The sequence below is a fragment of the Luminiphilus syltensis NOR5-1B genome (assembly GCF_000158175.1).
Lineage (GTDB): Bacteria > Pseudomonadota > Gammaproteobacteria > Pseudomonadales > Halieaceae > Luminiphilus > Luminiphilus syltensis.
Genome location: NZ_DS999411.1, coordinates 2,061,589 through 2,119,259, shown reverse-complemented (window position 1 = coordinate 2,119,259; position 57,671 = coordinate 2,061,589). Strand labels below are relative to the sequence as shown.

The following is a 57,671-nucleotide window of genomic DNA, read 5'->3' as shown; positions in this document are numbered from 1 at the left end:
TGGAGGCCTCGAGTGGGCGCAGTGACCATGCGCTGGTTTACGGTGCCGACATCGGTGTCGACCAAACACTGGGGGACAACGCCAAAGCCTCCCTGTCCTACAGCTTTGGCCAGACTGCCTATGACACCTACAGCAGACTCAGCCGACAAACCCATATTTTAGGTGCCAACCTAAGCGCCAATATTGGTGCGATATCAACGGGGCTTAACTACTTTTATATCAACGCCCTACTCGACGGCAATGACTTTCTCACCTACAAGCGCCTCTCCCCCTCGATATCAGGGTTTGCCAGCAAGCGCTGGTTCTTTCGTGGCGCTTACGTGCGCAGCGAAAAATCGATCGAAACGCGATCCGGTCGTGACGCTATCACCGACGGTGCCGAGCTGGATGCCTACTTTTTTTGGAAAGGCTTACGGCGCTACATCAATGCGGGCTACAACTACAAATCGGAGAACAGCCAGGCCGACCGCTTTGATTATCGAAGCCATGGTTTGAAACTCAGGTTCGTGCAGCGATTCACAGCATTTGAGCGTCTTTCAACCGTGGAGCTCTCGGCACGCTTTGAGCAGCGCGATTACAGTGCCGACACGCCCAGCATTGGTGAGGAGAGAGACGATGATCGCCTGCGGCTGAAAGCTGAACTAGAGATCCCCGTTACCTCTTATCTCAATTGGCAGGTCTACGGAGCCTACGGAGACTACAGCTCTAATTTACCCGCTGCAGATTACGACCAAACCGTGGTTGGAACGCGTGTGGAAATCCGCTTCTAAAAGATTCAGGGGCGCAGCAAGCCATAACCGTAAATAGTATCTCGCCCGGGTGGGCCCAGATCGGTTACCGACGCGTAGAGACGGTCGAGCACGTCGGTTTCCGGTTCGCGATGCTTAATAGCCGCCGCTGCGGTTGCGGCGAAGGGGACGGCGAAAGAGGTCCCGGATGACGTCGCATAACCACCACCGGCAAGGGCATGACGAAGATTCACACCAGGTGCAGCCAAATCGAGGTAATCGCCTCGGTTGGCCAATCGAAATACCCGCCCTTCCCGGTCAACGGCCGTCACTGCCACAACGCTATCGTAGGCCGCGGGGTATAGCGGGCGAGACATAGGCCCACCATTACCGGCAGCGGCCAGAACAATGACATCCCGTTCGGCTACCCGCTTCAATGCGACCTCAAGCAAACGGTTGGCGGGCCCGGCCAGGCTCAGATTCACAACGTCTACGCCCGTGGCCAACAACCAATCGATTGCCCTGACAAGGCTCACAGTACTGGCTATTTCCCCGTCGTTCTCGGACGATTCGAATACTGCCGCGGAATACAGTGTTGCTCCCGGGGCGATGCCCTGAAAATCCTCGAAATCTGCCGAGAAAATAGACGCTATGGCGGTGCCGTGAAAAGCGGGCATATCGGTGTCATTACCCACGAAGGCGCGAGCGGTAATAGATGCCTTGGCGAGCGCGGGGTGTGTCATATCAACCGCACTGTCCACCACACCAATACGCAGATTCAGTGATCCAATATCGTCGGGGAAGGTCATCGCATCTCGCGGCAAAACCCCCGATGCGGCGTCGCCGGCATCGGGAACGCCAGCGGTATAAATGTGATTCAGATCCACTTCAGCGCGATCACCGACCACATCAAGAATACCGTCACGAGCAACCGAAATATCGAAACTCGCAGGCGCAGCAACCTCCGCGAGCCGCAGTCCCAGCCCCGGCAGTTCCGTGAAGGTATCAAACAGATAGCCCTCATCGGCCAGTTCATCGAAGACTTCAGGTTCAGCCATCACCAGCCACTGATCGCTGTGGATCCGATGCTTATCGATCCCAATTCCCGTCTCGATATCGTCAATCAATTCCTCGACTTCGGAGGCCAGAAGATCCTCTGTTGAAACCAGGGCAACCCGCTCAGCGGTGTCATAAACGTCGTCGATCACTTCTTCTTCCGCGTCGGCGCTGATGGACTCAGCGACCTGCTCCTCCAGTGACGCCTCCGCCGCATCGCCGGCGGATTCCTCGACAGCCACCTCGGTCGCAGCAGTCACGTCACCGGCTACCGCATCTTCAGCGGCATCGGCGACCTGCTCTTCAATTTGTTGCTCCGCCGACTCGGCGGCCTGCTCCTCGACGGTCGCCACCACTTCCTCTTCGGTGTCCTCCTCAACCGACTGCTCTACCGAAGTCTCCAGCGAGTCTTCCACTTCCTCGGCAATTACCTCCTCGGTGGTGACAACAATCTCCTCCTCGGCGCCCTCGGTAATATCATCCAGCACGGCATCTTCGGCCTGGTCCACCACACCGTCGACGACTTCATCTGAGACCGAATCCTCTACTTGATCCTCGACCTGCTCTTCGACTTGCTCATCGAAGTCGACGTAACCGCCGACGGTGAGCTGGTCTTCGACCCGGTCTTCCACACTATCCACCACCCCATCGCTCACTTCGTCTTCGGTGGCGTCAGCAACCCCTTGCTCGGTCTGCTCTTCGAGCTGATCAGCGACCTGCTCCTCGACCTGTTCGTCTACGTCATCGCCGAAATCAGCATAGCCACCCACGGTGAGCTCCTGCGAATAGCTGGCCTGGCTGAAAAGCCACACCGCGCAGGCGAACAAGGGAATGACTTTCCAACGGGGGGCTGCAGGGGTACTGTTAACGGGTAAAGTCATCATTTGAGCCTTGATCCTTGCAGAGGGTCTCTGCATCTAATGGATAACGTTCAGCAACACATAAAAATTCCAGATCGTGGGAATAATTCGACCACTCCGGACGTTAATAGTTTAACAGGCAGGCAATGGCAGCGCTCGACAAAGCTCAACGTCAACTATTGATGGGCGAATTACCCGGACTCAAACGGTTTTGCCTATCGCTTACCGCTGAGCCAGCGGACGCAGACGACCTGCTGCAGGTGACCGTGGAACGGCTCTTGCAGCGAGGAATGCCCGATGATGCCCACGTGGCCAAATGGGCATACCGGGTGTGCAAGAACCTCTGGATAGATGAGCTCCGGTGGCGCGAGGTAAGACAGCGTCACAGCGCCGCGGAAGAGGACGGCGGCGGCACACCACAGGATGCGGCGACAGGAGAGGGTTCGCTGCAGCTTGATCGGGTAAGCCAGGCAATGGCGGCGTTACCCGAAGACCAGCGGGCGGCACTGGTGCTTGTTGCGGTCGAGGGCTATTCATACGCCGAGGTCGCAGAGATATTGGAGATCCCCATCGGAACAGTGATGAGTAGGATCGCGCGAGGCCGAAAGAGCCTTGCAGAGAAAGTGGAGTGGAGTCCAGGTTCTTAGGGTCTGGGCTGTTTCAGGCGCCTTCAGGGGCGTAACAGGGGTACTTGGGATGTCCCCTTGGTTTGCAGGCAGGAGTAACGGCAATGGCCGATGGTAAAATTCACAACCTCGAAGATGAGGCCTTACGGCGCGAAATCCGTGTTTCCCGTTATATTGACGGCGAAATGCTACGTGATGAGCGTCACGAGTTTGAGCGGGAGATCGCGGCTTCGAGCACGCTGAAGCAAATGATCTTCGAGCGACGCGACAACGACGAAAAGCTACGCGATTTTTACCGAAGCACGGCCTCAGCTGCCGTCCCTGCCGACGTTCAGGAGGCCTTTGGAACGGTGCAATCCGATGATGAGTTGCCGGATGTACCGTCCAATGTCGTGCCTCTATGGCGCCGCGCGACGCAGCCGATGGCGGTAGCCGCGTCAATTCTCGCTGTTATGGTCTTCACTATTGCCGTGCAGGAGGAGAATATCGACAACCCGATGGTGATGGACAGTGCGCTCGCCAATGCGTTGAACAGCAACGCATCACGAGCAGAGGGCTGGGATGCACTCGATGGCGATCGACAGATGCGCGCCGTGCTGACGTTCCCCGCCGCTGATGGCGAGTGGTGTCGTGAATTCATGGTCGCATCGAGCGAGAATCACTGGCGAGGCGTGGCCTGCCGCCACGATGGCAGCTGGGTTACCCAGGTGATGGGCCGAGAGGTCTTTCTCGAGCAATCGACCTACTACCGACCGGCTTCGGGGCAAACCGATGATCAAGTGGCGCGCTTTATCGATGAAACCGCGGCAGGTGTTGCGCTGGGGTGGCAGGAAGAAGAAGCGTTACTGCAGTCAAAATGGGAAGATGCCCCTTAATCAAGCCGCCTGAACCAACGTGCAGCGAAAGCCCCGCACCCAGTGCGGGGCTTTTTTTTGGGTGCCAACATACGGGCCACAGCGGTACGCAAAATGCTAGAATGCGTCGCGGTTGCGATAGTAAGTAGGTGAAATGAGAAGAAGGTAAGGCAGGACCCGCCGCCCCATGTCGACGACGGGCCCTGGTAGCCAGAACGAAGGCGCTAGCGGCTCCGCTCTTGAAGCGTATGTGACGTTGACGGCTGGCAGCCCTGCCCTATTCCCGACTATTTTCTAAACGCGGTTTTTGACGGCGATTGCTGTGGAGTTTCGAATGACAGCCTATATTTTGCCCACCATCGGTGGCTTGTTTATTGGCCTTGCGGCGATGTCGCTCCTGGCATCACTCGGGCGGGTCGCCGGCGTCAGCGGGATCGTCTGGGGCGCAATAACGGGTCCGGATCGTCAGTGGCGGGTTTATTTTGTAGGTGGTCTGATTGTGGGCGCCTGGTTGTTGCACACGCTTTCAGGAATGGCGATACCGGCACCGCCTGAAGCGCCACTGTGGTTGATTGTCGTCGCGGGCCTGTTTGTGGGGATTGGCACACGAATTGGCAGCGGCTGCACCAGCGGCCATGGTGTTTGTGGAATAGGTCGCCGCTCGGCCCGATCGCTCATCGCTACCCTCACGTTCATAAGCGCAGGCATCATCACTGTGTTTATCCTGCGTCACGTGCTGGGGTTGGGCCTGTGAGTAAACTTGCTGCGCTGGTATCCGGGATTCTTTTTGGCATCGGTCTCGCCCTCTCCGGAATGACGAATACGGCAAAAGTACAGGGCTTTCTTGACCTATTCGGCGATTGGCAGCCCGACCTCGCCTTCGTCATGGGCGGTGCCTTGCTGATATCACTGGGGGCCACCCCGTTTATTCTTCAGCGATCCAAGCCCATTTTTGCGGAGGCCTTCTCACTCCCCGCATCGGCCGTCATTGATCGACGACTCATCGGTGGCGGGGTGCTCTTCGGTATCGGGTGGGGACTGGTCGGGTACTGCCCCGGACCTGCGATTGCCGCGCTAGCTTACGGCACCGAATCAACCGTGGTTTTCATCGCCGCGATGCTGGCCGGGATGGGGCTGGCAAAACTACTCAAGCTTGCCTGAGCCCGGTTTCGCGCTAACGCATATTTTGGCGTGCTCTCGAGTGCTCCATCAGCGCCCATAAAATATTGCTGGAACTGACCTGCCCGACCAGTGCTCCGTCCTTGATGACGGCATTGCGGCGCTGATGCGTGTCGAGCATACGTTGTGCCACCTCGACAATGCTATCCTCGGGGCCACAGGAGTGAATCTCGTGGGTCATGGCCTGTGCGACCTGAATGTTTTCAGGATTGCCGTCGTTATAAACCGAATTAAGAATCGAACGAATACAGTCGAGCTCGGTTATTTTGCCGCAGGGTTTGCCCGAATCATCGAGCACTGTTAACCCGGTAAGTTTGAATTCGGTCAACACTTGAATCGCCTGCACCAACGGCGCGTGCTCGCTTATCGTCAGCGGATTGGGGTACATGCAGTCGCGGATGCTGGTCGGCGTCATAACATCTCTCTGGGAGTCACAGTGGTTGTCAGGGTGTCTGTTGAACGCTGCTATGAGCGGTACATAATGGCAAAAGCCTTTAAATCCGAATAGCCATTTTTAGGCCAATACGGGGCACCCTCACGATATGTCGATAGCATAGGCCTTGAGCCATTCCAGTGGTATCAGCTCCAACGTCTTAATGTTCGTTCGGCGAAGAAAGACCTTGGGAGCCAGGCCCATCTGATGCGCCTCGGCCCACCGCGCGGCGCACAGGCACCAGGCATCTCCCGACTGGAGGCCCGGGAACTCAAACTCCGGGCGCGGCGTGCTCAAATCATTACCCGCCTGCGCCGAAAACCCCAAAAAGTCGTCATCCACCTGGGCGCACACCGTGTGCAATCCGGCATCACCGGGGCCGGTATTACAAAACCCATCGCGATAAAAGCCCGTTAAAGGATCCTGGCAACAGCATTCAAGAGGCTCGCCGAGTACGTTGAGTTGATTTTGCGTGCTCATACTTAGGGTGCCTTCTACCGGGAACTGATGTGGAGCATGCTACCGCACTTTTTCAGAACGCGTGGGAACCTATGATCTGGCGGCGTTTACCAGCCAACGGAATAGTCGAAGCTGCGCGGGCAGGTAAAAAAGGTACTCTGGGTGCCACTGGACACCAATAATCCGCTGCGGCAGTGTGCCCTCAAAAGCCTGACAGAATTCGTCAAGATCGCGACCGACGACTCGCAGATTTGACCCACTCATGTTGACCGCTTGATGGTGCAGGCTATTAACCCGGAGCCGGGTTTTTCTAACCACTCGATGCAAAAAAGACGACTGCTCGACAGCCACCTGCTTGGTCGGCAACAAACTGGGGCGATTATAGGTACGCCGTCTTAACGCTCGAATATCCGTATAGAGCGTTCCACCGAGAACCACATTAATCAGCTGAGCCCCTCGACAAATACCGAGCAGCGGCCAACCGTGATCAAGCGCCGTTCGAATCCACTGCATCTCCAACTTATCTCTGTCAGAATCGATTTTCACCTTTGGATTGATCGGCTCTCCATACAACTCGGGGCCAATATCATTACCACCGCTAACCAATAGCGCATCAGGCATTATCGACAAGTCCGGCCGGCGCGTGGTTAACCGGATGGGTTTTGCACCAGCAAGCGTTAGCGCGGTCGCAATACACCACCAGCTGGGCGCCCATCGGCGTGAGTCACCCGTTACGGCTACGACGGGTCTGCTAGCCATTCATCCAACCACTGTATCCAGGCCTTTCGATCAACGCCAATGACGGGTCGATCCATCGCGAGAAACTGCTCACCCACCTGTTTCAAAGCTTCTGTATCGCTGGCCAATCGCTCCACCGCGCACCACCGGCTCCAACTCTCCGCGAGCGACCAGCCCTCCACATCGATAGCGCAATTGGGCATTCGATAGTGAAACGTCGGTCGTGGTTTTACCCTGGGATCGTCCACCGCCGCCTGCACCCTTTTTTCATCGATCTCGGCAAACAGGGGTAGACAATCCAGCGCCCGATTGCGGGTCGCATTGTGCGCAAGATAGTCATCGATTAGCTGCTGTGTATCGGTTGGCGTGCTGGAAAATAGCAAACGCAAGTACGCCTCAGGCCACAGATCGATGTAGGGCGACAATTTACGCATGCGGTCGACATCGTGAGCCTCGACCAGCCACCACTGTAATGCGGCAAAAGCACGCAGGTAGGCAAGTAGCGTGTCACCATCCAGCGACGGGACTTCAGGATTGATATGCACACCGTAAGCGGCGATCAGCGACTCAGCGGTACCCTGAGCCCCGGCATCGCGCAAAGCAGTCACCAGGGCGTCGAGTCTATGCAGCTGCGAGATAGGAATCGGCGGACAAACAACCTCGATCGGAACCAACAGTGGGGCTGCTTCGCTGAGTTTCTCTACCAGCATCGGAGACGGAGAGCTGTCATCGTCAGCGACCACTGCCGCGGCCTTGTCTTTCAAAAACTGCCAGTCAATTTCAACGATAAAGGGGCCAAGGTCGGGGACTTCTACGGTCTGGGTAGCCGCGGTGCTTTTAACCACCTCACCACCGAGCGACTCGATAAGGCAATCCTTGGCGTGTTCGAGACCGATTCCCGAGAATTCGAGCTCAAACCCCACGTTTCTTTCATTCCCATCACCGGTATGGGTGTCGGGGGGCGATGTAAAAGGTTGTTCAGTTGATTGCATCGGCCTATTGTCACACGCATCCGCCCACCCACAAAACCCGAGCCCATCACAAATACTGGGGTGTCGATTTAAATACCCGGATAAACGCTCATCTTTATGGAAAGCGAGTCATTCGCAGTGAATCCGAATAGTTCTATTGACACATGACCGTACCCGGGCGATTCGAATGCACCGACTTCATCGTTTAAGCAACATTCGATGTACCCCCTATCCGATGACTTCCCTGTCAAGACGCCGCTTCCCTGCGAGGTTTATGGATTAGACGCAATGCGGGGTACAAGGGGTTTTCAGGGGGTTTATTTTATTTTCGCCCGCGAGCCGGGATTAGCCGGCTCGCCGATAGCCCGGGCTTTCAATAAGATCCGAAGTGTCGCGAATTCGACGCAAGGTGCGACTAATCTGGGTTTGCAGCCTTACCATTTCCAGCTTTGGCCAGGTCGCTCGTTCACCGATGCCAATCAGATCATCGATTTCCCCCACCGACAGGCTATCGAGTAAGCGCATTGGGTTTCTGAATCGAAACGGGGGCAACACATTGATATCGCCGACGTAATCCTGATTAACCACGGCAAGCGTTGTATTCAGTAGTTGATGAATCGCCGGTGATCTCGAAAGCGGCTTCTGCAGCAGTGTCGCACCCGCATTCAGCCATTCGCGCGCGGTTCGTGTTGCCGCAACACGCAGCACGGGCAGAGCTTTGGACTGTCGCTTCGCATCCCCAATAAAAGGGATGACATGTGGGTTGGTTTGGCTGACCACAAAATGATTGACGCCATACAGCCTTGCCAGTCGTTTCGCCGGCAGATCATCACTCACCGCGCCGTCTACCCACTTCCGCGAAGGTAGGTAGGGCTTTTTATCCCCGTACTTATCTCTGGCCAGCAACATTACCGACGGGTAAATACCGGGTACCGCGGTAGAAGCCATGAGAGCCTCACGAATAAGCACATTCGGCGAGGAGGTCGCATTGAGGAGGCGCGATGTCTGGTGGGTCTCTGCGGGTGCAATCGAGATATTTATCAGTCTTCCGCTGCGTTCAAAGGACTCCTGAAAAGTCAGGTCTGGAATGAAGTGGTCAATCCTTGCTCGGACTTCTTCGGGTTTAAGCACCCGTGGCGGCCTGAACCCCAGAGCACCCAGAAACCCTTTTGTATGCTCTACGGCGGAGGCCAGGTAGTCCGGATCAAAAACACCCTCCAGTTCCTCGTCCGAATGAGTGGCCAGCAAACTGCCGACAATCGCACCGCCACTCGAGCCCGATAACACCTGGGGTAACAGGCGATGCTGCCACAGGCATTTGACAACTCCCGCATGGAAATAGAGCAGCGCCCCGGACCCACTCATCATCAGCGCGCTGTGACCGAAACACTGGTCAGCGCGACGGAAGAAATCAGATTTCTCCTCCACATCAATCTGGGAATCGTCGAGGCCCGCAAGTAGCTCAAGGGCATCGGATACCTCACCGATGTAGGCTTCTATCAGGTGCTTGGTTCCCGAAAGTGCACGGGTGTAGAGCGCCGCATTGCCCATCCCCCCCATGTTGCCGTGAATGCCCTCATTGAGGGTGAACAGGAGTCCGCTGTAATCATCTCGGGTTCGCAGGTCACGTAATCGCTCCAGACGCGACCGAATCGACAGGTAATCGTACTGATTCGACTGGTCAACCTCGCGCCAGCGCATAGCGCCACTGCGCCGGTCAATCTGCTCTGCTATCTCGCGCCACTGATCATAGTCCCTCGCCCCTGCCAGAGCTCGCTCAAGCTTTCGCTTTGTCATCAACATCGCGCTTCCCCCAGCATTTCGTTCATTATCTCAACTTTTTGACACCCTGGATATTGTTCCGCGTCACCGCCAGAGAGCCCGAAAGGCAGGTAAATGATGGGCATTGACGCCATAAGCTACCCGCGTGCTCGGAAGTGACGGCTAATGACCGCTTTTGATGTTTGAACCTCACTGGGTCAGGGGGATACTTCGTCCATCGGAGCCAGGGATTGGTTCTGATCAGCCAAACAACCATTGAACAAGGAGTAGTTCACTATGAAGCTGAAGAATATTGTATTGGGATCATCACTCATCGCTATCACTGCAGTCTGTGCGTTACCAGCAAGCGCGGACGTATCGTACGATGGCGACAAAAAAGCCGCTGCGGTATGTCGCTCAATTATCGAGGACGATGCGAGAGCGATGCAGGACAATCTCCGCAAGATCGTGAGAACCCGAGGAAGCATGATGACTATTGGCAAGCCCGCCAATCAAATCACCTGTAATGGCCTCGACCTCGAGGCTTTCGCCGAGCAAGTGGGTTCGCGACAAGCACTGGCCCAACTTACCGGCAAGCAAAACGCGGAAGTTGCTGCCATCGAGCGCTGAGTAGAGCGAAGCCAGGTGGAACCGGAAGCGGGCTCCAGGAGCCCGCTTTTTTTATGCTCGTTGCAACCATGAACACCCCCTGCCAGCAACGCCGCATCAACGTATGGCTTTTTTAGGGTTCATCCCCTGACGATACCGATGGGCTTATTTCACTGTTTTCCAACAAGGTATTGATGACCGGATTTTGGAAACGCCGTTTGAGCGTGATGGCGTAAAAGCGCTCGGTCAATGCATCAAAGCGCCTTGCCTGCACGAGCAGGCCCGAATCAAGTTCATCCCTCACGACGATCGGTGGCACTACCGCAATACCAATCCCCGAGCGAACCAGTAATCGGATCATTGCCATGTCGTCGACTTCCGCAACAATACTGGGGCGAATCCCCCGACGATTCAGCCAGGCGTCAAAATTGTTCCGTATGCTGCTATCCGTCGACGGCAAAATCAGGGGCTCTTTCGACAGGAGCTGATCGATATCCGCGTCCTCCGAAACACGATCGGGTACGCCCACAATGCTGACCGGCTGCTCGGACAACAAATGGGTCAACCAGGGTACGTGATGGCTAATCGTTGGCGGCGTATTCACCAAAACCACGTCGAGCTGCAGTGACTCGAGCTCCCCAAGGAGCGCAGTCAATCCATCGGAACGAACCACAATCTCAATGTCTTTTCGGTCGAGCACGGGCCTCAGAAATTTGACCTGGAAGTTCCGCGACAGCGTGGCCATTGCACCAATGCGTACCGACCTCCCCAGTAGCGGGTCCAGTCCTCGCAAAGTGCCGACCAGATCATTGCCTGCGGTAAAGATGGTTTCGGCGTAGTCGAGCGCCACCCGTCCGGCCTCGTTGAGAACCAGCTGACGACCTTTTCGATCAAACAAGGGGGTGCCCAGCTGCTCCTCCAGTTTCTGGATTTGTACCGACAGTGCCGGAGCAGACACATGTAATACCTCGGAGGCGCGCGCGAGGCTCCCCTCCTTGGCTACCGCCCAAAAATACCGGAGATGCTTGAAATTAAGCCGCCCCGCCATTGTGTTTTCCATCGATCACCCCACCCTATAGTTAATAAATTTAAAACATAACAATAAAAACATTCAATTTTTTATTATTCAAGCGCCACGTTAAAGTCCTCGGGTCCTACAACGAGACAGCCCCGATGCCATTACTCGCCATCCTGCCGCCAGCATTGATACCCATGATGTGGCTCATTGGTGGAATCGTGACGCGTCAGGGACCTGACTACCGCCAGCCCGCGATGCGGCAACGAAGCCTGTGCTGCGCCTTCTCGGCGCTACTCCTCTCCCTCTTAGCAGTGGGAATATTGATCGCAACAGAGGCCACCACACCGACCTTACCTGGCGAAGCGGGCCAGTTTCTCTCGCTACGGCTCGATGCGATCAGTACTACCATGACGGTTTTGATCAGCTTTGTGGGCCTCGTGGTGGTGCGTTTTAGCCACAACTATCTTGCGGGTGACCCGCGGCAAGCTGAATTCATCCGCTACCTCTGTCAAACCCTGGCGGCGGTATCGCTACTGGTGTTGGCAGGCAACCTGATACTGCTTCTCATAGCATGGGTAGGTATGAGCCTCTCGCTGCATCGCTTACTGCTGTTCTATCCCGAGCGGCCCCTGGCCCGGCTCGCGGCAAAAAAGAAGTTCTGGCTGGCACGTCTCGGAGATGCCGCACTGGGTATGGCCTGCTTACAGCTCTATCAGCGAACAGGCACCATCGATATCGCCGAGATTGCAACGATCGCGAGCGAAAATAACGGGTTATCACTGGTGGCACCCGCCCTGCTGCTGGTGACTGCAGCCCTTTTAAAATCTGCCCAGTTTCCGACCCATGGCTGGATCACTGAAGTGATGGAGGCCCCGACGCCCGTATCTGCTCTGCTGCATGCTGGCATCGTAAACGCGGGTGGCTTTCTCATCCTGCGATTTTCAGGTGTTGTAGTGTCCAGCGAGCTCGCTCTCTATGTACTACTGCTCGTGGGTGGTGTAACGGCGCTGTTCGGCTCGCTGGTGATGATGACCCAGAGAAGCATTAAATCCGCGCTCGCCTACTCGACCATCGCGCAAATGGGATTCATGTTGCTGCAATGCGGTTTGGGCGCCTTCTCTTCGGCGATGCTGCATATCGTCGCGCATTCACTGTACAAGGCCCATGCCTTTCTCGCATCGGGTAGCATCGTTGATGCCGCACGGGGCAATGGTTTCCAGACCCGGGCTGCCGAAGTGAGGCCCGTCGCTGTGGCGATTAGTCTGATCATCGCGGGTGGTCTGTTTATAGGGGGGAGTCACCTCAGCGGACTGACTTTAGACACCAAGCCAACCATCGTAGGCCTCGGCGCCATCCTGGTTTTCGCCACAATGCACTTGCTCATCCAGTCGAACCGTCAGACCCGCTCCCTCGTGCTGTTTGCGAAAGCAGGCCTGACTGCCAGCGTGGTATCGGGGCTCTATTTTATGCTGCAGATCGGTGCTGCACAGATCTTTGAAGGCGCTGTACCCAGCGAGGGTCAGCTCCTGCCACTGCAGTTCCTGTTGATGCTGCTGATGCTTGTCACCTTCGGCGCGGTGATTGCGCTGCAATGGTTCCTGCCCAGCGCCCAGGCCAGCGATCGGTGGCGGGCCTTCTGGGTTCATCTCGCCAACGGCTTTTACGTCAATCAAATCATTAATCACTTGGTACTACCCCAGGCCGGGGATTCCGATAGCCGCTACCGAGCCTGAACCAGGAGCCTGATATGTCCACAAAAAACAAGTCCAACGTCACCGTTTTTCCGGGCCCTCGCGCGCCCTCCCCCAGCCGAATCCAGGAGCTGATCAATGGCGCGTTACAGCGAGTAGCGCCATTGTGGCCACTCGATCAATTTGTCGCTGTAAATCCCTATCAGGGGTTCAGCGATGAATCCTTTGGTCGCGCCATCCAGCGCGTCGCGCTGACATCGGGCGGAAAAATGGTGATGGAACGACGCTTTTTCCTGGAAGCCTACCGTGCGGGAAAGTTCAACAACGATGACATCCATGCAGCGATCGGTCGATTGAATGCATCGGTAACGCTTAAGAACGTGCTTGACGCACTCCACACCAGTGCGCAGTCAGACGCCACGGATAAAACCGGTAGCGCCATGCGTACCTATGCCGATGTGGCGGAGGAGCAAAGTGGGAAAGACTGGCAGGCGCTGATTACCCAGCAGGTATCACACTGGGCCAGCGGCTACTTTGATGCAGGTCAGGCCGCCTGGCCATCACCATTCAGCAACCTGTCGCCGTTTGACGCCTGGCGCGCCGAAACCAAAATCGACTGCACACCGCTGCTCATGAATATCAGTGAGCACGATGACTTTATTGACTCGCTGCCCCCGTCACCGATGGCGGCCTGTGAATACGCGATCAGCCGACTCGGCGTACACGAAAGCCTGCTCGATCTCTACCTGCACCGGTTACTGATGACGATCGGCGGTTGGGTCGCCTATGCTCGTTATCGCGGTTGGCATGACGAGCTCGCGGGTGGGTCCCCGGCTCTGGTGTTGGAAATGCTGGCGATTCGCCTGAGCTGGGAGCTCATGCTGGCTAACGAGTACGATGATGCCGGGGGTCAGCTGCGGTGGCGTCGACACCTGGCCAATGGTGTGCGCCAGCTTAGTTCGGCCGCCACAAGCGACGACCAGCCCATCATCGATGAGATCCTGCTCGGTGCCTACGAATATGCCTGGCAGGATGCTACGGTTGAAAAAATACAGCAGCCTGCCGAGCAGATCGAGACGAATCGACCTAAAGTCCAGGCGGTTTTTTGCATCGATGTTCGATCGGAAGTCCTGCGCCGGGCTATTGAGGGTATCAACCCACATATCGAGACGACGGGTTTTGCCGGCTTTTTTGGTCTACCTATCGAGTATGTGCCCATTGGCGCCGAATCGGGCGTCGCTCACTGCCCGGTATTACTTAAACCCGATGTGACGCTACACGAGTCGATGAATGACACGTCCAGTGAGCTGACCACCCGGTTGGCGAACCGCGTCCGGCTAAAGCGACAGTTAACCCACGGCTGGCGCGCCTTCAAGAATTCCGCCGTATCATGTTTTGTTTTTGTCGAGAGCTATGGTTTGGCCTACGGCGTCAAGCTGCTGGCCCATACGCTGGGCATTGGACGCCCGGAACCCCTTCCCCGGCATCGCGGCTTGTCGGCGCGAACCGCCAGGGAGCTCGCACCGCAGTTACTTTCAATCGCTGACAACGAATCTGGCCTGGCGCTGGAGCGCCAGATCGAATTTGCCGAGTCCATGCTTCGAGGGATGTCGCTGACCAAGAATCATGCGCGTATCGTCCTCCTGACGGGTCACGGATCAGCGACGACCAATAACGCCCATGGTTCCGGACTTGATTGTGGCGCCTGCGGTGGACAGTCGGGCGAGACCAATGCCCGAATTGGGGCCATGATTCTAAACAGCCCATCGGTACGATCGGCTTTGAATCTTAGAGGAATCTGCATTCCGGACGACACGTTATTCATCGCTGCCGTTCACAACACGACAACCGACGAAGTCACGCTGTTTGATACCAAAGCCGCCCCTGAGACCCATACTCAGGAGATTGTCGATCTGCAGGAGACGCTCGACAAGGCCTCCGAAGCCTCACGACAAGAGCGTTCAGTGCTTCTGGGAGTTGCCCCCAAGAAGTCCAGCTCGCGCAAACAAATGGCCCGAAAAAGCGCCGACTGGAGCGATGTACGCCCCGAATGGGGGCTGGCTGGCTGCGCGGGTTTTATTGCGGCGCCCCGGGCAATGACTCGTAGTAAGAACCTCGAAGGCCGGGCATTCCTTCATTCCTATGATTACCGCGACGACCCCGATTTCAGCGTGCTGGAACTGATTATGACCGCGCCGATGGTGGTCGCCAGCTGGATCAATTTGCAATATTACGGCTCGACCGTCGATAACCGTGTTTTTGGTAGTGGTGACAAAACACTGCACAACGTCGTTGGCCACAGCATTGGCGTACTCGAGGGTAACGGCGGTGACCTGCGGGTGGGACTCTCCAAACAATCGGTGCATGATGGTCAGCGCTATATCCATGAACCGATGCGCCTATCGGTATTTATCGCAGCCCCCATTGTGGCGATCAATACCATTATCGAACGCCACGAGAACATTAAAAATCTCGTGGACAATGGTTGGCTGAATCTTTTTGCGCTTTACGAAGATGGCGATATTGTTGCACGCTACCGTGGCAACCTGGAATGGGAGTCACATTCCGAACACGATATGAAACAGCAAAATAAGGGCTGAAAACTTGAAACAATTCCAGGATATCCTTGTCTTTGCAGAGGTCTACGATACTTACTGCATTGATCAGGTCGCTCAGTTGGCCGAGGCGCACGGTGCCGCGGTTACGGTTTGCGATGTCATCGAGCCACCGCCCAGATTGGTGGATGACGAGGGTGTTGCCGATCGCCTGTTCAAACGCCGCTGGGCGTTGTCATTTGAGCGGCTTAGGCGTGTGCAGCAGTATTTTTCTGAGCGACTCACGATCGATCACTCGGTGTTGACGGGCATCCCCTTTGTCACGATTACAGAGCAGGTGCTGGAGCAGGGCTTTGATCTTGTGGTTCACATCAGCGCACCCGTACAGAAAATCAGTGGCGTCGGCCTGAACGCCACCGGCATGCACCTGATGCGAAAATGTCCTTGCACCGTATGGGCACTGCACCCACAGACCCCGTCTTTACAAAACAACGTGGTGCTCGCGCTAGATAATGACCACAGCATTGACAGCCAGTTAGCCGATAATTTCGCGGTGTCCCTGGCGGAGTCCGCGCTCACACTGTGTGCGGCACAGGATGCGGACCTCCATATCGTCCACGCCTGGCAACCCTTTGGCCATGATTTGCTATCCGACAGTAGTCTGGAGCTGGGGCTGGATGAAATCGATAGCTACCGCAAACAGCAATACGCGATGGCAAAGCGCTGGTTTGAAGCGATGGTGACTCGTATCAAACAGCATGCGTATTCTCCCAGTCGTATCAAGTCCCACCTCATCGAAGGCCCGGCCTTTCAGGTCGTTGGCGATGTGATCAGCGAATTTCATGCCAACATGCTCGTTCTCGGTAATGTGGGCACCAGCGCCAAGCCGGGAATATTGATTGGCGCCACCGCGGAGTCGATCATGTCCGGGGTGGGCACGCCGATTCTGGCGCTGAAGCCACCGGGTTATCAGTCACCGCTGAATCGATGATGTTCCGAGCATCGATCTGACAGCGGCCTGCCAGGATCGGACGATGCTACGCACCCAGAACTTGCGACCGATGCGGTATCGTTGCTATCGAATCAGTTGCAGAACACTCCCCATACAAGGCCGTAATGGAACTACACATCATCACCACAGGTGGAACGATCGATAAGACCTACTTTGACGCCAAGAGCGATTACCAAGTAGGCGCTCCCGTAATCGGCGAAATGCTGGATGCTCTGGGGGTTCACTTTCCCTACACCGTCGAGTCAGCGATGCGCAAAGACAGCCTCGATATGGACGATTCGGACCGCGAAAAGATTCGGGCCTGTGTGAACCGCTGTGACGAGGCTCATGTCTTGATCACCCATGGCACCGACGGCATGGTGACCACTGGCAAAGCTCTGCAGAACATTGACAATAAAATCATTGTTCTCACTGGTGCCCTGCAGCCCGCTGCATTTCGAAATTCTGATGCGGTCTTCAATATTGGCTGCGCGATTGGCGCCCTACAGCGTGCAAGCCCCGGCGTATACATCGCCGTGAATGGCCGAGTATTCGATATTGATAACGTACAAAAGAATGTAGCGAAGAATCGATTCGAAGCCTTGATTTCCCGGACCGCATAACGGTTAAACAGGGATGGCGTACCTTATGGGCTTGAGTAGTTTTTACGCGGGATACCCCAGGGGCATTTTCGGAGTTAGCTCAGCTTTCTGAGGAGTATTTCTTCGTTCCTGAATGTCCGGATTTCCCCCAACTGATATGTTCCACCGATTAACCGGTCTTTAGGACCATTTATGGCGACCCTCCAACACATTGATATCGGCATTATTTTGGTCGCAGTGATTAGCGTGATCGCATTGCTCTGGTGCGATCGGAATCACCCACCGATGGAATGGCTTTTCAAGCCTCTGGCGTCGGTCTGTTTTGTACTGCTGGCAATGTCAGGAGGCGCACAAGACTCAACCTATGGCGCACTGATTCTCGGCGGGCTTTGCCTGAGCGTTATCGGGGATCTGATGCTGATTCCGAAAAACGAGAAGGCTTTTACCTTCGGCCTGTCCGCGTTCTTATTGGCACATTTATTTTACGCCGCTGCTTTCCTGCAACTTCCGGTTAATACCTACGGCCTGTTGATGAGTGTGGCACCCGCCGGGATATTGGGAATAGCTACCGTTCGCTGGTTGTATCGGGATCTACCGGCAAAACGGGTCACACCGGTATTCACCTATATCGTTGTAATCTGCCTTGTGCTGGTCGCTGCAGGCGGCACTTGGAAAACCGGCCTCAGCGGGTGGATACTCGTCGGCGCATGGGGTTTTGCGGCTTCAGACTTGTCGGTGGCGGGACAGCAGTTTAAGCAAGCTGGATTGCGCTACCGTGCCTGGGGGTTGCCCCTTTATTTTGCCTCACAAATGATGCTCGCCTGGAGCGCCAGGCTAATCTGAAGTGAGAACCCAACACACCTCGCCTGACAGGCGTTGGGGGCTAAGCGCCTCATTTGTACCGGTGAGATCGACCGCATACGGCTTGATAAGACGCCCAAAAACGCACGCTGAAAATGCCGCAGTACGCTCGACTATCCAATGGGCTGCCACTCCTCCAATTCCGTAAACGGGTATTCACCAGGTCCACGCGGATCGAGGCAAACGCTGCAAATCTGTTCGTCATCACGGCAGTCGGAGTTTCCCTCTAGCCTGGTCTAGCGAGACGGTTCGTTGCCGAGGGGATAAAACTCAATCAACGCCGAGCTCGTACTCCTGATACAAAACCGGTATTTCTACCTGAGTGTTGTTCAGTTGTTTCGCGAAGGCCTGCATACTGCTATCTTCACCATGGACAAGAAAAGTTGTCTTGGGGTTCCCCGTCTGTTTATGCCAGGCCAGTAGTTCGGCCTGATCGGCGTGGGCTGAAAACCCGCCAATCGTGTGTACGCTCGCATTCACGTTGATTTCTTCACCATAAATACGCACTTTCTTGGCGCCATCGATAATTCGGCGGGCCAGTGTTCCATTCGCCGCATAGCCCACAAAAACCACACTGTTTTGTTTTCCCCAAAGGTTATGTTTCAGATGGTGGCGTACACGGCCGCCGGTACACATGCCGGAGCCAGCCATGATCACGGCGCCTCCATTAATCTGATTGATGGCCATCGACTCGGCTGTCTCGCGGGTAAAGTGCAGGCCTGGCATCGCAAAACAATCCGAACCATCGGCGGATAGTTTTAGCGTCTCATTGTCGAAGCACTCGGGATGTCGCTCAAATATTTCCGTGGCGGAAATTGCCATGGGCGAATCTAGAAATACATTGGTGTAGTATTTTATTTGTCCATTCTCTACTCCTTCACGCAGGTAATAGATAATCTCCTGAGCGCGCTCCAGTGCGAAGGTAGGAATAATCACATTACCTCCGCGCGCGAGGGTTTCGTTAATGACCTCATAAAGCTCATCAATCGACGGCTGCAATTGCTTATGCAGGCGATCACCGTAAGTTGTTTCCATCACTACGGCATCCACTTCAGGAGGGGGAGTTGGGTCTCGCAGTATTGCGCGCCCGCTATAACCGAGGTCACCGGAAAACAGCAGACTTTGGTGCCGTCCATGTTCTTCGAGCGACAGGAGGATACTCGCTGAACCAAGAATATGCCCGGCGTCGATAAAGGTGGCTTTTATTCCAGGAGCTAACTGCAGGGCTTGATCATAACTAGCGTGTCGTCCCATTAACTCAAAACAATTGAGAGCATCCAGTGTTGTATAAAGCGGCTCAATGTCTCCCTTGCGGCCACCGCGACGCCGTTGCGCCTTCCGCGTCTGGTAACGCGCCTCTTCCTCCTGTAGACCGGCCGAATCCAACATCACCAGTCGCGCCAGCTCCAGCGACGCCGCCGTTGCGATTATCTCACCTTTGAAGCCGCGCTTTGCCAGAAGCGGTATGCGACCACAGTGATCAAGATGCGCATGAGTTAGCAATAAATAATCGATGGACGGTGCTTTAAAATCAAACGGCTCGGAATTCTCCTCCCTAAGCTCACGCCCGCCCTGGTACATTCCGCAGTCAATCAGGACGCGTTTACCGGCGCATTCGACGAGATAGCAAGAGCCAGTTACACCTTGCACGGCTCCATGGAATGAAATTTTCATGCTACCTCCCCTCATGGATTCTTCTGTTCGCCGAAAAATTCAGCGAGTTTGAATCTTAGTCTCTTCATATCATTAGTCGCACACATACATTCAATGCGTCAATGGGCCCGTTCCGAACGGAATATTCGCGCCCCTTGGCCGCGCGTTACCAACGACAAATCGATAAATTAAATCAGCTGCTCAAAAACCGGTTCGTGATCGGATTGGGCTTCTCAGGACACCTGATAGCGTGACCTCTAAAACCAATGGGAATTGTTCAGGCCAGGCCGCCGATACACAGAATAATTCAAAGCCTCGACCGGAAAGCCGGTCAGCGAGCGATGACAACCTCAATCAGGTGGCCGCGTGCACATGGTGTTCATCGGGACACTGATGCACTTCAAAAAATGCCTTTTCGCCGCCAAGTCGGGGGGACAATGCCTGTCGCAGGGGAGCATCGGATCACAACGAATCACCACACCGGAGCCTGCACTTCATGGAGGTACCCCATTGATTCGGGCGACTGCAACTCTGGAATCACTATGCGAGTCGCAGCAAAGGTTTCTTTTTACCTAACCATAGGCGCTTTTCCCGAATATTTCCCGGTTACGTATTTGCGACTTTTGCGCAAGACTGGAATCTGTCGCAAGATTAGCGATCTGACGGCAGACGGACCAGCGATCCGGGTAGGCACACAATGCCCCCGCACCCATGGCTCGATCTGGGAGGATAGAAAATGAGCACCCTAACGCTTCGAAAAGTCGCTATCGATACCTACAGGGAGAACGTTGCCTACCTGCATCGTGATTGCAAACTCTATCGCAGTGAAGGTTTTCAGGCGTTGAATAAGATCGAAATTCACAGTCTAGATGGTGCAGTGTCGATAATTGCCGTACTCAATGTCGTCGATGATGATTGCATAACCAAACCCGACGAATTGGGTTTGTGCGAACAGGCTTTTCGCCAGATGGGTGGAGAAGCAGGCGTTGCCGTGAACATCGCACACGCCAGATTGCCAGCCTCACTCAAGGCCGTACACCGCAAGATTTCCGGCGATAACCTGGGTCTTGAGGACTACCAGGGTATCGCCCGGGATATAGCCAGTAACCGCTACTCGAAAATAGAGATGGCCGCTTTTCTCGTCGCATGTTCTCAAACCGGGCTTGAGCGCGATGAAGTACTGTACCTGACCAAGGCCATGATCGAGACGGGTAAGCGCCTCAACTGGGGCGAACCTCTGGTCGTTGATAAACACTGTATTGGCGGAATTCCGGGAAACCGGACTACGATGCTCATTGTGCCCATCGTGGCCGCACACGGCATGCTGATTCCTAAAACCTCCAGTCGCGCCATCACCTCCCCAGCCGGGACCGCAGATACCATGGAAGTACTGGCCAGGGTGGAACTCTCCCCCCATGAACTCCATGAAATTGTGCGCGCTCAACGTGCATGCCTGGCCTGGGGCGGTACTGCAGAGCTGGCGCCTGTAGACGATATCCTGATCGCGGTAGAGCGTCCGTTGTCGATGGACTCCCCGGGGCAGATGGTTGCCTCGATTTTGTCGAAAAAGCTCGCGGCCGGCGCTACTCACCTAATCATCGACATTCCCATTGGGGCAACGGCTAAAATAAGTAATCGAAGCAGAGCTTTGGCGCTGCGCAGGTTATTTGAGTATGTCGGCGACCATTTGGGACTGAGCATTGAGGTCGTGCTTACAGACGGCCGACAACCTGTAGGACGGGGCATCGGGCCCGCACTGGAATCACGCGACGTCATGCAGGTGCTCAATAACGATCCCGCAGCACCCCTTGACCTGCGAGAAAAATCCCTGCAGCTCGCCGGTAGAATTATTGAATTTGATCCCGATGTGCGCGGCGGGCAGGGTTATGTGATTGCCCGGGACATTCTCGAATCGGGAAGGGCACTGGCGAAGATGCAGGCCATTGTCGATGCACAGGGTCGAAACCCAAATCCCCCGCAAATCGGGCATTTTTGCCATGACGTCACCGCCACTGACAGCGGGCAAGTCACTTCCATCGATAACCTGCAACTGGCACACATCGCCCGCCTTGCGGGGGCCCCAATGGATAAAGGCGCGGGAGTTGATTTGCACAAGAAACTAGGGGATCCGGTAGAGGTCGGCGAGACTCTCTTTTCAATCTATGCGGAATTTCCGGCTGATTTCGAATTTGCCCGAGAATCAGCCGAACAGAATTCAGGCTTTACTACTGGTAATGCCGTTGTCGATGAGAGCCCATGAAGCCACTCAGCCACTGCATGCGACATATCGAGGTTTGCCAAGCCGATGAGTGTTAACAGCCTTGAAGGGCTATTGCTCGGGTTTCCTGAATACAGCGCGCAAGCTAAAGGTCTGGCCAGAGCGGCAGGTCTGAATTTTGCTGAAATCGAGGTCCACCACTTCCCCGATGGCGAGAGCCGGATCCGGCTCCCGGAGCATCTTCCCGAAACGGTGTTCATATGTCGCAGTTTGAATCAGCCGAACGAAAAACTAATAGAACTCATTCTTGCGGTTTCATCGGCCAGAGAACTTGGCGCAAGGAAAATTACACTTGTGGCGCCTTACCTGGCCTACATGCGCCAGGATAAAGCCTTCCACCCTGGTGAGGCCGTCAGCCAGAAAATAGTGGGAAACCTGCTAGCAACCTTTTTCGATGCACTGATTACCGTCGACCCCCACCTACACCGGGTACATCGCATTGAAGACGCGGTTCCCATCCCGCTAGCGTTAACGCTAAGCGCTACAACTGCCATGTCCAGTTATCTGGAGGGAAAGTTAGAAAAGCCTATTCTCATTGGGCCCGATGAGGAATCTGAGCAATGGGTCGCGGCCATCGCCCAACAAAACGACCTGGAGTTTTATGTAGCCCGAAAGTTACGTTTTGGTGACAGAGATGTCAGCGTGTCCTTACCCAACGCAGATTACCGGGAAAGGCATGTAGTCTTCGTAGATGACGTAATCAGCACGGGTCGAACTATCGAAAGCGCAATCAAAGAAATCCAACCTTACCAGCCGGCCAGCATTACAGTCATGGTGACGCATGCGCTGTTTGCCGGCGACGCACTGAAAAGACTGAAGATCGCGGGCGCAAATGAAATCTGGAGTACTGACAGTATTCCTCATCCGACCAATCGGATAGAACTGGCTGGATGTCTCGCACAAAAACTAATGGCGTTGTAGTCTTCCCCTGCCCTACCCAGTCTATTGGTCGTCCTACATATAAGGTCAGGTACAAAAAATAGAGTGTGACGAGCCAATGAGCAGGCAGGGATCTGCAATAAATCCCGTTTGGGGTAAATAAAAAGCCCTGCTGAAGCAAGGCTTTTAAAAATTCAGGAAATTTGGTCGGGACGGCAGGATTTGAACCTGCGACCACCACACCCCCAGTGTGGTGCGCTACCAGGCTGCGCTACGCCCCGAGACGGCGGCGATTATACGCACAAAAATTCGCCAAAGGTAGTCTCAATCCCCGGAAACCAGCAACGCCCTGGCCTGCGTCAGATTGTCGATACAGTCGCGAACCACGGATTGGACCTCGGTCGGCGTGGGGCCCTCACCTTCGGTGGACATCCGCTGGCGGGCACCGCCAATGGTATAGCCCTGCTCATAGAGCAGACCGCGGATGGTCCGAATCATTTCCACGTCTTCCCGCTGATAATAGCGACGGTTACCGCGGCGTTTTACCGGCTTGAGCTGCGGGAATTCCTGCTCCCAGTAACGCAGGACATGGGGCTTTACCGCACACAGATCGCTGACCTCACCAATGGTGAAATAGCGCTTTCCGGGTATGGGGGGAAGTTCACTGTTGTGGGTAGGTTCAAGCACGGCGGTTTGCCTCATCAGCCGCGAACTGCTCTACCCGCGCCTTTAATTTTTGACCGGGTCGAAACGTCACCACGCGACGGGCGGAGATGGGAATTTCTTCACCGGTTTTAGGGTTTCTTCCAGGCCGCTGGCTTTTGTCGCGCAGATCAAAATTACCAAAGCCCGACAGCTTCATTTGCTCGTTGTTCTCGAGGCAGATTCGGATTTCCTCGAAAAACTGCTCGACCAGTTCCTTGGCCTCTCGCTTGTTGAGACCCAACTCTTCGAACAACTTTTCAGCCATCTCTGATTTGGTCAAGGCAGCCATGCAAACAGTCAGCTCCTGAGTTTTACGTTCAGCTTTTCTCCCAATGAATCAATAACTTGAGTCATTGCCTCGGAGATTTCGGAATCACTAAGGGTGCGCTCTGGATGTCGGAAAGTCAAACCGATGGCCAGACTTTTTTGATCCTCGCCGACCCCCGCACCCGAGTAAACATCGAACACCACCACATCATCAAGGTAGGCGCCCGCTGATTCGGCGGCCACGCGCATCAGCGCACTGGCGGGCACGGTGTGCTCCATCAACAGGGCAAGATCGCGCCGCACAGAAGGATAACGAGAGACTTCCTGAGCCTCGGGCAAGCTTGTCGCCATCAACAGGCGCTGGTCCAGTTCGGCCACAAATGTCGCCGCGGGCAAGTCGAGAAGATCGGCAATCGATGGATGCACGGCACCCAGTACACCCGCCGCCTGACCGTCCACATGTACCTCTGCGGTCTGACCGGGATGGAGCCCCGGACGCTCGATCTGGACAAATGACAACGGCGAATGCTCCCGGTGACCAAACAGCATTTCGATGGCCGCTTTCATATCATAGAAGTCGACGGGCTCAGTCGTCGATGTCCAGGACTCGCTATCCCGCAAACCGGTCATCGCCAACGCTACCATCGGTTGCTGATCCAGCGATTCGCCCGGAAGAAAACGGAGTCCCGCCTCAAAAAAGCGCTGTCGACTTGCCTGACGATTGCGATTGTGGGACAGCACCTTAAGCAGGCCGGGAATCAGGCTGGTTCGCATCACCGTCATTTCTGATGATATGGGGTTGCGAAGGCCGACCGGCGTCACCTCGGGGTCAAAGGCGGACTGTAAATCGGAGGGCACAAAGCTGTAGGTGATCGCCTCGGTAAAACCGCGCGCCGCCAGTTCGTGTTTGAGTCGGGTCAGCGGCTTGCGCGCTTCGGGCTGTGGGGCAAAGTTCAACGCGGCATGAATTCGACTCACAGGCAATCGGTTATAGCCGTACACCCGTGCCAGTTCTTCAATCAGATCGACTTCCTGCTCGATATCGAAACGCCAGCTTGGCGCCGCACAGTGCCAACCCTCGGTATCGCTGGTCACGCTGAAACCCAGACCGGTCAGGATAGACTCGACCTCAGCGGCATCCATTTCAAAACCCAGGACACGGGCGATTCTCGCCGGTCGCAGGAGTACCGGCGTTGCCGTTGGCAGGTATTCAGCGGCGGTCTTTTCACTGACGGGCCCCGCCTCACCACCGACTATTTCGAGCAACAGTTCCGTGGCACGCTCGATAGCCACACGCTGTAATTCGGGATCGACACCGCGTTCGTAGCGGTGTGAGGCATCGGTATGCAAGCCGTAGCTGCGCGCTCGGCCGGCAATCGGCTCCGGCGCAAAAAACGCACTCTCCAAAAATAGATCCGTGGTTGACTCGCTGACCCCGCTGTTTTCGCCACCCATAATGCCTGCCATGGCCAGGGGTCGCTCCTCGTCGGCAATCAGCAGCGTGCCCGGCGAGAGCGCCACATCGGAACCATCGAGCAGAGTTATCCGTTCTTCGCTGCGCGCCTCACGAACGACAATTCCACCACTGAGCGACTGCAGGTCAAACGCATGCAGCGGCTGACCCAACTCGAGCATGACGTAGTTGGTGACATCAACTACCGGATCGATACTCCTCAGGCCGCACCGGCGCAGCCGTTCGACCATATAACGTGGCGAGGGTCTGCTGAGATCAATGCTACGTATTACGCGACCCAGATAACGCGGGCACTGTTCAGGCGCCTCGATACGGATAGGAAAGTCATCGTCAATCGTCGCCGCGATCGATCCGCCCAGGGGATTTTTGACGGCGAGCCCATTGAGCACCGCCACCTCGCGCGCGACTCCCGCCAGGCCAAGGCAATCCGCGCGATTGGGGGTGAGGCCGATCTCGATAGCGTTGTCATCGAGGCTCAGGTAATCCCGTAAATCAGCACCGACCGGCGCATCGGAAGCGAGTTCCATAAGCCCCGCATTCTCCTCGGACAGCTCCAGTTCCGCCTCAGCGCAGAGCATGCCCCGGGACTCGACACCTCTGAGTTTGGCTTTTTTGATTTTGAAATCACCGGGCAACACCGCGCCAACCTGTGCCAGCGGGGCCTTTAAACCCACGCGGGCATTGGGTGCACCGCACACGATTTGCACGCGGCCATCGCCAGTATCCACCTCGCAGAGGCGCAGCTTATCGGCATTGGGATGTTGCTCCGCCGCGACAATCTCGGCAACGATGACACCGGAAAACGACCCCGCCACCGGAGCCACTGAATCGACCTCGAGGCCAGCCATGGTCAGTTGGTGCGACAGCGTCTCGGTGTCTATCGATGGATCGACCCAATCCTGTCGCAACCACTGTTCAGAAATAATCATCGTTCCGCTCCTTAAGCGAACTGACGCAGGAAGCGCAGGTCATTCTCAAAATTCAAACGCAAATCGCCAATGCCATAGCGCAGCATGGCGAGACGCTCCACCCCCATACCGAAGGCAAAACCGGTGAAACGTTCGGTATCAATGCCGGAGAACTGGAACACTTTAGGATTGACCATGCCGCACCCCATCACTTCCAACCAGCCGGTGCCGCTACAGATTCGACAACCCTGCCCACTGCACTTAACGCACTGAATATCGACCTCGGCCGAAGGCTCCGTGAACGGGAAGTAACTGGGACGAAAGCGGACTTCCAGATCGTCGCGCTCAAAGAACACATGCAGGAAGTCTTCAATCAGACCCTTCAAATCGCCGAAACTGGATTCCTCATCGATTAACAAGCCCTCGACCTGGTGAAACATCGGGGAATGGGTCAGATCCGAATCGCAGCGATAAACGCGCCCCGGACAAATGATGCGCAAGGGCGGTTCGCGCTGCTCCATCACCCGCACCTGAACCGGGGAAGTGTGCGTGCGCAGCACATGGGTGTCGTCCACGTAGAAGGTGTCGTGCATCGCCCGTGCGGGGTGGTGCGCAGGAATATTGAGCGCCTCAAAGTTATGGTAGTCATCTTCGATTTCGGGGCCTTCCACCACATCGAAACCAATGCCCCCAAAAAATCCTTCCATACGCTCGATGGTCCGGCTGATGGGGTGCAACCCCCCCGTCTCGCTACGGCGGCCCGGCAGCGTGACATCGATACGCTCGGCATCCAATCGTGCCTTCAGGGCGCCGGCGGCCAGCGCTTGCTTGCGTTCCTCGATTTGGCTCTGCAGCTGCTGTTTGACCGTATTGATCTCAGCGCCCGCCTTCGGACGCTCTTCAGCGGACAGTTTGCCAAGTCCCTTCAGTAACGCCGTCAGCGCGCCCTTTTTACCGAGATACTCGACCCGCAACTGCTCGAGGGTAGCGACGTTCTCTGCCTCATTGATCGCAGCAACTGCTGCGCGATTAAGTGTTTCGAGAGATTCCATGGCTGACTTCCGTATGACTGCCAACAAAAAAGGGAAGGGGCACTGCCCCTTCCCTTTGCTTTACTCACGGACCCGTCTAGCGGGTGCCGGTTAGGCGGCGAGGGCGGCGCGGGCGCGTTCTACTACGGCCGCAAAAGCCGGCTTATCGTGAACGGCAAGATCCGCCAGTACGCGACGGTCGAGCGCGATTTCCGCTTTCTTCAGCCCGTTGATCAAGCGGCTGTAGGTCAAACCGTTAGCGCGCGATTGAGCATTGATCCGGGTGATCCAAAGCGCACGAAACTGGCGCTTGCGCTGGCGACGATCGCGGTAGGCGTATTGCCCAGCCTTGGTAACCGCCTGCTTGGCCACACGAAAAATACGCGACCGCGCACCGTAATAACCTTTGGCTTGCTTAAGTATCTTCTTGTGACGCCTGTGAGCAGTCACTCCACGTTTTACACGAGACATTGCTTTCTCCTAATCCTAAGTGACAACGATTACTTGGTGCGCAGCATGCGATCGATCAGCACTTTGTCTGATTGATCAACCATGGACGTACCGCGCAGCTGACGCTTACGCTTTGTCGTCATTTTGGTCAGGATGTGGCTCTTGTAAGCGCTCTTGCGCTTGTAACCACCGGCTGTTTTTTTGAACCGCTTGGCGGCTCCGCTGTGAATTTTTGCTTTTGGCATGATGTTACTCCGCATTCGGGCCCTTAATGGGCGTTGCATTAGCGAGAGCTAGGGCATTCACGGGCCACTAACCTCGTTTCTTGGGTGCGATCACCATGGTCAGTTGTCGACCTTCCATCTTCGGAAACTGCTCGACACTTCCCAGTTCACTGAGATCGTTCTCTACTCGTTTGAGTAGTTCCATACCGATCTCCTGGTGGGCCATTTCACGTCCGCGGTAGCGGAGCGTAACCTTGGCCTTATCGCCGTTCTCGAGGAAACGTACCAGGTTGCGTAGTTTTACCTGGTAGTCACCTTCATCCGTCCCTGGACGAAATTTCATTTCTTTGACCTGGATGCGCTTGGCTTTCTTGCGCTGCGCCGCCTTCTGCTTTTTAGCTTCAAAGACGTGCTTTCCGTAATCCATGATCTTGCACACGGGCGGTGTGCTGTCGGCCATCATGACCAGGTCCATACCCGCGGCTTCGGCCTGAGCCTGCGCTTCTGCATTGGACACAATACCGACTTGCTCGCCCTCTGCGCCGACCAGGCGCACAGGGTCTGCTGTTATCTGGTCGTTAGTTAGAGCCTTTTTGCTCTTGCTGTCTTTCTTAATGCTTATCTTCTCCCATCAATCGTCCGCGACGCCCAACGTCATCCGTGAGCGTAGTCACCAGCGAGTCAAGATCCATGGAACCGAGGTCCCTGCCGTGGCGGGCGCGAACTGAAACCGTTGCAGACTCTACCTCCTGATCACCGACGACGATGATGTAGGGAGTCTTCTTCATTTCAAGCTCGCGGATTTTAAAGCCGATCTTCTCGTTTCTCAAGTCGCAGACAGCCCGGAAGCCGTTGTTTTTCAAGGTTTCTTGCACAGAAAGCGCATAATCGGCGTGCTTATCCGTAATATTCACGATTACCGCCTGCTGTGGCGACAGCCAGGTGGGAAACTCACCCTCGAAGTGTTCGATCAAAATCCCGATAAAACGCTCGAATGATCCGAGCACCGCACGGTGCAACATGACCGGCACCTTGCGGCTACCATCCTCGGCCACATACTGAGCGTCGAGGCGTCCCGGCATGGAGAAATCGACCTGTATGGTGCCCAACTGCCAGACCCGCCCGATGCAATCTTTCAGGGAAAACTCGATTTTGGGGCCATAAAACGCGCCCTCTCCCGGCAACTCCTCCCAGGGCAGCGATTTGGCATCCAATGCCTTGGCGAGGGCGGCTTCGGCACGATCCCAGTCGGCATCGCTTCCGACCCGTTGTTCGGGTCGCGTCGACAGGCGATAAATCACCTCGCTGAAACCAAAATCTGCATAAACGTCGTGCAACATGTCGATAAAATCGCCGACTTCGCCCTGAATCTGATCCTCGGTACAGAAAATATGGGCGTCGTCCTGTACAAAGCCACGCACCCGCATAATGCCGTGCAGGGAGCCCGAGGGCTCATTTCGATGACAACTGCCAAACTCAGCCAAACGCAGAGGTAAATCCCGGTAGGATTTCAAACCCTGATTGAACACCTGAATATGGCAGGGGCAGTTCATTGGCTTGACCGCGAAATCCCGCTCATCGCTTTTTAGCATGAACATGCCATCAGCAAATTTATCCGCGTGGCCGGATCGTTGCCACAAGCTGTAATCGACGAGCTGGGGCGTCTTGATTTCCTCATACCCATAGGCCAACTGTTGCTCGCGCATATACCGCTCGATGGTCTGATAGATCACCCACCCCGCAGGGTGCCAGAACACCATGCCTGGCGCTTCCTCCTGCAGATGAAACAGGCCGAGTTTCTTGGCGATCTTGCGATGGTCGCGCTTCTCCGCCTCGGCAATTCGATTCAGGTAAGCCTTCAGCGCCTTCTTGTTCGCCCACGCCGTACCGTATACACGCTGTAACTGCTCATTGCTGGCGTCGCCTCGCCAGTAGGCGCCCGCCACCTTGGTCAGCTTGAAGGCTTTGATCTTGCCGGTGGACGGCACATGGGGGCCACGGCATAGATCGACCCATTCCCCCTGGCGATAGAGCGAAATTTCTTCGCCCTCAGGCAAATCCTCAACGATCTGCACCTTGAAATGCTCCCCCATCTCGGCAAACAGTTTGGCGGCCTCTTCCCGGCTGCAAACCACCCGCTCAACGGGCAAGTCCTGCGCCACAATCTCCGCCATACGCGCCTCGATTTTCTCGAGGTCTTCAGGGGTAAATCGATGCTCGGTTGCAAAATCGTAGTAAAAGCCGTCCTCTACCGTGGGGCCAATGGTGACCTGCGTATCGGGAAACAGCTGCTGCGTCGCCTGGGCGAGCAGGTGCGCAGTGGAGTGCCGCAGAATTTCGACCCCTGCCTCGTCGCGCTCGGTCACAATACTGAGCGCCGCGTCGTCAGCGATAACATGGCTGGTATCCCGGGGTTCACCGTCCACCACACCCGCCAGGGCCGCCTTTGCAAGACCGGGACCGATATCAGCGGCCACCTCGTGAACAGATACGGGCCGATCGAAGCGGCGCTCGGAACCATCGGGCAAGGTTATAACAGGCATGTTCAATCCTTTTCAGTGGCGGCCGTTACGAAGGGCCGCTTGCTGTTTCGTCGTCTATTGCTAATTTTAAAATGCACTCGGGGCCTGTGAATCGCTTCACTGGCCCCGATACAAAACCATCTGTTTTTTTGTCGAACTTAAGGCTTGCGCCTAAACCCGCGATCGCCGCTACTTACTGGGCAGCATTGATCTCGACACGGCGGTTTTGCGCGCGACCCGACGCCGTGGCGTTGTCGGCTACCGGCATGGTTTCACCATAACCAACGGCTTCGAGCTGGCGCTCCGGAATGCCGGATTCAACCAAGAACGCTTTCACGGCATCCGCGCGTCGCTGGGAGAGCGACTGATTATAGGCGTCAGGACCCGAAGAATCGGCATGACCGGAGACTATCAATTTCTTGCCGCCCATCGCATCCACAAATTCAACAGCATCGGCGAGCACCGAAGCCGCGTCAGCGGGCAGCTCAGCGCTGTCAAACGCGAACCGCAGTACGTCGCCGGAGAACACAATCAGTGCGCAGCCATTGTCATCAACGGCCTGACCTGCGGGTGTTCCGGGGCACTTATCCCGATCGTCGGTCACGCCGTCACCGTCTTCATCCCCTGGCGGCTCCGGTGTCTCTTGAACCATCATGGGTGCCGTTGGGACTGCAGGCTCTTCCGGGAGCTCGGGTCCACGATCGGGATAACAGGCGAGATAGCCAAGACCACCGCCGACGAGCGCACCACCGATAACACTGGCTCCACCTGATGCCACTCCTGCCCCGGTACCCAGTGCGCCAAATAGCAGCGCACAACGATCTTCATCACTGATGGGATTCGCTCCGCAGCCCACAAGTACCAGCGTTGCCGCCAAAGCCGCTCCTGTCCTGATTGGACGTTTGCTTAGTTTCGCCATGAGTGGTTCCCCTGAAAAGATTATTGGCACCTTAATTGGACACTAGTCTAAACCACCCGCATGATTTGTTCATCCAACATCGTCATTGTGGCGGACATTTATCCCGGATTGCTCGGAAATCGTGACGGTGTTCACGCAACGGTCATCAATGACCCGGCGCAAGGCCCGGCTCAAAGGCGCTGCGTACAGTTAACCGGGAGTTCAGATGGGCGCACATTCGTCCCGAAACCAGCGAATCCCGGCTCGCGTTTACGACCCTCGCATGCCGAAATCTGATGGGCCGTCACACAATGGTGGAGCGTCAAGTCAGGGGGCGCACCTATTAACCCACGAATGCCTGCTGCTTGATCTCAGTCAACTGGTCGCGGAGCTGGGCCGCCTGCTCAAACTCAAGGTTTTTGGCGTGTTCGAGCATCTGCGCCTCCATGGACTCCAGCTTTCGGGCCAGGGCTTTGGGGGATAGATTGACCACTTCAGCGGTATACGCGGCACGCTCTTCCGCCACCTTCCGGTCGCGTGCGCTGCGCGGTTTGGTCGGCATTCGTCTCGCGCCCTCGAGAATATCCTGAACGCTCTTTTCGATACCCTTGGGCGTGATGCCATGCTCAGTATTGAACTCCACCTGTTTGACGCGCCGCCGCTCGGTCTCGGCGATGGCGCGCTCCATTGAGCCGGTCATACGATCACCGTAAAGAATAGCTCTGCCATCGATGTGCCGTGCGGCGCGCCCTATCGTCTGGATCAGCGATCGGTCGGAGCGCAAAAAGCCCTCTTTATCGGCATCGAGGATGGCGACCAGCGACACCTCGGGCATATCGAGTCCTTCCCGAAGCAGGTTAATACCGACCAGAACGTCAAATTTTCCCAGTCGTAAATCCTGGATAATTTCGACGCGTTCAACGGTGTCGATGTCTGAGTGAAGGTAGCGCACCCGGATATCGTGCTCGCTCAAATACTCGGTGAGGTCCTCGGCCATGCGCTTGGTCAACGTGGTCACCAATACGCGGCTGCCCGCCGCCACCGTAGTATGTATCTCACCCAGCAGGTCATCGACCTGGGTGCGGGCGGGACGGACCTCCACCTCCGGGTCGACAAGCCCGGTTGGCCGCACCACCTGCTCTACCGTTTGACCCGAACGCTCGGTTTCATAGGCCCCGGGAGTCGCTGACACATAAATGGCCTGAGGGCGCAGCGCCTCCCACTCCTCAAACCGAAGCGGACGATTATCCAGTGCCGAAGGTAGGCGGAATCCGTACTCCACCAGTGTTTCCTTGCGCGAACGGTCGCCCTTGTACATGCCGCCGATTTGCGGCACGGTCACGTGAGATTCATCGACCATTATCAAGGCATTGTCGGGCAAATACTCAAACAACGTCGGCGGCGGCTCGCCCGGAGCACGCCCTGACAGATAGCGCGAGTAGTTCTCGATACCCTGGCAATAACCCAACTCACGGATCATCTCGATATCGTAACGCGTGCGTTGCTGGATCCGCTGAGCTTCAAGCAGCTTGTCCGCTTCCTTGAGCTGTTTGACCCGCCCCTCCAACTCTTCCTCAATCAGGTCGATAGCGCCCAGCATCGTGTCTCTGGATGCGACGTAATGGGTTTTGGGGAATATGGTAATCCTCGGAAGCTTCTCCACGATCACGCCGGTGAGAGGATCAAAGGTGGTGAGGTTCTCAATTTCCTCATCAAACAGCTCGATACGGATAGCCAGCTCATCTGAATCCGCTGGGAAGACGTCGATGACATCACCCCTGACGCGGTAAGTGCCTCGCTTGAAGTCGATATCGTTCCGGGTGTACTGGAGCTCCGCCAACTGGCGCAGAATACCGCGCTGATCAATGATTTCGCCCCGGGACAGATGCATAACCATCTTGAAATAAGATTCGGGATCGCCGAGGCCGTAGATCGAGGAGACGGTTGAAACCACCAGACAGTCTTCTCGTTCAATCAGGGCCTTGGTCGCCGAGAGCCGCATCTGTTCGATGTGGTCGTTGACCTGCGCATCTTTCTCGATGAACGTGTCCGAGGACGGGACGTAGGCTTCCGGCTGGTAATAATCGTAATAAGAGACGAAGTACTCGACGGCATTGTTGGGGAAAAACTCCTTGAACTCACCGTAGAGCTGGGCCGCCAAGGTCTTGTTGTGCGCCATAACAATCGTCGGACGCTGGAGCTGCTGTACTACGTTGGCCATAGTGAAGGTCTTTCCCGAGCCGGTTACACCCAACAAAACCTGCTCGGCCAATCCCGAGTTGATGCCATCTACCAGTTTCTGGATAGCGAACGGCTGATCCCCCGCCGGTTGGTAGTTCGATTTGACCTCAAATTGACGCGACATGATTGTCCAGAAAAAACGCTAGCAGTGAAGTATTGCGGTTTTGGGCGGCGGAACAAAATCGGCCGCCTGCACATTCCCTCCCACAGGGGAACCGACGCACGCCAAGCTATCAGGGTGGGGGAAAGTAAGCTACTAATTACACCAATGTTAGGACCGCTCCATCGGAGCACACGCTTCCACTCAAACCACTTGATGGCGACCTTGTTTGCAGACCATGGCTTTCTACGCGACCGTTATCGTCCGGGCGCAGGGCAAGAAAGTGCCGTTTCCATTCAGCTTCCCCTAAACCGCCTTGGGCATCAGCGGCTTCGATACCCATCTATCCGGACGAAAGATAGTTGACGGGCAAAGTGGGTTTTCTATATCATTCGCGACCTCGTGAAAGCGAGCATCTTTCCGCCTTAGCTCAGTTGGTAGAGCAATTGACTGTTAATCAATGGGTCGCTGGTTCGAGCCCAGCAGGCGGAGCCAAATACAAAAAGGGGGTAACCGAAAGGTTGCCCCTTTTTTATTTCCGGCGCAGCGCTGGGCGAGAAGAGCCCAGCTGGGCGAGGACGGGGTTTCGGCGAGCACCGCTCGACGCCGTCCGAGCGACCGAGCGTCTCGCGAGAGCCGGAGGAGCCAAATACAAAAAGGGGGTAACCGAAAGGTTGCCCCTTTTTTATTTCCGGCGCAGCGCTGGGCGAGAAGAGCCCAGCTGGGCGAGGACGGGGTTTCGGCGAGCACCGCTCGACGCCGTCCGAGCGACCGAGCGTCTCGCGAGAGCCGGAGGAGCCAAATACAAAAAGGGGTAACCGAAAGGTTGCCCCTTTTTTATTTCCGGCGCAGCGCTGGGCGAGAAGAGCCCAGTTGGGCGAGGACGGGGTTTCGGCGAGCACCGCTCAGACGGCGTCGAGCGACCGAGCGTCTCGCGAGGGCTGGAGAAGCCAAATACAAAAAGGGGTAACCGAAAGGTTGCCCTTTTTTTATTTCCGGCGCAGCGCTGGGCGAGAAGAGCAAAGCCTGTCGATAAGCCGCAAACCCGCAGCAGTCTGCAGCCGAGCATAGAAATGCGACCGATCGGCGACGTTTCGCGGCTGCAAATTCATTTTGTTTAGTTTAAACTGAACAAACTATTTGTACTCCTTCCTTTCCTTGCTACATCCCAGGACACCCTGCATGAACGACTCGATGCCCGACGACAGCGCGCCCGAGCAGGCCAACGAATTCATTGAGCATATGGGCCGGGTCGCCAGGGCTGATGGACTGCCTCGGATTGCCGGCCGATTATTTGGCTTCTTTATACTCTATGGAGGCCCCTGCGCACTCGGCGAACTGGCGGTAAAACTGGAGGTCAGTCGAGGCAGCGTCAGCACCAACACCCGTCTTCTGGAGCAACTGGGTCTCCTCGAGCGAGTCAGCCGGCGGGGTGATCGTAAGGATTATTTTCAACTAACCGCGGACCCCTTCCCCGCTTTGCTCCGGGGAATCGTCGCCCGGGCCAGGGATGCCAGTGCCGGAATAGCCCACGCCCACGCTGATCTACCCGACAGTTGGAAAGGCGCCAAAGCACGCCTCGCCGACCTCGACGCTTTTTACCAGCGAATACATAAAGCCACTGAAGGCATTGTAGGTAGTTATGAAAACGGAGCCGAAGACCATGCAAAAAGCTAGTGTTAGAGACTGGCTGGTCGATCCCCGACACCGACGCTGGACCCTCGCGGGCCTACTGGTCGTGTCGGTCGGCGCGTGGATGGCCTCCGGAGTACCGTCGGGCAGCGATGATACGAACACAATCCTCGAACCGGCGGAGCAAGAGGACAGCCTGTTCTCGGTCGCGGTCGTCGCACGTGGCGCCGAACAGATCGAGCGAGTGTTCTCCGCACAGGCAGATACGCAACCCAACAGAGCCGCGGAAATAAAAGCGCAAACGGCGGGGGAAATCACCGAAGTGCTGGTCACTTCAGGCCAAAAGGTCGCTCGTGGGGATCTGCTGCTGCGCCTGTCACCCGGCGATCGGGATGCAAAACTACGTGAAGCAAAGGCATTGGTGGCGCAACGCAAGGTCGAGCTTGAAGCTGCAGAGCGATTGTCGACGCGGGGTTATCAGGCTGCCGTGCAGCTCGAGCAATCGCGGGCGGCACTCGAACAGGCTCAGGCACTGCTTGTACGCATTCGGAAGGACATCGACTACACGGAGTTGCTCGCACCCTGGGAAGGCATTGTCGACCGTGTGCACGTTGACGCCGGGGACTATCTCGGTATTGGCGATCCAGCGCTCACCCTCGTTGACAATAATCCCTTAAGCGTTGTCGCCCATTTCCCCCAGGACGCCGTTAATGCGCTGGCCGTGGGCCAAACGGCGACCATTGCGCTGCGCTCCGGCGAGGTGCGCACCGGGCAGGTAGTGGAGGTGGCACCGCGCAGCAAAGCGGCGACACGCACGTTCCGGGTGGAGGTACAGATGTCCAACCCGGAGGGTATGGCCGCGGGAATCAGTGCCGACATGCGCATTGTCACCGGTACGGTGACTGCACATCGGATCTCCCCCGCCTTGCTAACGCTGAGCGCGCAAGGGGAGCTGGGTGTCAAGGCAGTCAATAGCGGCGGCGATGTCGTGTTCCATGCCATCGATATTGTTCAGACCTCCCCCGAAGCTGCCTGGGTTACCGGTTTACCTGACAACGTGCGTCTTATTGTGCGCGGCGCCGGCTTTGTCGGCGTTGGCGAGCGGGTTCGCGCCCAGACGCTAACAACAGGTGAAATCCAGTCCATTGCGGCGCAATCCGGCACTCGGGGTTAACGCGCATGTACACCTTGATCAATGCCGCCTTCTCACGCACTCGCCTCGTTATACTCGCTTTGCTGGCCATCCTTCTTGCGGGCGCACAGGCGTATACCTCTATCCCGAAAGAGGCAGAACCGGATGTGACCATTCCGACGATCTATGTCTCGTTAGTGCATGAGGGCATATCGCCAAAAGATGCGGAGCGTTTACTGCTGCGCCCGATGGAGCAGGAGTTGCGGGCGATACCGGGACTGGAGGAAATCCGCTCGGTGGGCAGCCAGGGTCATGCATCGCTGACGTTGGAATTTGATGCCGGCTTCGACCCCGACGAGGCGTTGCGCGATGTCCGGGAAAAAGTCGATGTGGCAAAGAGTGAACTCCCCTCAGAAACCGAAGAGCCGCGTGTACAGGAGATCAATCCCGCCCTGTTCCCAGTACTCACCGTCGCGCTCTCCGGGTCGCTGCCCGAGCGCGAGCTGTTGGCACGCGCCCGCACCCTCCGCGATGCCCTTGAGGGCATCAGTTCGGTGTTGGAGGTCGATATTGCGGGAGATCGTGAATCCGTGGTCGATATCATCGTCGACCCCCATCGTCTTCAGGCCTACGATCTGTCCTTTGACGAGGTCCTTACCCGAGTGCGTCGCAATAATCGACTGGTTGCTGCGGGCGCTGTCGAATCTGAGGCTGGCAACATCAGCGTTCAGGTACCCGGGGTCATAGAAAGCTATAGCGATGTCCAGCGCCTGCCACTGAAGGTCGACGGGGAACAGGTGGTGACGTTCGGCGATGTAGGCAGTATTTACCGAACCTTCAAGGATCCGAACGGCTTCGCCCGAGTCAACGGCGAGCCCGCGATCGCACTCGAGGTCAAAAAGCGCGTGGGTGCCAACATTATCGAGACCGTAGAAGAGGCCCGCCAGATCATCGGGCAACACCTCACCGATTGGGAAGGTGATCTGCAAGCCGACTACTTACAGGACAAATCCAAGCAGACCCGCGATATGCTCGGCGACCTGCAGAACAATGTCATCAGCGCTATTTTCCTGGTGATGGTGGTCGCTATTATAGCCCTCGGACCGCGGCCGGCACTCCTTGTGGGAGTGGCGATTCCCGGTTCGTTTCTCGCCGGCATTCTGGCGATCTCTGCGCTGGGTTATACCCTGAACATCGTCGTCTTGTTCAGCCTCATTCTCGTCGTCGGCATGCTCGTCGACGGAGCAATTATCACCGTTGAGCTTGCAGACCGACGACTGAGCCGCGGCATGGATGGAAAAACGGCTTACGCCGGTGCTGCCAAGCGCATGGCATGGCCGATCATCGCCTCAACCGCGACGACATTGGCGGTATTCGTACCCCTGCTGTTCTGGCCGGGAATTGTCGGCGAATTCATGAAATACCTGCCGGCCACCGTCATCGTGACGTTGGGCGCATCCTTATTTATGGCGCTGGTGTTCGTGCCGGTTCTGGGCGGCTTATTGACATCCCGATTGAGCGGCAAGAGCACATCTGAACCTCCTGTTGGCAATGATCTCGAAGACGATGATCTCGAGGTAGTGAACGAGGACGATCGCTACTATCGTGTCCTCAAGCGATTGTTGCTTCACCCAGGAAAAACCCTGATGGGCGCCATGGCGTTCCTGATCGGCACCTACATCGCTTACGGCAGTCTCGGTAATGGACTGGAGTTCTTCCCAGAAGTAGAACCTGAAACCGCTCAGGTACAAGTCCGGGCCCGTGGCAACTTATCGGTGTATGAGCGTGACGCGATCGTGCGCGAAGTCGAACAACGGCTGATCGGACTTCCCGGGGTCAAGAGCCTGTACACGCGAACCTACGGCAAAGGTGGTGTCGTCCAGAATCGCGCAGAAGATGTCATCGGCACGTTGCAACTCATTTTTACCGAGTGGGACCAACGGCGACCGGCGAAAGCAATCATCGCCGAAGTTCGTAAGCGTACTGCCGACCTGCCCGGTATCGTGCTTCAGGTGCAGGAGGCGGCCTCGGGCCCCACGGCCGGCAAGCCAATCGAGGTCGAAGTCAGTTCGCCAAACCCGCGTCGGCTCGCATCCGCCATCGAAGAAATTCGTCTGGCCATGAACCATGTTGGCGGCTTCGTTGATGTGGAGGATAGCCGCCCGCTGGAAGGGGTCGAATGGCGGCTGCGGGTGGACCGTGAGCAGGCCGCCCGGGTCGGCGCAGATATCGCACTTCTCGGAGAAGCGGTGCAACTGACCACCAACGGAATTTTGCTCGGGGAGTACCGACCGGAAGACGTCGATGATTCGGTAGACATTCGCATTCGTTTTCCTTTCAGGGAACGCACGATAGAGCGGCTGCAATCCCTGCACGTTCCTACAGAAAACGGCCAGGTTCCTGTGAAGAATTTTGTGGACTTCGAGGCGTCCCAGCCAACAGGGGCGATTAACCGAGTCAACGGGCAACGCATTATGGCGGTGAAGGCCAATGTTGATACCGGGCTTCTCCCGGACACACAGACCCGGCTGCTCAGTGCCCAACTCGATACTACCGAAATACCCGAAGGCGTTTTGGTCAGGTTCAAAGGAGAGGACAAGGACTTGCAGGAATCAATCGGCTTTCTTCTGGGTGCGTTCGCTGTGGCCATTGTCCTGATGCTGGCGGCACTCGTCGCCCAATTCAACAGCTTCTACCAGGCGTTCGTGGTGCTCAGTGCCATCGTCTTCTCGACTGCCGGGGTGTTGCTCGGATTGCTGGTAACCGGAAACCCTTTCGGTGTGGTGATGGGAGGCATCGGCGTTATTGCCCTCGCTGGCATCGTCGTCAACAATAACATCGTGCTGATCGATACCTACAACCGGCACCGTGCTCAAGGCATTGATCCCCAGACAGCTATCCTGCAAACCGCACTGCAGCGGCGGCGGCCGGTGCTATTGACAGCGCTCACCACCATTCTCGGGGTGATGCCCATGGTAATCGGGCTTAACGCGGATCTGGCCGGACGCGAGCTCTCATTCGGCGCGCCATCGACCCAGTGGTGGAAGGGGTTGGCCAGCGCCATCGCTGGCGGACTGACTTTCGCCACCGTCCTGACCCTGGTTCTGACGCCCTGCCTGCTGATGCTGGGGTCAAATACCTACCAGTGGCTGACGCGAGGCAGAAGCAACGCGTCGATCTCCGATCAATCACTGTCGCTCGCCAGCAAGAATACTGAAGTGAGTTCACCCATAATCAGCCCGTAAGCCCGACCGGGCACGACAGCTCGAAACGGGCGGGGTCGCCACCAGGACGGTGGCGCGTCGCGGAGCACACGGATGTGCGAGAGCGACGAGACAGGACGGTGGCGCGTCGCGGAGCACACGGATGTGCGAGAGCTACGAGACAGAACGGTGGCGCGTCGCGGAGCACACGGATGTGCGAGAGCGTCGAGACAGGACGGTGGCGCGTCGCGGGGCACACGGATGTGCGAGAGCGACGAGCCGGAGACGGTGGCGCTTCGCGGAGCACACGGATGTGCGGGAGCGACGAGCCGGGGTTTTTGCGAGCAGCGCTCGACGCCGTTCGAACGACCGAGCGTACCGCGAGGGCTGGAGGAACGGTGAATTCGAGCGACACCGCTGCGAGCCCTCGAACGACTGCGCGCTGTGCTTGCGGGCCGAGGGAGCCATTTTTTTCTATAGCAAAGGGTTTTCGCGATACAGCCCTTTTTTATTGTTTGGCAGTAATGCCCCGCTCCGTAAGGACGTCTCCGATATCTCGATGGCTAATGCTGAATCGGTAGTAGAGCCAAAGAGCCTACCCCGCTTTATGGGTGCGCCGTAGGGAACGACATCTGGCGATCCAGTCGTCAACGCCCTCTGGAGGATGTACTGTAGCGACCACGACTGACGTCGCCCTGAGGGCGGCCTACTGCTCCGGGGACGCTCCATGGAAAACCAACTACTGTATATTCTCGCCGCCGTGCTGGTCCTCGGCGTAGGGGCACAGTGGCTGTCCTGGCGGCTGAGAACGCCCTCCATCCTCGCCCTGCTCATCCTGGGCATCGTCGCCGGCCCCGTGACCGGACTCCTGCGTCCGGACGAGCAGTTCGGCGATCTGCTGTTCCCGTTCATTTCCCTGGGGGTCGCGCTGGTCCTTTTCGAGGGTGGGCTCACGCTGCGCTTCCGCGACCTGCGCGGCCACGGCCGCACAGTGACCAACCTGGTGAGCTGGGGTGCGCTGCTGAACTGGCTGCTCATCGCCGGTGGCTGTGTTCTGTTGGCTGGATTTACGCCTTACCTGGCCCTGCTCTTCGCCGCGCTCATGGTGGTGACCGGACCGACGGTAATCAATCCGCTGCTGCGCACCATGCGCGCCCGCGCCGATGTCAGCCAGGTGCTGCGCTGGGAGGGTATTCTCATCGATCCGGTGGGCGCGCTGCTCGCGGTGCTTGTCTTTCAGTACCTCGTTACTGGCAGCCAGGGCTTCATGGTCTTTGGCAAAAGCATTGCCGCGGGTCTTGGAGTCGGCATTGCCGGGGCCTTCAGCCTCGGCTTTGCGCTGCGCCGGCACTGGGTGCCCGAATATCTGGCCAACGTGGTCACCCTGGCCTGGGTGGTGCTCGTCTTTGCCGCCAGCGATTACACGGCTCACGAGTCCGGTCTGCTGGCGGTCACGGTAATGGGCGTGTTACTGGGCAACATGAAGGACGTCGACGTCAGCGAAATTCTGAGCTTTAAGGAGAGCCTGTCGATCCTGGTGATCTCCGTGCTGTTTGTCGTTCTCGGCGCCCGAGTCGACCCCATGGACATCCTCGCCACCGGCTGGTCGGGCGCGGCCGTACTGCTGGTAGTGCTACTCGCGCGGCCGGTGATGGTCTGGGCCTGCACTCTGGGCGCAGGCTACAGCTGGCAGCAGCGGGCGCTGCTGGCCTGGGTAGCGCCCCGGGGAATCGTCGCCGCCGCTGTGTCCAGCCTTTTTGCGCTGCGCCTGGCCGATGCCGGCTATGCTGACGCGGTTGACCTGGTGCCCTACACCTTCCTCGTAATCATCGCCACGGTGGTCCTGCAGAGCATTACTGCCCGCCCCGTTACCCGCGCCCTGGGCCTAGCCGAAGAAGAGCCCAATGGCATGCTCATCGTCGGTGCCAACCGCGTGGCGCGGGCCATCGGTGATGTGCTCCAGCGTCAGGGCTTTCGGATCAAGCTCGCCGATACCTCCTATGAGGAGGTCCGTGCGGCGCGCATGGTCGGCCTCGAGACTTACTTCGGCGACCCGGTCTCCTCGCATGCAGACCAGTACCTGGAGCGGGTCGGCATCGGCTGGCTCTTCGCCGTGTCCCGGCGCTCCCGCTGGAATACGCTGGCCTGCATGAAGTTCCGGAGCGAGTTCGGCCCTAACCGGGTATTCAGCCTGCGAACCGGCGAGGACCGGGACGCGAGCGAGCGCGAGCGCCTGTCAGAGGATTACCAGGTACCGCGTATGTTCAGCGAGGACCTGTCTTATGAGAAGTTTGCCAGCCTCCTTGCCCAGGGCGCAGAGCTTAAGGTAATCAATCTCACCGAATCCTTTGACCTGGACAACTGGAAGCAGACTACGGGCAACCGATTGATCCCGCTTTTCGCCCTCGGCGAGGGGCAGAAACTGCGTGTCTGTACTCAGGACGAGGAGCCGCCCCTGGATCCCGGCAGCAAGCTCGTCGCACTGGTCTGGGCCGCGCCGGACTGACCTTAGAGGTCCGCACACTTTTCATAGCGACCAGTTAACGGGTTGGAACCGATTTATAGCATCGGGGCTGGTGTCTGCGCTTTACGCGGTGACTTATAAAATGGCGTATCAACCACTACGGCATCCACCTTAACCCCGTTGACAACAACCGATGCACTGCCACCAGGGCTGGTGCTGCCGGATTTAACGGTGGCCAATGCAATACTTTTCCCCAGGTTCACAGAAAACAGACCGGATGTCACAAAACCCACCTCAACACCATTGACAGCGACAACATCTCGTTGCGCAGCGCCGTGGTCGCAGTCAAGCTCCAAAGCAACCAGCTGCCATGTCGAACCTCGCTCCTTTTCCGCTATCAGCGCATCGCGACCAACAAAGTCGCCCTTATCCAGATTAATGACAAAGCCCAGACCGAGATCAAACGGTGTCCTGTTAAAGGAATCGGGTTCACTGCCATCATATTTGGCCGGTTCCAGTTCAAACTCATTATCTGGAATAATATGGCCTGCCTCCAATCGCGCATTGCACAAGGTGACAATACCGACAGGCAACGCTCCCGCAGCCAGCACGGCGTCCCACACCGCTTCTACCTGATCAAGGCTGAACCACAACTCATAGCCCAAATCCCCAAAAAAACCGGTGCGCGATATCATGAGCTCCCCAGCGGGAGAATCGAATGTGGCAAAATCAAAGGGCTTCATATCCACGAGATTTTTGATGCCCATCCGGGTTAACACCGTCGCCGCTGTTTTGCCCTGTACGGTCAGGGCTGCACTGTTATGAGAAACGTCTGTTACCTCTACATCGAGGCCTTCCGCTTGCTGAGCGTAATAGTCATCGTCTCGCGAATTCGGCAACATTCTGAACTCGGTTTCAGAGAAACGAAACACCGTGCCATCGTCCACTAACATGCCTTGCGCATTAGTCCAGCAGGTATATGTAACCCGACCTGGCTTAATCGCCATCGAACGTGTAGAAATCTTGTCTAGAAAAACCTGAGCGTCAGTGCCTGTGACCTGATACTTAACCACCGGTGACATATCGAAAACAATCGTGCCATTACGCACCGCACGTAACTCGTCGTCGAGTTCATGGATTGCGACCGGCGTTTTACAGCCGGCCCAGGGGCTCCATTCGATATCGGGGTTGACTGCCAATTGTAAGTTGTAAAAAGGTGAGTTTTTCAATTCAGATGTCATTATTTTTCCTATCGATGGATTCTTGGTTAAGTGACGGCCGCTCGTTTAAACACGAGTGTAGTCAAAGAAATTTTGGACAAAGCACGGAGCAACGGCGGATAGTAAAAAATACTTAATGATTCCAGCATCACTGATCATTCGCTGAGCGCTCGTAAACGATCCGACCATCAAACACAGTCAGCAATACCTGCGTATCAGCAATCCGTTCAATGTCATCACTTTGCGCGAGCGCGAGTAAATTCTGATCGATGGCAATAATATCGGCGATCTTACCGACCTCTATGCTACCCAGCTCATCGTCATGACCGAACAGCTTGGCCCCATTGATGGTGAACGCCTCGATAGCGCTTTCAATATCAAGTCGCTCATCGGCATTGAGTACCACGTCGCCATCGCTGCGATAAAGCGAGTACATCAGATTGATAAACGGCACAGGATCTCTGCCACCCACGGGTGCATCACTGCCATGAACAATCAATGCACCATTATCCTGCAGTGTTCGTGCCGTATACAGGTTTTCGATGTAATACCCATCGGGCCTGTACATATCTTCCAGACCATCGAGCTCGTCGATAAAGGGTCTTACAGAAACTTCATAGGGGAAAAAAGGTCCCGTCCAATTAAAGGTAAATACGGTCGCGAGACCGAGCTCACCGATACGCTGCTGTTCCTGGGGATGTACCAACTGCAGATGAGCAAGACTCTGCGAAACACCGAAGCGGTCAGCGATGGGCTTAACGCTCGCTAGTTCATCGACGGCAATTCTTACCGCCTTATCGGACAGGGCGTGCACATGAACATGGAAGCCCGCCTCGGTAGCCGCGCTGATGTATTGACGAATAAAATCTTCGCTGTGCTCGAGAACACCGCTATTGGGGATGCACTGCTTTGGGTAGAAACCGAACTTATCGAAGAACCGGCCCGCCGCCTCAGCGCTCTTGTAGGCCTCCGGCGATTGCTGTACGACCGCACACTCAGCACTCTCCTGATCGACATACCCGGTCAGTTCAAAGGTATCGTCTTCTAAGCTACCGGAAAAAATGGGCTGCTTAAATTTGTCGAGTACCGCCGCAACAGGGTTTGATGGTGGGTTGATCAGCGGGTTCCCCTCGAGTACCGCATCGGCGAACAGTTTCACCCCATCGGCATGAATATAGTCGCTATCTGCGTAGCGCTTTCTCACCTCGGCGAGTTCCGCGATATGTGGCGCGATATTTTCAAGCGTGGCAGCGCTCGGGGTCATCATGGCAGCCCGTACGCGAAATGGCATAGTGCCGCTGGCCTCATAGTGCGCATAGGCCTCCAACATATTGGCGTACACCAAAGGGTCCTGAATCGTTGTAATACCGCGAGCGGCCAGAATCGGCCCAATTTCCTGTAACCGCTCCGCGAGATCACCTTCGAGCCCAAGAACGTCGACCCAGATGGGGCGCAGCAAGCCCCGTGCGGATTCGTGGATACCACCCGCGGGTTCTCCAGTGGCATCGACCTCTATGTAGGGTGCGTAGCCCGCATAAGTAGTTGCTAACGACTCTGCGCTAATGGGTACCGTTTCACCACCGGGAATGGCAGCGCGCGCCAGTGCCGCACTATTCGCCGCTGCGTGGTGACCGTCATCGCCATAAATAATAATCGGGTGATCCCGGGAAACCGCATCGAGAGCGGCGCGAATGGTCGGTAAGTCAGCGCCAGGCTGGTTACCTGCGGAAAAGGACCACTGACCGGCGACCAGCCAGTCGCCGGGAGCGATCTCAAAGCGATCAATGCATGCCTCGAGCACCGGAACCATAGCCTCCAGCGAAAGTGGCTTTGATTGCAGTTCGCAGCGTTCCGGCGCGACCACTGCAAGGGCATGTATGTGCATGTCATGCAGCCCCGGCAACACCATCTGCCCGCCCAGATCACGCTGCTCCGTGCCCTCACCGATAAAAGCCGAAGCGCCATCATTGCTTCCGACAAACACGATCCTGCCCTCATCAATGGCCACGGCTTCCGCGGTGGAATTCTCTGTGTCAACGGTGTAGACAAACCCGTTGAGCAACACAAGATCAGCGGCCTCGACCGCGACGGATTCGGAAGAATCCTCACGCCCGCAGCCGGCAAGGGACAACAGGCCCGTAAGCAAGGTGATGACCACAGGTCTGTGAGCGAAGCGTTGGGGTAATTTCATAAGTTATTCCAGCACAAAAATACGTAAGGATAATTCCCATTTATCGGCGGTAAAGCTGCCGCGACGGTCGATCACCATCATACGGTGCGAATTGTCGCTTTGAAATGCGCAGAATCCCTTGAACGCCAGTTAAAAAAACCAGCGTTTGAACAACCCCATACATTACGCGTCGGGTAAGTGCCTAGTCAGACGGTATCGAACACAGAATCCGTGTAGGATCATCGCTTGCCTGCACGTTACTTGCCGGCGTTTACCAACACCATTAGTTCAGCAGGTAATTTGGAATTCTTTACGGAGGTCAGGCCGCTTGAAAAACTACGACTTTGTCATAGTGGGTGGCGGGATTGCCGGCCTCTCACTCGGCTATGAACTAAGCGCATCATCGCGTCTATTGGTGTTGGAGCAGGAAGACGCACCCGGGTATCACACCACGGGTCGGTCAGCCGCGATCTACTCCGAATTGATGCTCGAGCCAACGCTACTGAGTCTGGCGGTGGAGAGTAAGCGTTTTTTTATTGACCCTCCCAATCTCTTTGCCCAGACGCCCTTAGTAAAGACCTGCGGATGCCTGTTTGTCGGCGGGTCAAAGGATAAACAAAATATCGAGGCCGCCTGCCAGAGAATGAATGATCTGGGTGTTGAGTGCCAGGTTATTGACGGCGATGACATTGCCAAACGAGTCCCGGTTGCACGACAGCATGCTGACGCTGTTTTTTGCGGTTTGTTTGAGCCCAATGCGATGCGAATCGACGTCGACCAACTCATGCAAAGCTATGTCAAAGGAATAACGGCCAGAGGCGGAGTAATCGCTAAAAAGGCGGCAGTACTCGCTCTTGAAAAATCAGCTAACCAATGGGTGATAACAACAAGCAAGGGACCGTTCAGTGCGTCAACGCTTATCAATGCGGCTGGAGCCTGGGGGGATCGTATTGCAGAGCTGGCAGGGGTTGCGCCAATGGGCCTTGATCCGAGGCGGCGCACGATGATTACCTTCGATGCTCCGCAAGATTACGATATTACCTCCTGGCCGCCGCTCGGAGATTTTAATGGCAGCTATTACTACATGCCCGATGCGGGCCAGCTGGCGGGATCGCTCTCCGATGAAACCCCATCGCCGCCGTGTGATGCCCAGCCGGAAGAAATTGACATTGCCACGGCGGCTTACACGATTGAACAAAACACTCATCTGGAGATAAAAAAAATCAATCACTCCTGGGCTGGGCTGAGAACGTTTGCACCGGACAGGCTGCCGGTTATTGGTCCCGATCCGGAGGATAAACACTTTTTTTGGTGCGTTGGGCAGGGTGGCTCGGGGATAGAAACCGCGCCCGCCCTGTCAAAGCTTGCTGCCAGAATCGCCCTGAATGACGAGGCGGAGGCGATGGCGGCGGGTATTGGCGTTGATTTAGAGTTATTGTCACCCGCGCGATTCAGATAGCTTCTCTACACAAGAGCACGTTATGTCTGCGACCTTCTTTCAGCGTTACCTCCTGCCGGGTTTTATATTCCAGTCCGTTGTTGTCGGCGGGGGCTACGCAACGGGCAGAGAAATTGTGGAATTCTTTGTTTCCAAGGGCCCTGTTGGCGGGCTGTTGGGCATGTTGTTGGCCATGTCGATATGGAGTGTGGTGCTGGCCACCTGTTTCGAATTCTCACGAATAACCCGCAGCTATGATTATCGGAGTTTTTTCCGCCATTTACTGGGACGTGGCTGGTTCCTGTTTGAAATACCTTTCTTGCTGATTATGGTCATGACGCTGGCCGTTCTGTGCTCTGCCGCTGATGTCATGCTATCGGCACGCCTGGATGTTCCCGATCATCTCGGTACGGTCCTGTTGGCCGTTCTGATCGGACTACTGACCTTTTACGGCACCTCGCTGATCGTGAAGGTCTTCTCATTCTGGACCGTTATTTTGTACACCGCCTATATCACCCTGTTCGTCGTCAGTCTGGCGAGTTTTGGGGATCTCATCACGCAGGGCTTTTCCCAATCGACCATCAGCGATGATTGGTACCGGGGAGGCATTGCCTACTCAGGCGTTAATATTGCAGCGATACCCGCGGTGCTCTTTAGCCTGAGGCACTGCTCTACCCGTCGTGAAGCCGTCTCTTCCGGTCTGCTTGCGGGTTTGATAGCCATGGTCCCGGCGATCTTATTTTTCATCATCATGGTGGGATATTATCCGAGAATACTGTCAGAACCGCTTCCGTTGACCTTTATGCTCGCCAAACTTGATGCGACGTATTTTCGCTACCTATTCGAGCTGATAATACTGGGAACGTTTATTGAAACAGGCACCGCCCTGGTTCACGCGCTCAATGAGCGCCTTAGCGGAGCATTTAATCTGGATCAGCGATCAGCGGTTGCCGCTGTTTGGCGGCCCATTGTCGCGATCAGCGTCTTGACCCTGTCCATCGTATTGGCAGCAAACTTTGGCATTGTCCGTATTATTGCTGATGGATACGGAACATTAACCTATGTCTTTTTAGCCGTCTTCGTCTTGCCGGTAATGACGAAAGGACTGTGGCAGATAGTCCGCTCGGGACGAGACAAAAGTAGTTCTGCCGGTGCAACTCATTAATCACGCCGCAAGGCCACCGCGGAGAATACGACCGAAGTTCCAATCCTGCAGTTTCAGATAGGTAAACCACACCATGACGAATCAAAACCAAGAGAACGATTTGATTGCCGAAAAGCTTCTTGAAATGAATCTGAAGCTTCCCGGCCCACTGAAATTGCCGCCTGGGGTGAAGCTCATATGCCCGAGCGTGCGTATGTTTGACAATACTGCTTACTTATCGGGTCATGGCCCCTTGAATGCCGATGGCACCCTCGCTCAACCCCTGGGCAAAGTAGGCAGCGTGCTCACGCTGGAGCAAGGCATTCAGGCCAGCCAATTGACCACCCTATCGATGCTGAGCAGCCTAAAAGACGCGCTGGGTTCACTCGATCGAATAACGGCCTGGACCCGGGTTTTTGGCATGGTCAACTCGGCGCCGGGGTTTTCTCAGCAACCGCAGGTGATCAACGCGTTCAGTGAACTGATTATCGAGCTGTTTGGCCCCGTCATTGGCGAACACTCCCGCTCCGCGGTAGGCATGGCAGAACTCCCCATGGATATTCCGGTAGAGATTGAAGCCGAAGTCAAATTCATCTGACAACGAGGTCCAGATGCCCGATTTTGTTGCGCGCGGGGCGATCCAGAACACGCGCAGTGTACTTGTCGCATTTCCGTTGGTAGCAACAGGGTCGGTAGTGGCCCTCAGTTTGTTCGAAACACCCGGATTAATCGCTTAACGTACCGGCCCGGGGCCCAGGTTGGCTTCCGATCGGCTTGGTTTGGGGTCGACATTCAGACATAACGGCCAACCGCAAGAGGATGACGCATATTCCTTGCAATTATGCGCTTGTTCGGGCATTCTTCCGCCGCCTGCAAATCGCTCCATTACACGCACGAGTCCGGCAGGCGAAACTTTGTTATTGATGATAGTAGGACCGAGGCGCTGCAGCACGGGCGGCCTTTGTGACCCCGTTTAATGGACCACTGTTCCGCCCCACTGCCAACCAGGCAGATGATCGCTTAGGAGCCGTCGGTTTCAATCGCTCGCCCGAACACCAGACAGGAACACAGCCAAGGAAATTATGCTCACAGCCAACCGACTAGAAAAGATCATGGAGCTTGAAGCCGAGCTTCGCGCAGAATATCAGGAACAGCTCGACGCCAAAACGGCCGAGATCGAAGCCAGGAACGCGGAAGTCAAGGCGCTGACGTCAACCGAGGCCGAGCTCCGGGCCACTGTTAACAAACAGCTTGAGACCATCACGGAGCTCTCCGAAAAGGCTACCGGCACTCAGAAAATCGAGCAGCGGAACCGCGAACTGCATAACCGCTCTGAGAATCTACAGACCGAAATCGCCGAGATAAAAAAGCGTGTCAAGACTCTGCAGAAGGATTTGGCCGCGGTCCGCGAGGAGAACAAGACCCTCACCCGCCTCGACCCCGAGCGTATGAAAAAGAACCTAGACGCCAGCAAGAAGAAGCTGGCGGAAAAAACCAAAGCAGCGGATACCCTGCAAAAGACGCTCAACGAAAGCAAGCGTGAGAATGCCGACCTGAAGCGTCAGCTCGAAGCAGCAGAAGCGAAACTCGCGGCGATTGAAACTGAGGACGAAAGCGTCGTTGAGGATGAAGCGACAGCCGCGTAATTTCGGTTGCTAGCGTCTTCCATCACGCGCCACTCGGCCGAGTGTCGGCGTTACGACCACAACCCAATAGTTGACTTGGTGCTCGCTCCTGCTGCGTCCCCCGCCAGTGTATGAAGGAACCGCAGACGCAATGCCTCTGCCCCGCCGATGTTGGCTACTCCCCGGATAAAGCGGACGTGTCTGGCTCTTCATCCAGACCTGTATCTGCGGTCTCCCTGGGAGCTAAAGACTCATGGGATCGATACACGTAGTGCAGAAATAAACGGTTGAGTTTGTCTCCCACCGTCGGAAAATCACCGGTCAAACCCAGCTCGCCCAGCGCCTGATTTAGTACCTCGACTTCCCAATCTTCAATATCCAGTAGTTTCTGCTCGGCACTTTCGACGTCGCCCGATTCGCCTCTGCTCGCTGCTTCATCCTCGAAAGCGATGCCAAAATGCTTGGCCAGGTAGGCACAGCCGGCATAAATTGCACAGTCGTCAAATAGTGATAGGGGCGGACCACTCTGATCGGCAAAGGCCGTCCGCAGGGCGCCAATAAACATAATTCGGGCGCGATACAGCGTGTCGTCCCCCGACGAAAGCATAGCTCCTCGATTAAAAATAAAGAGCATTTTCATCGCAGAAAAGGGCAACGAGCTATTGTCTTTCAAATCGACCAGAAGCTCGGTTTGCAAACCCGTCAGAGCGGCAAAATCGGAGATGATATTGCCGCCGATTAGCGATTCTCGATCGAACCTCCTCACGGTCAATTGGCTTTCGGGTAAAAGATGTTTCAGGGTTTCCAGGCGAAGCCGATAATTAGGATTGATTTTGGGAACTTCAGCCAAGCCGCCCTTCAGCGCCTGCTGGAAAAACGATGCCGCAAAAGATCGCGGATCCCGAACGTAGCAAATCACCCGAACACTACGGCCATTGGACTGCAGATAATCGATCAGCTGTTTCTTTCCCTCGGCGTCCAGGACGCCGGCGTCTTCTCCAGAAAATACGACGGTGGAGCGATTGGCGCGCAGCAATGCCGTATTCAGCTTCGAGAGATATAAAGTACGCTGCTCCTCAATCTGGGCGGGCGAATAACCCCGGTCCCGCCAGATATGGTAGTCCGATGGGTCTGAAGAAAACGCCGTGAACAGCGCTTCAGAATGATTGGGATCGCCCAGTGGCGCGTAAAAGATGTCACCGTCGTCATAATCCTGCAGTGAATTCTGCAGGGACGTCGTGCCCGTCTTGTGCATACCGATATGCAAAATGACATTGCGTACCATTCGATAATATCCGCTTGCTTCCGTATTTGATGTTCGGCGCCTGGGCGCCACCGCCATTTGCAGCCGGGGCAGCAGAGTAACAAACTCCTGCGCCTCCATCGCCATACTCATTGACTCAACGCCTTGATTGTTTCCGGAGCGCCATTCAAAATCGTAACCGCCTAGAGACCACGGGGATCTAACGGTGCGGAAATCGGTGAAAGGCCTGTTGTTTATCACTAAACAGCGGCAGATGGCCGCATCAATTACCGGCGGAGGGACGCTTAACTTTCAGTCTTCGATTCACCCATAGCAACCGGATCAAACCATGGGGTGGCGCCTGTAAGCCGTGCAAACCGTTGAAATGGTGGCCGAGGAGTGGCCTGTCTGCAACCGAGCACCCGGCACCCGTCCTCGAATCACAAAGACTTAGTGGCTAAATCTGCCTGAAAATAGCTCGATTAAGGCCCAGATACTCCGTTTTTACCCGCTTATCGGCCCTAATCGACTTTTGCACCTGAAAACCACGATTTTCCGCCTCAGGAGTTCGACAAAAGACCCCTACTTAATGCTTCCCTTGCACCCTGATTTGCTCTAACGTCGATAAAAAAATGAGATACGCAGAAAGCGACCTCTGTCGAGGTCGCGTTTGAGGGGGAAGACTTGAGATACACCATTGCCGACGCCATGACCCGGGGTCTTGGAAAGAGCGCCGACCTGCTAGAGGTCGCTAAATCAATACACAACAGCCGGATCAATCCACTGAGAGATACAAGGCTGGGCCGGACTCAAAACGCAGTGCTCGAAACCGGGATCCGACTGCTGCAGCACTACCCGAAACGTGACTGGAACTTCTCTGACATCGCTGTCGGTGACAGCCATTATCCCGTAGAGGAAACCGTCCACGCAGAGAAGCCCTTCTGCAAACTGATGCGCTTTCGTCGCGCAGAATTACCGGCCGATGCGCCAAAAGTCTTGTTTGTTGCCGCAATGTCGGGGCATCACGCCACGCTGTCGCGAGAGACATTTCAGGAGTTTTTGCCCGATCACGACGTCTACGTTACCGACTGGACCTGCGCTCGGCAGGTGCCGCTGAGCGAGGGCAGGTTTGGCTACTTCGAGTACATCGGCTATGTAATGGACTTTCTTCGCGAGACCGGCCCCAATACTCATCTGATCGGCCTCTGCCAGGCCGGCCCACCCGGTCTCGCAGCGGCAGCACTGCTGGCGGAGCAAAAAAGCAAGTATGCACCCAGCAGCATGTCGTTTCTTGCCAGCCCCATGGACGTCAGGGTGAACCCCGGCGTACTGACACGGGTATCCAGGCACTTGAACCGCGAGCGACTCGAAGCCCTGGTCATTCATAAGGTACCGAAGTTTTACCCTGGCAGAGGACGTCGCGTCTATCCGGGTATGGTGCAGCTCAGTAATTTTATGTCGCTGAGTATGCACAGCCATATCAATAGCCACGGTCGGTTCTTCTGGCAGGTCAAAGAAGACAAGCACGACGAAACCGGCAAGTTCCGTGAGTTTTACGATGAGTATTTTTCGCTCCTCGACGCGACGGCGGAGTTTTATATCGAGACACTGGAAAATGTCTTCATCGACCAGACCCTGGCCAAGGGAACACTTGAGGTGAATGGTCAGAAGGTCAATTGCGGGGCCGTTAAGAAAATACCGATTCTTACGGTGGAAGGGGGTAAGGACAACATGGTGACACCGGGCCAGTGCCAGGCTGCTGCCGATTTGTGCACCAACCTGCCCGCCTCGAAGAAGTCCTATCATTTACAGGAGAACGTTGGTCACTATGGTGTTTTCAGCGGAACCGGTTTCCGTGAGGGTATCGCGCCCAAAGTGCAAGAGTTTATCGCCAGCCACCATGCAACTTAGCGAGCACATTTTCAAAGCACATAGTCTACGCTCGCCTTTGAATTGTCCGGATGCACCGTCAAGAGCGGCCAACCCATGAGTGGTGCCCACGCCTCGGCAACAGATCGGGTCTATCGCCTGGGCAAGTTCAAAATACGGGTAAAAGTGAATATCCCGGAACGCCCCGGACCATTACCACCGCTGCTGCTTTGCAATGGCTATGGCTTGCCACTCGATGTGCTCGATCCGATTGTTGCAAAACTGAAGGACGTCACCGTCATTCGATTCGATGCACCGGGGATCGGAGGGTCACCCGCGACGCTACTGCCGTATCGCTTCTCCACTCTGGCAACGCTTCTCAATGAACTGCTGGACAAGCTGGAGTATGACACCGTCGATGTTTATGGCATGTCGTGGGGCGGCATGGTCGCACAGCAATTGGCTCTGGATTACCCGGCGCGATGCCGAAAGCTGATTCTCGCGGCAACCATATCGGGCATTGTCAGTCTGCCGGGTAATATTGCGCTCCACTCCTTAAAGAACCCTTCCCTTTTCTGGCAGTCGCCAAAAATCAGCCGGCTCGCATCGATGCTTTATGGTGGTCGAGTACGTAAAGCAGAGTGGCGAAAGCTCGAACGCAACCTCGCGCTGTATGCCCCGGACCTCCCGGGCTACCTCTGGCAAGCCGTTTGCATCTTCTGGTGGACAACCGCCCATCGGCTGCGGGCACTGCGTCAACCCACCTTGTTACTGTTCGGTCGTGATGACCCGACGGTTCCTTTGAGTAACGGTAAACTCCTGCAATTTTTGATTCCCGATAGTACGCTGGTACAGCTTGATTGCGGCCATCTTTTCCCCTGGACTCGACAGGCGCAGGTTTACGAGGAAGTCCAGGCATTCCGACAATAATAAATCAGCGTCAGCCCATCGCTGAAAGGAGCGGCACCCATGGCCAGGAAAAAAGTCAGCAAACCTAAAGCGAGCAAGTTACCCCGAAAAAATCGCGAGGGCAGCTTCGAGCCCATGGATTTCGCGCGTAGCCTCGTCAGCAATCTGTCGCCTGCAGTATTGGGTCGTGAAGGCAAGGATCTGCTCACTGAAACGGGCCGGATTCTATCGGGTAGTTCCGAATTGGACTTTGGAAAAGACCCGCGCTTTAAAGACCCTGCCTGGCGCGAAAACCCAATGTACAAGCGGATCGGTCAGTTCTATCTGGCGATGTGTAAAGCGACCGAGCAAATTGCGGAGCAGGCCAAACACGACCCCATGCAATACGAGAAAGCCAAGCTTGCCGTCGACCACATCAATTCATTGTTGTCACCCACCAACAACATTCTCACCAACCCGGCAGCTATCAAGCGCGGCATAGATACTGGCGGCCGCAGCTTAGTCGATGGCATGCGTAACTTCCTTCACGATGCTCGAAACAACAATGCCCTGCCTTCCCAAGCCGACGGCACCGATTTTGTTGTTGGCAAAAACCTGGCGGTGACTCCCGGTGCGGTGGTTTACCGCAACGAACAACTGGAAATCATCCAATATGCGCCAACCACCAAAGAGGTGTTTAAAATACCCGTCCTGGTGATGACACCTCAGGTCAACAAGTTCTACTTTCTGGACCTGTCTCCAGGGCGCAGCTTCGTTGAATACATGACCTCCCAGGGCTACCAGGTCTTTATTGTCAGTTGGAAGAACCCTTCCCCAGCTCAGGGCCATTGGAACCTCGACACTTATTGCGAGGCGTTGCTGGGTGCCGTAGACGCGGTGCGTCAGATCACGGCGTCGAAAACTATCAATACCTTCGGCTTCTGTGCAGGCGGCATTACCATGTCAGCACTATTGTCGAGCATGATTTACAAGGGGCAGGGGCATAAGATCAATACGGTCAGCTACGCGGTCACGCTGATTGATTTTTCGGAGCCGGCCATGATCGGTATTCTGAAGTCCGACTTCCTGCTCGACAGCGCCCAAAAGACCTCGCAGGGTAAAGGTGTACTGGAGGGGGATAAACTCGCAGCGGTATTCACGCTACTCAGGCCCAACGATCTTATCTGGAATTACTGGGTCAATAATTACCTCATGGGCAAATCGCCGCCGCCTTTTGACATCCTCGTGTGGAACAGCGATGGCACTAACCTACCCGCCAGTTTACACAAGGACTTTTTGACGTTTTTTGATGACAACGCGGCGGCCAAACCCGGTGCCTTTGAGGTCTTGGGGACGCCGATGGATATCGGTACCATAGAGCAGGATGCCTTCGTTGTCGGGGCGGTCAACGATCATCTGACACCCTGGATAGGCTGTTATAAAACAACCCAGATGCTCGGTGGCAAGTCGGAGTTTGTTTTGAGCAGTTCAGGCCATATTGCGGGCCTGGTCAATCCTCCGGGCAACCCGAAGTCCTTCTACCTCACAGGTTCTGAACCGGGCCCTGATCCTCACGCCTGGAAAGCGGAAGCAACATCGAACCCTGGCTCATGGTGGGAATACTGGGTGGTCTGGGCATCGACCCGCTCCGGTGATAAGAAGCGAGCCCGCAAAACACTGGGAAGCAAGAAGTTCCCACCGCTGACCGATGCACCGGGGAAATACGTGCGCGAGTAAGGGAATCAATCATGGTCGCGCCGATGGAGGGCAAGCTGGCAACTCAGTGTGTCGGTAGCGACCGTTGGAAAAAGCTAACTGGCGCCATCTAGTGGCACCCTAACGGGTTACCAACCCCACGGCGCAGGTCCGGTTAGCGGGATTCGAAAGAGAAAAAACAATGGTGGTCGCTAATTGGCTGTCGATTGGGTCACTGAGAATGGTTAGAGAGTACAAAACGCTTCGGGAGTTTTATTCGTTTTACCTGAGTGAGCATTCAAACCCAGTCAATAAAGCTCTGCATTTTTTTGGTACCGGTGTGAGTCTGGTGCTATTCGTTTATCTATTCGCCACGGCCCAGTTTGTGAAAATCCCGCTTGTCCTGTTGGTGGGTTACGGCTTCGCCTGGCTAGGACACTTCGTTTTCGAAAAAAATAAACCGGCGACTTTCCAATACCCGCTCTACAGCTTCATCTGCGACTTCAAACTATTTTTCGATATTTTGCGGGGAAAAATCACGATCACGCGATAAACGAGCGATGCCCAACAGCGAATAACTTCCTGCACTGGTATTCTTCGCGCGAATCGACGGATATCCAACCATGTTCAGCTTCTTCGAAAAACGGCTAAAACCCTTCCCCGACGAACTCCCCGGTCGACCGCCTGCAACGCTTTGGGCGTTTTGTTGGTATTACACCCGCGGCGTCTGGCAATGGCTACTGTTGATGTCTCTCTTTGTCGCGATAATCGCCCTTATTGAGGTCAGCCTCTTCGGGTTTTTGGGCAATATAGTCGACTGGCTCGCTACCGCCGACCGGGAGACCTTCCTGGAACAGGAGGGTTCGACCCTGGTAATGATTGGCGCTGTCGTACTTCTGGGACTGCCACTGCTAAGCCTTCTGGTGAGCACCATCATCCACCAGACGCTAATGGGCAATTACCCCATGCGTATCCGCTGGATGGCCCACCAATACCTGCTGCGACAGAGTTTCGGTTTTTATCAGGACGAGTTCGCGGGACGAATTGCCACCAAAGTGATGCAGACGGCGCTTGGCGTTCGCGAAGCCGTTATGAAGCTGATGGATGTGCTGGTCTATATCGGCGTTTACTTCCTGGGCGGCATGGTACTGGTGGCGAGTTTCGATGTGCGCATCATCACCCCGTTCCTCGTGTGGCTGGCGCTTTATGTTGCTGTACTCAGCCGATTGCTGCCACGCCTTCATCAGGTCTCCAAGGAACAGGCTGATGCGCGCTCAATGATGACCGGGCGCATCGTCGATAGTTATACCAATATCATGACCGTTAAACTGTTTGCCCATGCGCAGCAGGAAGAAGCCTACGCCCGCGAAAGTATGGACGACTTTCTCGGCAAGGTTTACAAGATGATGCGGCTGGGCACCTGGCTTGACGTTTCCATCGATACGCTCAACGCCCTACTCCTATTTGCCGTGGGCTTTGTCTCTATCGGATCCTGGCTTCTCGGCGACTCCAGTATTGGAGGTATTGCCGTCGCCATTGGACTGGTGCTTCGTATGCATGGCATGTCCCACTGGATCATGTGGGAACTGGCTGGGCTCTTTGAAAACCTCGGAATGGCTCACGACGGCATGAACATGCTGTCCAAAGTCCAATCCGTTACCGATATAGCCGATGCACCGCCGCTCAAAGTCACCCGCGGCGAGGTCAACTTCGACCGCATCACCTTCCACTATGGCAAAGACAAAGGGGTTATCGATGATTTTTCCCTGCACATTCAACCGGGAGAGAAGGTCGGACTTGTAGGTCGCTCTGGCGCGGGTAAGACCACGCTGATGAATGTGCTGCTTCGACTCTTTGACTTGGAAAGCGGGCGCATTCTGATCGATGGACAGAATATCGCTGAAGTGAGCCAGGAGAGTCTGCGCGCACAGATTGGTGTTGTTACGCAGGAAACCTCACTGCTGCATCGGTCGATCGGCGAGAACATTGCCTACGGTCGCAACCATGCAACGCAGGAGGACATCATCAGTGCCGCGAAGCGTGCGAATGCTCATGACTTCATCATGGATTTACATGATCTCGACGGTCGACAGGGTTACGACGCCCGGGTTGGCGAACGCGGCGCTAAACTCTCCGGAGGGCAACGCCAGCGCATCTCGATAGCGCGAATGTTTTTAAAAGACGCTCCCATTCTCGTACTCGATGAGGCCACCTCCGCTCTCGATTCTGAGGTCGAAGCGGCGATTCAGGAAAACCTGATGGATCTTATGAAGGGCAAGACGGTATTAGCTATTGCGCACCGCTTATCTACGATTTCGGCCCTCGA

General features: G+C 55.9%; 47 protein-coding genes and 2 tRNA genes (2 of these 49 only partly in view). 27 read left to right on the top strand and 22 right to left on the bottom strand.

Annotated elements, in window-relative coordinates; all coding sequences use genetic code 11:
* Positions 1 to 770: the 3' portion of a surface lipoprotein assembly modifier gene (locus NOR51B_RS09565; protein ID WP_009021054.1), read on the top strand. It extends 151 nt beyond the left edge of the window; the window shows 770 of its 921 coding nt (coding positions 152-921); its start codon lies off the left edge, out of view; the stop codon is at positions 768 to 770.
* A 5-nt stretch (positions 771 to 775) separates the two neighbouring features.
* Here NOR51B_RS09565 and NOR51B_RS09560 read toward each other — a convergent pair whose 3' ends face one another.
* Positions 776 to 2,668 carry a S8 family serine peptidase gene (locus NOR51B_RS09560; protein ID WP_009019398.1) on the bottom strand — a complete coding sequence of 631 codons (1,893 nt, stop codon included), beginning with the start codon at positions 2,666 to 2,668 and terminating at the stop codon, positions 776 to 778.
* A gap of 122 nt (positions 2,669 to 2,790) precedes the next feature.
* Between NOR51B_RS09560 and NOR51B_RS09555 the strand changes: the two genes are divergently transcribed.
* From NOR51B_RS09555 to NOR51B_RS09540, 4 genes are all read left to right on the top strand, one after another.
* On the top strand, positions 2,791 to 3,291 hold the full coding sequence (locus tag NOR51B_RS09555) for an RNA polymerase sigma factor (RefSeq protein WP_009021144.1): 501 nt from the start codon (positions 2,791 to 2,793) through the stop codon (positions 3,289 to 3,291).
* An 83-nt stretch (positions 3,292 to 3,374) separates the two neighbouring features.
* Positions 3,375 to 4,145 carry a hypothetical protein gene (locus NOR51B_RS09550; RefSeq protein WP_009020172.1) on the top strand — a complete coding sequence of 257 codons (771 nt, stop codon included), beginning with the start codon at positions 3,375 to 3,377 and terminating at the stop codon, positions 4,143 to 4,145.
* A 313-nt stretch (positions 4,146 to 4,458) separates the two neighbouring features.
* Positions 4,459 to 4,878, top strand: coding sequence for a YeeE/YedE family protein (locus NOR51B_RS09545; RefSeq protein ID WP_040481991.1), 420 nt, complete (start codon positions 4,459 to 4,461; stop codon positions 4,876 to 4,878).
* A complete protein-coding gene (locus NOR51B_RS09540) occupies positions 4,875 to 5,285 on the top strand; it encodes a DUF6691 family protein (RefSeq protein WP_009019982.1) in 411 nt (136 codons plus the stop codon). Before NOR51B_RS09545 ends, NOR51B_RS09540 begins: the two co-directional genes overlap by 4 nt.
* A 13-nt stretch (positions 5,286 to 5,298) precedes the next feature.
* Here NOR51B_RS09540 and NOR51B_RS09535 read toward each other — a convergent pair whose 3' ends face one another.
* The 5 genes from NOR51B_RS09535 to NOR51B_RS09515 all read right to left on the bottom strand — a co-directional run bounded on the left by NOR51B_RS09535 (position 5,299) and on the right by NOR51B_RS09515 (position 9,701).
* A complete protein-coding gene (locus tag NOR51B_RS09535) occupies positions 5,299 to 5,718 on the bottom strand; it encodes a CBS domain-containing protein (RefSeq protein ID WP_230198442.1) in 420 nt (139 codons plus the stop codon).
* Positions 5,719 to 5,838: 120 nt separating this feature from the next.
* The gene (locus NOR51B_RS09530) at positions 5,839 to 6,216 is read right to left on the bottom strand and encodes a DUF2237 family protein (protein WP_009019040.1); all 378 of its coding nucleotides are present in this window, start codon (positions 6,214 to 6,216) and stop codon (positions 5,839 to 5,841) included.
* A 69-nt stretch (positions 6,217 to 6,285) separates the two neighbouring features.
* Positions 6,286 to 6,816: a gamma-glutamyl-gamma-aminobutyrate hydrolase family protein gene (locus tag NOR51B_RS09525; RefSeq protein WP_009020588.1), complete on the bottom strand. Its 531-nt coding sequence runs from the start codon at positions 6,814 to 6,816 to the stop codon at positions 6,286 to 6,288.
* Positions 6,817 to 6,932: 116 nt separating this feature from the next.
* Positions 6,933 to 7,925: an amidoligase family protein gene (locus tag NOR51B_RS09520; RefSeq protein ID WP_009018819.1), complete on the bottom strand. Its 993-nt coding sequence runs from the start codon at positions 7,923 to 7,925 to the stop codon at positions 6,933 to 6,935.
* Between the two features lie 324 nt (positions 7,926 to 8,249).
* A complete protein-coding gene (locus NOR51B_RS09515) occupies positions 8,250 to 9,701 on the bottom strand; it encodes a DUF3336 domain-containing protein (RefSeq protein WP_230198441.1) in 1,452 nt (483 codons plus the stop codon).
* 261 nt (positions 9,702 to 9,962) lie between these two features.
* Here NOR51B_RS09515 and NOR51B_RS09510 point away from each other — a divergent pair, with 261 nt between their 5' ends.
* The gene (locus NOR51B_RS09510; protein ID WP_009021001.1) at positions 9,963 to 10,295 is read left to right on the top strand and encodes a hypothetical protein; all 333 of its coding nucleotides are present in this window, start codon (positions 9,963 to 9,965) and stop codon (positions 10,293 to 10,295) included.
* A 112-nt stretch (positions 10,296 to 10,407) separates the two neighbouring features.
* Here the strand turns inward: NOR51B_RS09510 and NOR51B_RS09505 are convergent, their stop codons facing one another.
* Complete coding sequence (locus tag NOR51B_RS09505) at positions 10,408 to 11,334, bottom strand: LysR family transcriptional regulator (protein WP_009021493.1); 927 nt, start codon at positions 11,332 to 11,334, stop codon at positions 10,408 to 10,410.
* A gap of 113 nt (positions 11,335 to 11,447) precedes the next feature.
* On the opposite strand from NOR51B_RS09505, the gene NOR51B_RS09500 reads away from it, so the two are divergent.
* The 5 genes from NOR51B_RS09500 to NOR51B_RS09480 all read left to right on the top strand — a co-directional run bounded on the left by NOR51B_RS09500 (position 11,448) and on the right by NOR51B_RS09480 (position 17,974).
* Entirely contained in the window at positions 11,448 to 13,025 is a 1,578-nt protein-coding gene (locus tag NOR51B_RS09500; RefSeq protein WP_009020009.1) for an NADH-quinone oxidoreductase subunit L, read from the top strand.
* Between the two features lie 14 nt (positions 13,026 to 13,039).
* Positions 13,040 to 15,583 (top strand): YbcC family protein, encoded by a 2,544-nt coding sequence (locus NOR51B_RS09495; protein ID WP_009021331.1) that lies wholly within the window; start codon positions 13,040 to 13,042, stop codon positions 15,581 to 15,583.
* A gap of 4 nt (positions 15,584 to 15,587) precedes the next feature.
* Positions 15,588 to 16,529, top strand: coding sequence for a universal stress protein (locus NOR51B_RS09490; protein ID WP_009019572.1), 942 nt, complete (start codon positions 15,588 to 15,590; stop codon positions 16,527 to 16,529).
* A gap of 125 nt (positions 16,530 to 16,654) precedes the next feature.
* Positions 16,655 to 17,152, top strand: coding sequence for an asparaginase domain-containing protein (locus tag NOR51B_RS09485; protein ID WP_009020868.1), 498 nt, complete (start codon positions 16,655 to 16,657; stop codon positions 17,150 to 17,152).
* Positions 17,153 to 17,323: 171 nt separating this feature from the next.
* A complete protein-coding gene (locus NOR51B_RS09480; RefSeq protein ID WP_009019294.1) occupies positions 17,324 to 17,974 on the top strand; it encodes a lysoplasmalogenase in 651 nt (216 codons plus the stop codon).
* 288 nt (positions 17,975 to 18,262) lie between these two features.
* Here NOR51B_RS09480 and NOR51B_RS09475 read toward each other — a convergent pair whose 3' ends face one another.
* Entirely contained in the window at positions 18,263 to 19,666 is a 1,404-nt protein-coding gene (locus NOR51B_RS09475) for an MBL fold metallo-hydrolase RNA specificity domain-containing protein (RefSeq protein ID WP_040481990.1), read from the bottom strand.
* A 715-nt stretch (positions 19,667 to 20,381) separates the two neighbouring features.
* On the opposite strand from NOR51B_RS09475, the gene NOR51B_RS09470 reads away from it, so the two are divergent.
* Both NOR51B_RS09470 and NOR51B_RS09465 read left to right on the top strand, forming a co-directional pair.
* The gene (locus NOR51B_RS09470; RefSeq protein ID WP_009021565.1) at positions 20,382 to 21,905 is read left to right on the top strand and encodes a thymidine phosphorylase family protein; all 1,524 of its coding nucleotides are present in this window, start codon (positions 20,382 to 20,384) and stop codon (positions 21,903 to 21,905) included.
* A gap of 72 nt (positions 21,906 to 21,977) precedes the next feature.
* A complete protein-coding gene (locus NOR51B_RS09465; protein WP_230198440.1) occupies positions 21,978 to 22,844 on the top strand; it encodes a ribose-phosphate diphosphokinase in 867 nt (288 codons plus the stop codon).
* A gap of 162 nt (positions 22,845 to 23,006) precedes the next feature.
* Here the strand turns inward: NOR51B_RS09465 and NOR51B_RS09460 are convergent.
* The 11 genes from NOR51B_RS09460 to uvrB form a co-directional block, all read right to left on the bottom strand.
* A tRNA-Pro gene (locus NOR51B_RS09460) sits at positions 23,007 to 23,083 on the bottom strand.
* 43 nt (positions 23,084 to 23,126) lie between these two features.
* Positions 23,127 to 23,489, bottom strand: coding sequence for a MerR family transcriptional regulator (locus NOR51B_RS09455; protein ID WP_040482509.1), 363 nt, complete (start codon positions 23,487 to 23,489; stop codon positions 23,127 to 23,129).
* Positions 23,482 to 23,796 (bottom strand): integration host factor subunit alpha, encoded by a 315-nt coding sequence (gene ihfA, locus NOR51B_RS09450; RefSeq protein WP_009019871.1) that lies wholly within the window; start codon positions 23,794 to 23,796, stop codon positions 23,482 to 23,484. The genes NOR51B_RS09455 and ihfA overlap by 8 nt, the downstream gene beginning before the upstream one ends.
* Before the next feature lie 8 nt (positions 23,797 to 23,804).
* Positions 23,805 to 26,177 carry a phenylalanine--tRNA ligase subunit beta gene (gene pheT / locus NOR51B_RS09445; protein WP_009020115.1) on the bottom strand — a complete coding sequence of 791 codons (2,373 nt, stop codon included), beginning with the start codon at positions 26,175 to 26,177 and terminating at the stop codon, positions 23,805 to 23,807.
* An 11-nt stretch (positions 26,178 to 26,188) separates the two neighbouring features.
* On the bottom strand, positions 26,189 to 27,208 hold the full coding sequence (pheS, locus tag NOR51B_RS09440; RefSeq protein WP_009019462.1) for a phenylalanine--tRNA ligase subunit alpha: 1,020 nt from the start codon (positions 27,206 to 27,208) through the stop codon (positions 26,189 to 26,191).
* Positions 27,209 to 27,298: 90 nt separating this feature from the next.
* Positions 27,299 to 27,658, bottom strand: coding sequence for a 50S ribosomal protein L20 (rplT, locus tag NOR51B_RS09435; protein WP_040481989.1), 360 nt, complete (start codon positions 27,656 to 27,658; stop codon positions 27,299 to 27,301).
* Between the two features lie 29 nt (positions 27,659 to 27,687).
* Positions 27,688 to 27,882 carry a 50S ribosomal protein L35 gene (gene rpmI / locus NOR51B_RS09430; protein ID WP_040481988.1) on the bottom strand — a complete coding sequence of 65 codons (195 nt, stop codon included), beginning with the start codon at positions 27,880 to 27,882 and terminating at the stop codon, positions 27,688 to 27,690.
* A gap of 67 nt (positions 27,883 to 27,949) precedes the next feature.
* On the bottom strand, positions 27,950 to 28,477 hold the full coding sequence (gene infC / locus NOR51B_RS09425) for a translation initiation factor IF-3 (RefSeq protein ID WP_081443936.1): 528 nt from the start codon (positions 28,475 to 28,477) through the stop codon (positions 27,950 to 27,952).
* On the bottom strand, positions 28,473 to 30,404 hold the full coding sequence (gene thrS / locus NOR51B_RS09420; RefSeq protein ID WP_009019589.1) for a threonine--tRNA ligase: 1,932 nt from the start codon (positions 30,402 to 30,404) through the stop codon (positions 28,473 to 28,475). The genes infC and thrS overlap by 5 nt, the downstream gene beginning before the upstream one ends.
* A 172-nt stretch (positions 30,405 to 30,576) precedes the next feature.
* Positions 30,577 to 31,302 carry an OmpA family protein gene (locus NOR51B_RS09415; RefSeq protein ID WP_081443935.1) on the bottom strand — a complete coding sequence of 242 codons (726 nt, stop codon included), beginning with the start codon at positions 31,300 to 31,302 and terminating at the stop codon, positions 30,577 to 30,579.
* 322 nt (positions 31,303 to 31,624) lie between these two features.
* Positions 31,625 to 33,646, bottom strand: a complete 2,022-nt coding sequence (uvrB, locus tag NOR51B_RS09410; RefSeq protein WP_009019459.1) for an excinuclease ABC subunit UvrB — start codon at positions 33,644 to 33,646, stop codon at positions 31,625 to 31,627.
* Positions 33,647 to 34,041: 395 nt separating this feature from the next.
* On the opposite strand from uvrB, the gene NOR51B_RS09405 reads away from it, so the two are divergent.
* The 5 genes from NOR51B_RS09405 to NOR51B_RS09385 all read left to right on the top strand — a co-directional run bounded on the left by NOR51B_RS09405 (position 34,042) and on the right by NOR51B_RS09385 (position 42,095).
* Positions 34,042 to 34,117, top strand: a tRNA-Asn gene (locus tag NOR51B_RS09405).
* Between the two features lie 687 nt (positions 34,118 to 34,804).
* Positions 34,805 to 35,299, top strand: a complete 495-nt coding sequence (locus NOR51B_RS15000; RefSeq protein ID WP_009020954.1) for a GbsR/MarR family transcriptional regulator — start codon at positions 34,805 to 34,807, stop codon at positions 35,297 to 35,299.
* Positions 35,286 to 36,428 carry an efflux RND transporter periplasmic adaptor subunit gene (locus NOR51B_RS09395; RefSeq protein ID WP_050759453.1) on the top strand — a complete coding sequence of 381 codons (1,143 nt, stop codon included), beginning with the start codon at positions 35,286 to 35,288 and terminating at the stop codon, positions 36,426 to 36,428. The genes NOR51B_RS15000 and NOR51B_RS09395 overlap by 14 nt, the downstream gene beginning before the upstream one ends.
* A 5-nt stretch (positions 36,429 to 36,433) precedes the next feature.
* Complete coding sequence (locus NOR51B_RS09390) at positions 36,434 to 39,631, top strand: efflux RND transporter permease subunit (protein ID WP_009019955.1); 3,198 nt, start codon at positions 36,434 to 36,436, stop codon at positions 39,629 to 39,631.
* Positions 39,632 to 40,316: 685 nt separating this feature from the next.
* Complete coding sequence (locus NOR51B_RS09385; protein ID WP_009020784.1) at positions 40,317 to 42,095, top strand: cation:proton antiporter; 1,779 nt, start codon at positions 40,317 to 40,319, stop codon at positions 42,093 to 42,095.
* 53 nt (positions 42,096 to 42,148) lie between these two features.
* On the opposite strand, the gene NOR51B_RS09380 is transcribed toward NOR51B_RS09385, so the two are convergent.
* The gene (locus NOR51B_RS09380; protein ID WP_009020055.1) at positions 42,149 to 43,294 is read right to left on the bottom strand and encodes an aminomethyltransferase family protein; all 1,146 of its coding nucleotides are present in this window, start codon (positions 43,292 to 43,294) and stop codon (positions 42,149 to 42,151) included.
* 127 nt (positions 43,295 to 43,421) lie between these two features.
* Complete coding sequence (locus NOR51B_RS09375) at positions 43,422 to 45,464, bottom strand: amidohydrolase (protein WP_154647653.1); 2,043 nt, start codon at positions 45,462 to 45,464, stop codon at positions 43,422 to 43,424.
* 307 nt (positions 45,465 to 45,771) lie between these two features.
* Between NOR51B_RS09375 and NOR51B_RS09370 the strand changes: the two genes are divergently transcribed.
* The 4 genes from NOR51B_RS09370 (at position 45,772) to NOR51B_RS09355 (ending at position 49,671) form a co-directional block, all read left to right on the top strand.
* The gene (locus tag NOR51B_RS09370) at positions 45,772 to 46,902 is read left to right on the top strand and encodes an NAD(P)/FAD-dependent oxidoreductase (protein ID WP_009019542.1); all 1,131 of its coding nucleotides are present in this window, start codon (positions 45,772 to 45,774) and stop codon (positions 46,900 to 46,902) included.
* A 22-nt stretch (positions 46,903 to 46,924) separates the two neighbouring features.
* Positions 46,925 to 48,046 (top strand): YkvI family membrane protein, encoded by a 1,122-nt coding sequence (locus NOR51B_RS09365; RefSeq protein WP_009019734.1) that lies wholly within the window; start codon positions 46,925 to 46,927, stop codon positions 48,044 to 48,046.
* A gap of 73 nt (positions 48,047 to 48,119) precedes the next feature.
* Complete coding sequence (locus NOR51B_RS09360) at positions 48,120 to 48,623, top strand: RidA family protein (RefSeq protein ID WP_009019746.1); 504 nt, start codon at positions 48,120 to 48,122, stop codon at positions 48,621 to 48,623.
* Between the two features lie 514 nt (positions 48,624 to 49,137).
* Positions 49,138 to 49,671: a hypothetical protein gene (locus tag NOR51B_RS09355; protein WP_230198439.1), complete on the top strand. Its 534-nt coding sequence runs from the start codon at positions 49,138 to 49,140 to the stop codon at positions 49,669 to 49,671.
* 154 nt (positions 49,672 to 49,825) lie between these two features.
* Here NOR51B_RS09355 and NOR51B_RS09350 read toward each other — a convergent pair whose 3' ends face one another.
* Positions 49,826 to 51,046 (bottom strand): sulfotransferase family protein, encoded by a 1,221-nt coding sequence (locus tag NOR51B_RS09350; RefSeq protein ID WP_009020128.1) that lies wholly within the window; start codon positions 51,044 to 51,046, stop codon positions 49,826 to 49,828.
* A 531-nt stretch (positions 51,047 to 51,577) separates the two neighbouring features.
* Here NOR51B_RS09350 and phaZ point away from each other — a divergent pair.
* The 5 genes from phaZ to NOR51B_RS09325 form a co-directional block, all read left to right on the top strand.
* Positions 51,578 to 52,804, top strand: a complete 1,227-nt coding sequence (phaZ, locus tag NOR51B_RS09345; RefSeq protein ID WP_009020779.1) for a polyhydroxyalkanoate depolymerase — start codon at positions 51,578 to 51,580, stop codon at positions 52,802 to 52,804.
* Positions 52,805 to 52,879: 75 nt separating this feature from the next.
* Positions 52,880 to 53,692, top strand: a complete 813-nt coding sequence (locus NOR51B_RS09340) for an alpha/beta fold hydrolase (RefSeq protein WP_009020050.1) — start codon at positions 52,880 to 52,882, stop codon at positions 53,690 to 53,692.
* A gap of 39 nt (positions 53,693 to 53,731) precedes the next feature.
* The gene (locus NOR51B_RS09335; RefSeq protein ID WP_009019592.1) at positions 53,732 to 55,387 is read left to right on the top strand and encodes an alpha/beta fold hydrolase; all 1,656 of its coding nucleotides are present in this window, start codon (positions 53,732 to 53,734) and stop codon (positions 55,385 to 55,387) included.
* Positions 55,388 to 55,547: 160 nt separating this feature from the next.
* Positions 55,548 to 55,898: a DUF962 domain-containing protein gene (locus NOR51B_RS09330; RefSeq protein ID WP_009021099.1), complete on the top strand. Its 351-nt coding sequence runs from the start codon at positions 55,548 to 55,550 to the stop codon at positions 55,896 to 55,898.
* A 70-nt stretch (positions 55,899 to 55,968) separates the two neighbouring features.
* Positions 55,969 to 57,671 carry the 5' portion of an ABC transporter ATP-binding protein gene (locus NOR51B_RS09325; RefSeq protein WP_009019304.1) on the top strand. The gene runs 121 nt beyond the window's last position, so the window shows 1,703 of its 1,824 coding nt (coding positions 1-1,703); the start codon lies at positions 55,969 to 55,971; its stop codon lies beyond the right edge, outside the window.

Coding starts and splice junctions, on each gene's coding strand:
- uvrB (WP_009019459.1), bottom strand. CDS start 33,646: ATGTCGCGTCAATTTGAGGTCAAATCGAACTACCAACCGGCGGGGGAT.
- NOR51B_RS15000 (WP_009020954.1), top strand. CDS start 34,805: ATGAACGACTCGATGCCCGACGACAGCGCGCCCGAGCAGGCCAACGAA.
- NOR51B_RS09415 (WP_081443935.1), bottom strand. CDS start 31,302: ATGGCGAAACTAAGCAAACGTCCAATCAGGACAGGAGCGGCTTTGGCG.
- NOR51B_RS09535 (WP_230198442.1), bottom strand. CDS start 5,718: ATGACGCCGACCAGCATCCGCGACTGCATGTACCCCAATCCGCTGACG.
- NOR51B_RS09525 (WP_009020588.1), bottom strand. CDS start 6,816: ATGCCTGATGCGCTATTGGTTAGCGGTGGTAATGATATTGGCCCCGAG.
- NOR51B_RS09335 (WP_009019592.1), top strand. CDS start 53,732: ATGGCCAGGAAAAAAGTCAGCAAACCTAAAGCGAGCAAGTTACCCCGA.
- NOR51B_RS09475 (WP_040481990.1), bottom strand. CDS start 19,666: ATGAAAATTTCATTCCATGGAGCCGTGCAAGGTGTAACTGGCTCTTGC.
- NOR51B_RS09515 (WP_230198441.1), bottom strand. CDS start 9,701: ATGACAAAGCGAAAGCTTGAGCGAGCTCTGGCAGGGGCGAGGGACTAT.
- NOR51B_RS09505 (WP_009021493.1), bottom strand. CDS start 11,334: ATGGAAAACACAATGGCGGGGCGGCTTAATTTCAAGCATCTCCGGTAT.
- NOR51B_RS09380 (WP_009020055.1), bottom strand. CDS start 43,294: ATGACATCTGAATTGAAAAACTCACCTTTTTACAACTTACAATTGGCA.
- NOR51B_RS09485 (WP_009020868.1), top strand. CDS start 16,655: ATGGAACTACACATCATCACCACAGGTGGAACGATCGATAAGACCTAC.
- ihfA (WP_009019871.1), bottom strand. CDS start 23,796: ATGGCTGCCTTGACCAAATCAGAGATGGCTGAAAAGTTGTTCGAAGAG.
- NOR51B_RS09520 (WP_009018819.1), bottom strand. CDS start 7,925: ATGCAATCAACTGAACAACCTTTTACATCGCCCCCCGACACCCATACC.
- NOR51B_RS09340 (WP_009020050.1), top strand. CDS start 52,880: ATGAGTGGTGCCCACGCCTCGGCAACAGATCGGGTCTATCGCCTGGGC.
- NOR51B_RS09555 (WP_009021144.1), top strand. CDS start 2,791: ATGGCAGCGCTCGACAAAGCTCAACGTCAACTATTGATGGGCGAATTA.
- NOR51B_RS09395 (WP_050759453.1), top strand. CDS start 35,286: ATGCAAAAAGCTAGTGTTAGAGACTGGCTGGTCGATCCCCGACACCGA.
- NOR51B_RS09360 (WP_009019746.1), top strand. CDS start 48,120: ATGACGAATCAAAACCAAGAGAACGATTTGATTGCCGAAAAGCTTCTT.
- NOR51B_RS09390 (WP_009019955.1), top strand. CDS start 36,434: ATGTACACCTTGATCAATGCCGCCTTCTCACGCACTCGCCTCGTTATA.
- NOR51B_RS09355 (WP_230198439.1), top strand. CDS start 49,138: ATGGAGCTTGAAGCCGAGCTTCGCGCAGAATATCAGGAACAGCTCGAC.
- NOR51B_RS09365 (WP_009019734.1), top strand. CDS start 46,925: ATGTCTGCGACCTTCTTTCAGCGTTACCTCCTGCCGGGTTTTATATTC.
- NOR51B_RS09330 (WP_009021099.1), top strand. CDS start 55,548: ATGGTGGTCGCTAATTGGCTGTCGATTGGGTCACTGAGAATGGTTAGA.
- rpmI (WP_040481988.1), bottom strand. CDS start 27,882: ATGCCAAAAGCAAAAATTCACAGCGGAGCCGCCAAGCGGTTCAAAAAA.
- NOR51B_RS09560 (WP_009019398.1), bottom strand. CDS start 2,668: ATGATGACTTTACCCGTTAACAGTACCCCTGCAGCCCCCCGTTGGAAA.
- NOR51B_RS09470 (WP_009021565.1), top strand. CDS start 20,382: ATGAGCACCCTAACGCTTCGAAAAGTCGCTATCGATACCTACAGGGAG.
- rplT (WP_040481989.1), bottom strand. CDS start 27,658: ATGTCTCGTGTAAAACGTGGAGTGACTGCTCACAGGCGTCACAAGAAG.
- NOR51B_RS09500 (WP_009020009.1), top strand. CDS start 11,448: ATGCCATTACTCGCCATCCTGCCGCCAGCATTGATACCCATGATGTGG.
- NOR51B_RS09550 (WP_009020172.1), top strand. CDS start 3,375: ATGGCCGATGGTAAAATTCACAACCTCGAAGATGAGGCCTTACGGCGC.
- pheT (WP_009020115.1), bottom strand. CDS start 26,177: ATGATTATTTCTGAACAGTGGTTGCGACAGGATTGGGTCGATCCATCG.
- NOR51B_RS09480 (WP_009019294.1), top strand. CDS start 17,324: ATGGCGACCCTCCAACACATTGATATCGGCATTATTTTGGTCGCAGTG.
- thrS (WP_009019589.1), bottom strand. CDS start 30,404: ATGCCTGTTATAACCTTGCCCGATGGTTCCGAGCGCCGCTTCGATCGG.
- NOR51B_RS09510 (WP_009021001.1), top strand. CDS start 9,963: ATGAAGCTGAAGAATATTGTATTGGGATCATCACTCATCGCTATCACT.
- NOR51B_RS09495 (WP_009021331.1), top strand. CDS start 13,040: ATGTCCACAAAAAACAAGTCCAACGTCACCGTTTTTCCGGGCCCTCGC.
- NOR51B_RS09375 (WP_154647653.1), bottom strand. CDS start 45,464: ATGAAATTACCCCAACGCTTCGCTCACAGACCTGTGGTCATCACCTTG.
- NOR51B_RS09350 (WP_009020128.1), bottom strand. CDS start 51,046: ATGAGTATGGCGATGGAGGCGCAGGAGTTTGTTACTCTGCTGCCCCGG.
- pheS (WP_009019462.1), bottom strand. CDS start 27,208: ATGGAATCTCTCGAAACACTTAATCGCGCAGCAGTTGCTGCGATCAAT.
- NOR51B_RS09530 (WP_009019040.1), bottom strand. CDS start 6,216: ATGAGCACGCAAAATCAACTCAACGTACTCGGCGAGCCTCTTGAATGC.
- NOR51B_RS09545 (WP_040481991.1), top strand. CDS start 4,459: ATGACAGCCTATATTTTGCCCACCATCGGTGGCTTGTTTATTGGCCTT.
- NOR51B_RS09385 (WP_009020784.1), top strand. CDS start 40,317: ATGGAAAACCAACTACTGTATATTCTCGCCGCCGTGCTGGTCCTCGGC.